This is a genomic window from Actinomadura chibensis NBRC 106107, assembly GCF_001552135.1.
Lineage (GTDB): Bacteria > Actinomycetota > Actinomycetes > Streptosporangiales > Streptosporangiaceae > Spirillospora > Spirillospora chibensis.
In genome coordinates this window covers 1-47,350 of the sequence record NZ_BCQP01000080.1, presented here as the reverse complement: position 1 = coordinate 47,350, position 47,350 = coordinate 1, and the positions used below count along the sequence as shown (strand labels likewise).

Annotated in this window: 36 protein-coding genes; 20 read left to right on the top strand and 16 right to left on the bottom strand. The window is 72.6% G+C overall.

Translation table 11 applies throughout. The annotated features are described in order from the left end of the window. The 12 genes from ACH01S_RS38275 to ACH01S_RS38220 all read left to right on the top strand — a co-directional run. Nucleotides 1-747, top strand: a 747-nt coding sequence (locus ACH01S_RS38275) for an ABC transporter ATP-binding protein (protein ID WP_083981619.1), incomplete at its 5' end; no start/stop codon positions are given. Beyond that, nucleotides 744-1,493: an ABC transporter ATP-binding protein gene (locus ACH01S_RS38270; protein ID WP_067904219.1), complete on the top strand. Its 750-nt coding sequence runs from the start codon at nt 744-746 to the stop codon at nt 1,491-1,493. The genes ACH01S_RS38275 and ACH01S_RS38270, both read left to right, overlap by 4 nt. Beyond that, nucleotides 1,486-2,364 carry a branched-chain amino acid ABC transporter permease gene (locus ACH01S_RS38265; RefSeq protein ID WP_067904216.1) on the top strand — a complete coding sequence of 293 codons (879 nt, stop codon included), beginning with the start codon at nt 1,486-1,488 and terminating at the stop codon, nt 2,362-2,364. Before ACH01S_RS38270 ends, ACH01S_RS38265 begins: the two co-directional genes overlap by 8 nt. Nucleotides 2,365-2,376: 12 nt before the next feature. Then, a complete protein-coding gene (locus ACH01S_RS38260; RefSeq protein WP_067904212.1) occupies nt 2,377-3,327 on the top strand; it encodes a PDR/VanB family oxidoreductase in 951 nt (316 codons plus the stop codon). A gap of 37 nt (nt 3,328-3,364) precedes the next feature. Then, nucleotides 3,365-4,294 carry an alpha/beta fold hydrolase gene (locus ACH01S_RS38255; RefSeq protein WP_067904209.1) on the top strand — a complete coding sequence of 310 codons (930 nt, stop codon included), beginning with the start codon at nt 3,365-3,367 and terminating at the stop codon, nt 4,292-4,294. Continuing rightward, nucleotides 4,291-5,133: a VOC family protein gene (locus ACH01S_RS38250; RefSeq protein WP_067904207.1), complete on the top strand. Its 843-nt coding sequence runs from the start codon at nt 4,291-4,293 to the stop codon at nt 5,131-5,133. Before ACH01S_RS38255 ends, ACH01S_RS38250 begins: the two co-directional genes overlap by 4 nt. 106 nt (nt 5,134-5,239) lie before the next feature. Then, nucleotides 5,240-5,470, top strand: coding sequence for a hypothetical protein (locus ACH01S_RS38245; protein ID WP_067904203.1), 231 nt, complete (start codon nt 5,240-5,242; stop codon nt 5,468-5,470). Then, entirely contained in the window at nt 5,457-5,930 is a 474-nt protein-coding gene (locus ACH01S_RS38240; RefSeq protein WP_083981618.1) for an acyl-CoA thioesterase, read from the top strand. The genes ACH01S_RS38245 and ACH01S_RS38240 overlap by 14 nt, the downstream gene beginning before the upstream one ends. Further along, nucleotides 5,927-6,994, top strand: a complete 1,068-nt coding sequence (locus ACH01S_RS38235) for an LLM class flavin-dependent oxidoreductase (RefSeq protein WP_067904198.1) — start codon at nt 5,927-5,929, stop codon at nt 6,992-6,994. Before ACH01S_RS38240 ends, ACH01S_RS38235 begins: the two co-directional genes overlap by 4 nt. After that, entirely contained in the window at nt 6,976-7,872 is an 897-nt protein-coding gene (locus ACH01S_RS38230; protein WP_067904195.1) for an IclR family transcriptional regulator, read from the top strand. The genes ACH01S_RS38235 and ACH01S_RS38230 overlap by 19 nt, the downstream gene beginning before the upstream one ends. Beyond that, a complete protein-coding gene (locus tag ACH01S_RS38225; protein WP_067904191.1) occupies nt 7,872-9,236 on the top strand; it encodes an amidase in 1,365 nt (454 codons plus the stop codon). The genes ACH01S_RS38230 and ACH01S_RS38225 overlap by 1 nt, the downstream gene beginning before the upstream one ends. A 26-nt stretch (nt 9,237-9,262) precedes the next feature. Beyond that, nucleotides 9,263-10,606: a phenylacetate--CoA ligase family protein gene (locus tag ACH01S_RS38220; RefSeq protein WP_067904188.1), complete on the top strand. Its 1,344-nt coding sequence runs from the start codon at nt 9,263-9,265 to the stop codon at nt 10,604-10,606. Here ACH01S_RS38220 and ACH01S_RS38215 read toward each other — a convergent pair. The 11 genes from ACH01S_RS38215 to ACH01S_RS38165 form a co-directional block, all read right to left on the bottom strand. After that, nucleotides 10,578-11,381 (bottom strand): alpha/beta fold hydrolase, encoded by an 804-nt coding sequence (locus tag ACH01S_RS38215; protein WP_067904184.1) that lies wholly within the window; start codon nt 11,379-11,381, stop codon nt 10,578-10,580. The genes ACH01S_RS38220 and ACH01S_RS38215 overlap by 29 nt on opposite strands. Before the next feature lie 318 nt (nt 11,382-11,699). Beyond that, complete coding sequence (locus ACH01S_RS38210; RefSeq protein ID WP_067904180.1) at nt 11,700-12,341, bottom strand: DUF4360 domain-containing protein; 642 nt, start codon at nt 12,339-12,341, stop codon at nt 11,700-11,702. A 277-nt stretch (nt 12,342-12,618) separates the two neighbouring features. Next, on the bottom strand, nt 12,619-13,764 hold the full coding sequence (locus ACH01S_RS38205; RefSeq protein ID WP_148344502.1) for a DUF8189 domain-containing protein: 1,146 nt from the start codon (nt 13,762-13,764) through the stop codon (nt 12,619-12,621). 93 nt (nt 13,765-13,857) lie between these two features. Continuing rightward, nucleotides 13,858-15,717: a hypothetical protein gene (locus tag ACH01S_RS38200; RefSeq protein ID WP_067904176.1), complete on the bottom strand. Its 1,860-nt coding sequence runs from the start codon at nt 15,715-15,717 to the stop codon at nt 13,858-13,860. Next, nucleotides 15,710-20,956 (bottom strand): hypothetical protein, encoded by a 5,247-nt coding sequence (locus tag ACH01S_RS38195; RefSeq protein ID WP_067904173.1) that lies wholly within the window; start codon nt 20,954-20,956, stop codon nt 15,710-15,712. Before ACH01S_RS38195 ends, ACH01S_RS38200 begins: the two co-directional genes overlap by 8 nt. Continuing rightward, the gene (locus ACH01S_RS38190) at nt 20,937-24,122 is read right to left on the bottom strand and encodes a hypothetical protein (RefSeq protein WP_067904232.1); all 3,186 of its coding nucleotides are present in this window, start codon (nt 24,120-24,122) and stop codon (nt 20,937-20,939) included. Before ACH01S_RS38190 ends, ACH01S_RS38195 begins: the two co-directional genes overlap by 20 nt. Further along, nucleotides 24,119-25,273, bottom strand: coding sequence for a Kelch repeat-containing protein (locus tag ACH01S_RS38185; RefSeq protein ID WP_067904171.1), 1,155 nt, complete (start codon nt 25,271-25,273; stop codon nt 24,119-24,121). Before ACH01S_RS38185 ends, ACH01S_RS38190 begins: the two co-directional genes overlap by 4 nt. Nucleotides 25,274-25,289: 16 nt before the next feature. Then, a complete protein-coding gene (locus ACH01S_RS38180) occupies nt 25,290-29,879 on the bottom strand; it encodes a DUF6603 domain-containing protein (RefSeq protein WP_067904167.1) in 4,590 nt (1,529 codons plus the stop codon). Between the two features lie 7 nt (nt 29,880-29,886). Beyond that, nucleotides 29,887-31,842, bottom strand: a complete 1,956-nt coding sequence (locus ACH01S_RS38175; protein ID WP_169809426.1) for a S8 family serine peptidase — start codon at nt 31,840-31,842, stop codon at nt 29,887-29,889. Nucleotides 31,843-31,970: 128 nt separating this feature from the next. Next, complete coding sequence (locus tag ACH01S_RS38170; protein ID WP_067904161.1) at nt 31,971-33,305, bottom strand: FAD-binding oxidoreductase; 1,335 nt, start codon at nt 33,303-33,305, stop codon at nt 31,971-31,973. Nucleotides 33,306-33,446: 141 nt separating this feature from the next. Further along, nucleotides 33,447-34,097 (bottom strand): DUF4360 domain-containing protein, encoded by a 651-nt coding sequence (locus tag ACH01S_RS38165; RefSeq protein ID WP_067904230.1) that lies wholly within the window; start codon nt 34,095-34,097, stop codon nt 33,447-33,449. 342 nt (nt 34,098-34,439) lie between these two features. On the opposite strand from ACH01S_RS38165, the gene ACH01S_RS38160 reads away from it, so the two are divergent. Then, nucleotides 34,440-35,036 carry a DUF305 domain-containing protein gene (locus ACH01S_RS38160; RefSeq protein ID WP_083981612.1) on the top strand — a complete coding sequence of 199 codons (597 nt, stop codon included), beginning with the start codon at nt 34,440-34,442 and terminating at the stop codon, nt 35,034-35,036. A 40-nt stretch (nt 35,037-35,076) separates the two neighbouring features. Here ACH01S_RS38160 and ACH01S_RS38155 read toward each other — a convergent pair whose 3' ends face one another. The 5 genes from ACH01S_RS38155 to ACH01S_RS38135 form a co-directional block, all read right to left on the bottom strand. Continuing rightward, nucleotides 35,077-35,595 (bottom strand): GNAT family N-acetyltransferase, encoded by a 519-nt coding sequence (locus ACH01S_RS38155; RefSeq protein WP_067904159.1) that lies wholly within the window; start codon nt 35,593-35,595, stop codon nt 35,077-35,079. Between the two features lie 43 nt (nt 35,596-35,638). After that, the gene (locus tag ACH01S_RS38150; RefSeq protein ID WP_067904157.1) at nt 35,639-37,456 is read right to left on the bottom strand and encodes an ABC transporter ATP-binding protein; all 1,818 of its coding nucleotides are present in this window, start codon (nt 37,454-37,456) and stop codon (nt 35,639-35,641) included. After that, nucleotides 37,453-38,328, bottom strand: a complete 876-nt coding sequence (locus ACH01S_RS38145; RefSeq protein ID WP_067904154.1) for an ABC transporter permease — start codon at nt 38,326-38,328, stop codon at nt 37,453-37,455. Before ACH01S_RS38145 ends, ACH01S_RS38150 begins: the two co-directional genes overlap by 4 nt. 20 nt (nt 38,329-38,348) lie before the next feature. Beyond that, nucleotides 38,349-39,359 (bottom strand): ABC transporter permease, encoded by a 1,011-nt coding sequence (locus ACH01S_RS38140; RefSeq protein WP_083981611.1) that lies wholly within the window; start codon nt 39,357-39,359, stop codon nt 38,349-38,351. Between the two features lie 183 nt (nt 39,360-39,542). Beyond that, nucleotides 39,543-40,943: an ABC transporter substrate-binding protein gene (locus ACH01S_RS38135; RefSeq protein WP_067904151.1), complete on the bottom strand. Its 1,401-nt coding sequence runs from the start codon at nt 40,941-40,943 to the stop codon at nt 39,543-39,545. A gap of 478 nt (nt 40,944-41,421) precedes the next feature. Here ACH01S_RS38135 and ACH01S_RS38130 point away from each other — a divergent pair, with 478 nt between their 5' ends. The 7 genes from ACH01S_RS38130 to ACH01S_RS38100 all read left to right on the top strand — a co-directional run. Beyond that, a complete protein-coding gene (locus ACH01S_RS38130; RefSeq protein WP_067904148.1) occupies nt 41,422-42,105 on the top strand; it encodes a GntR family transcriptional regulator in 684 nt (227 codons plus the stop codon). A gap of 127 nt (nt 42,106-42,232) precedes the next feature. After that, a complete protein-coding gene (locus tag ACH01S_RS38125; protein WP_067904146.1) occupies nt 42,233-43,384 on the top strand; it encodes a thiolase family protein in 1,152 nt (383 codons plus the stop codon). Next, nucleotides 43,381-43,821, top strand: a complete 441-nt coding sequence (locus ACH01S_RS38120) for a Zn-ribbon domain-containing OB-fold protein (RefSeq protein ID WP_067904144.1) — start codon at nt 43,381-43,383, stop codon at nt 43,819-43,821. Before ACH01S_RS38125 ends, ACH01S_RS38120 begins: the two co-directional genes overlap by 4 nt. Further along, a complete protein-coding gene (locus tag ACH01S_RS38115; RefSeq protein ID WP_067904141.1) occupies nt 43,818-44,633 on the top strand; it encodes an enoyl-CoA hydratase/isomerase family protein in 816 nt (271 codons plus the stop codon). The genes ACH01S_RS38120 and ACH01S_RS38115 overlap by 4 nt, the downstream gene beginning before the upstream one ends. After that, the gene (locus tag ACH01S_RS38110; protein WP_067904138.1) at nt 44,630-45,403 is read left to right on the top strand and encodes a DUF4286 family protein; all 774 of its coding nucleotides are present in this window, start codon (nt 44,630-44,632) and stop codon (nt 45,401-45,403) included. The genes ACH01S_RS38115 and ACH01S_RS38110 overlap by 4 nt, the downstream gene beginning before the upstream one ends. Nucleotides 45,404-45,413: 10 nt before the next feature. Then, the gene (locus ACH01S_RS38105) at nt 45,414-46,322 is read left to right on the top strand and encodes an amidohydrolase family protein (protein ID WP_067904135.1); all 909 of its coding nucleotides are present in this window, start codon (nt 45,414-45,416) and stop codon (nt 46,320-46,322) included. A 3-nt stretch (nt 46,323-46,325) separates the two neighbouring features. Next, nucleotides 46,326-47,350: CoA transferase (locus ACH01S_RS38100; RefSeq protein WP_067904132.1), on the top strand; the 1,025-nt coding region annotated here is incomplete at its 3' end.

Genomic DNA, 47,350 nt, shown 5'->3' with positions numbered 1-47,350 from the left:
GGCGCGAGCCTCACGACGGCGGGCCTGTGCCGGTCGTTCGGCTCGCTGCACGCCGTGCGGGACGTCGACCTGCGGATCGAACCGGGCACCGTGGTCGGCCTGATCGGTCCGAACGGCGCCGGCAAGACGACCCTCCTCAACCTCATCGCCGGCGAGGTGCGCGCGAGCAAGGGCGCCGTCCGCCTGGACGGCCGCGACGTCACCGGGCTCTCGGCGTACCGCCGCGCCCGGCTCGGCCTGGTGCGCACCTACCAGCAGTCGCGGATCATCACCGGGCTCTCGGTCATCGAGAACATCCAGCTGGGGATCGACGCCTCGGTCGCGGCCGGGGCCGCCGTCCCGCGCGGCGACCGGCTCGCCCTCGCCGCCGCGGCGGCGGCGGACGCGGGCGCCGGGCACCTGCTCGCCAAGCCGACCGGCTCGCTGACCTTCGGCGAGCGGCGCCTGGTCGAACTCGCCCGGCTGCTGGTGAGCGCCCGGCGGCTCGCCCTGCTCGACGAGCCCTTCTCCGGCCTCAGCCGGTCCGAGGGCGAGGCGCTGTGCCAGGTCGTCCGGACGCTCAGGGCGCGGGGCACGACCGTCGTCCTCGTCGAGCACGCCATCCCGTTCGTGCTGTCGCTCGCCGACGAGCTCGTCGTGCTGGACCAGGGGCGGCTCATGGCCGCGGGCAGGCCCGACGAGGTGATCCGGCTGGAGTCCGTCCGCGAGTCCTACCTCGGGTCGCTGCCGGAGCGGGAGGTGTCATGACGGCCGACGCGTTGCTGCGGGTCGAAGGCGTGTCGGCGGGCTACCGCGACATGACCGTGCTGCACGGCGTGACGTTCGCCGCGCGGGCGGGGACCGTGACCGCCGTCGCCGGAGCGAACGGGGCGGGCAAGACCACGCTGCTCAAGACCATCCTCGGCCTCCTGCCCGCCGCCGCCGGGACCGTCCGGTTCGACGGCGTCCCGGTCACCCGGATGCCCGTGGCGCAGCGGATCGCGCTGGGCATGGGACTCGTGCCCGAGGGCCGGGGGCTGTTCGCCACGATGACCGTCGGCGACAACCTGCGGCTCGGCGGCCGCGCCGCGGGCGTGCGCGGCGCGGCGCTGCGCGCGGCCGTCGACGCCGCGCTCGAACCGTTCCCGGACCTCGCGGCGAAGCTGGGCGTCCCGGCCGGACGGCTGTCCGGCGGGCAGCAGCAGATGCTCTCCCTCGCGCGCACGCTCGTCGCGGGACCTCGCCTGCTGCTGCTGGACGAGCCGTCCATGGGCCTCGCGCCGAAGGTCTGGTCGGAGCTCCTCGTCCTGATCCGCGGGCTCGCCGACGAGGGACGCTCGGTGGTCCTCGCCGAGCAGAAGATCCGGCCCGTCCTGGAGATCAGCGACCGGTGCGTCGTCCTCCAGCGCGGCCGGGTCGTGTACGCGGCGGACGCCCGCGACGAGGCCGCGGAACGCCACATCGACAGCGCCTACCTGGAGACCGCGATGGAACCGGGGAGCCACCATGGCTGAGTTCCTGCAGCTCACCCTCGCCAATGTCACGCTCGCGGCCGTCTACCTGCTGATCGGCCAGGGCTGGAACCTCAACATCGCCGTCTCCGGACTGCTCAACCTGGCGATCGGCGGGCTCTACATGTTCGGCGGCATGCTGAGCTTCCAGCTCGCCGCCGGGTGGGGCCTCCCGGCGGCCGTCGCCGCCCTCCTCGCCGTCGCGGCGGTGGCGGCGATCGCCCTCGTGGTGGAGCGCCTGCTGCTGCGGCCCGCCGGGGACCGCGTCGTCGTGCAGATCATCGCCACCATCGGCGTCTCGATGGTGCTGATGGAGGCCGCGCGGCACTGGTTCGGCGTCGACCCGGTGAAACCGCCCGCCCTGCTGCCCGGCGATCCGGTGCCGGTCGGACCGGTGCCGGTGACCCCGCAGGCGGTGTGCGTCATCGCGGTCGCGATCGCCGGGACCGTCGCGTCGCAGCTCTTCTTCCGGCGCACCGACCGGGGCCGCGCGATGCGCGCGTGCGCCGACAACCCCGAGGGCGCCCGCGGGATCGGCATCGACGTGCCGCGGCAGCGCACGATCGCCTACACGGCGGCCGGGGCGCTGGCCGCCCTGGCCGGGGTGCTGATCGCCCCGCTGATCCCGGTCACCTACGCCGGCGGCGACTTCGTGGCGCTGAAGGCGTTCATGGCGATCGCGGTGGTGGGCCTCGGCGACTTCGCGTGGGCGCCCGCCGGAGCCCTGGCGGTCGCCTCCATCGAGGGCTACGTCGCGGGTTACGTCTCGTCCGACTACCGCGACGTCGTCGTGCTGTCCCTGCTGCTGGCCGTGCTGCTGGCCAAGGTCGTCCGGCCGTCCGGCCGCCTCGACCTCCTGCCCGGGACAGGCTGAGGCCGGGCCGCCATGCGACTTTTGGTCAAGCAGATCCGCTGGGAGTCCGACTCCGTGGTCTCGCTGACGCTCGTCGATCCGGACGGGGCGGAGCTGCCCGCCTGGGAGCCCGGGGCCCATGTCGAGGTGCGCCTTCCCACGGGCCTCGTCCGCCATTACTCCCTGTGCGGGGAGGTGGACGACCGGACCCACTACAGGGTGGCCGTCCTGCGCGAGCCGGAGAGCCGTGGCGGGTCCCGCTTCGTCCACGAGGAGCTGCGCGTCGGCGCCCGGCTTGAGATCGGCGGGCCGCGCAACCGCTTCCCCTTCACGCCGTCGGCCCGGGTCGAGTTCGTGGCGGGCGGCGTCGGCATCACCCCGATCCTGCCGATGGTCCGCGAGGCCGAACGCCGGGGCCTGGACTGGCGCCTGTGGTACGGCGGGCGCGCCGCCTCGTCCATGGCCTTCGTGGACGAGCTGTCCGCCCTCGGCCCGGGCCGCGTCCGGCTGTTCGCGGCCGACCGCGGCGAGTCCATCGACCTGGACGCCGCGCTCGGGCGGCCGGCCGGCGACGCGGCCGTGTACTGCTGCGGCCCCGAGCCGCTCCTGCGGGCCGTCCAGGACAGATGCGCCGCCGCCTGGCCGGAGGGCTCCCTGCACTACGAGCGCTTCGTCGCGCCGAAGGCCGCCGAGGCCCCGGCGGCGGAGGGCGAGGCGGACGTCTTCGTGGTGGTGGCCCAGGTCTCCGGCGCGGAGGTGAAGGTCCCGCCGGGCAAGTCGGTCCTGGAGGCGCTGGAGGAGGCGAACGTCGCGGCGCCGTTCTCCTGCCGCGAGGGCATCTGCGGGACGTGCGAGGTCCCGGTCGTCGAGGGCGTCCCCGACCACCGCGACCTGGTCCTCGACGACGACGAGCGGCGCGCCGGGAACTCCATGATGATCTGCGTCTCCAGGGCGAAGAGCCGGCGCCTGGTCATCGGGCTGTGACATCCAACGATCACGAACTCCGCCGGAAGGAAAGTCGATGACAGTGAACGCGGCCGAGGGACCCTCCGGCTCGCTGTGGCTGGCGCTGCTCGGAACACGGGTCGGTTTCCTCGGGGACCGCTACCGGACCCGGGCCATCGAGAGCGGCGACGGCCCTCCGCTGGTCCTGCTGCACGGCAACGGCGGCCACGCGGAGTCCTATGCGCGCAACGTGCGGCGCCTCGGCGGGGCGGGCTACCGGGCGATGGCGGTCGACCTGCTGTGGCACGGGCTGTCGAGCAAGCCCGCCTTCGAGCCCGACATGGTGCCCGCCTACGTCCGCCAGATCCTCGACCTCCTCGATTCGGAAGGCATCGAGAAGGCCCATTTCGAAGGCGAGTCCCTCGGCGGATGGGTCTGCCTGTGGCTCGCCCTTCACCATCCCGACCGGGTCGGCAAGCTCGTGCTCAACACCACGGCCGGGATCCGCTGGGAGGCCGGGAGCGTCGCGGAGGACGTGGCGGGCGGCCGGGAGGCGCTGCGCGCGCGCAGCCTGGACGCCCTCCGGAACCCGTCGCGGGAGAAGGTGCGGCGCCGCCTCGAATGGCTGGTCGCCGACCCGGCCCTCGTCACCGACGAACTGGTGGAACTGCGCTATTTCATGATGACCGAGCCCACCGGACGCGAGGCGCGGCTGCGGATCGCCGACAACTCCTTCGGGTTCGGCTCCGGCGCCCGCGCCGAGATCGCCGAGGCCCGCCTCCCCGACGTCGCCGCCGAGACCCTGGTGCTCTGGACGGAGCACAACCCCGGCCACGGCCCGGACACCGGCCGCCGGATCGCCGGGCTCATCCCGCACGCGCGGTTCCGGCTCATCGAGGACGCCGCGCACTGGCCCCAGTGGGAGTGCCCGCTGGAGCACGACCGCGCCGTCATCGGCTTCCTGGACGGAACCCTCGACACCCCCTCGAAGGAGCAGCACGCATGAGGGTCAAGGCCCTTTCCCATCTGGCCGTCAACGCCCGGGACCTCGACGCGTGGGAGGAGTTCGCGACCGCCGTCCTCGGCCTCGCGCCGGTCCGCGACGGCGACCGCCTGAAGCTGCGCCTGGACGAGCGGTCCTACCGGCTCGACCTCCGCGCCGCCGCCGAGGACGCCCCCGCGTGGCTCGGATGGGAGGTCGCCACGGCCGCCGACCTGCTGGAGTGCCGGATCGCGCTGGAGGAGGCCGGGGTCACCGTCGAGCGCGGCACGACGGCCGAGACCGCGGACCGCGAGGTCATCGACCTGCTGCGGTTCACCGACCCGGACGGGCTCCGGCACGAGGTGTGCCTCGGCGCCTCGGTCGCCGCGGAGCCGGTGGCCTTCAGCCGTCCCGGCGTCGGTTTCGTGACCGGGGAGCTCGGGCTCGGCCACGTGGCGCTCGGGGTCACCGACCTGGCCAAGGCCGTCGACTTCTTCTGCGGCGTCCTCGGCTTCCGCGTCACCGACGTCATGCCCGACGCGTTCTCCTTCCTGCGGTGCAACGCGCGCCACCATTCCGCGGCGCTCATGCAATGGCAGCGCGGGGAACTGCATCACGTCCTTTTGCAGGCACTCGACCTGGAGCAGGTCGGGCGGAGTCTCGACGAGGCCATGAAACGCGGCCTGGTGACCAAGACGCTCGGGCGGCACGCGATCGACGACCTCGTCTCCTTCTACGCCAGGACACCGTCCGGCTGGGAAATGGAGATCGGGTTCGGCGGAATGCGCGTCGGCCCCGACTGGGCCGTACGGCGGGTCGGCAGGCCGTTCAGCAGTTGGGGGCACCGGCCCGTCACCGGCTGAGATGGCCGCCGGGTTGCAGGGACCGCAAGCCGCGTTGCCCGGGCCCCGGCGAATTCGGCAGAGTCAAAAGGAAAAGCCCGACCGATTTCCCGAAGGTGACCGGAAAATGTGGAAAGCGATGTTCCGAACCGGCAAGGCGCGAATACATGGCGAAGCGGTCTGGGGCACCGCCATGTACCGCGACGACGAAAAAGGCGAGATCGTCTTTCGGCGGCACGCCCCGACGGTCGGCATCTCCCCCGGACACAACCCGCCGCTGCCCGACCCGGGCGGCGAAGTGATCAGCGAATCCGACTTCGCGCCCATGGACTGGACTCCGCACCATGACACTTTCTGACGTCGATTCCGCGCCGAGCCACGTCGACGAGTACACGAGCCGCGTCTCGATGCACCACACCGACGCCGCGGGCGTCGTCTACATCGGCCATCCCGTCCAGTGGGCGCAGGTCGGCATGGAGAACCTGTTCCGCGCGGCGGGGCGTCCGATCGAGGAACTCGGCCGCGCCGACGTGCACTACCCGATGGTCCGCCAGGTGATCAACCACTACGGCGCGCTCCGGCTGGGCGACCTCGTCGTCGTCCGGACGTTCGTGTCCCGGGTCGGCGACCGCTCGTTCACGACGACCACCCGGATCGCCGGGCCCGACGGCGGCGTGCGCGCCACCGTCGAGCTGACCGGCGTCGCGGTGAGCCGCGACGGGACGAAGCCGCGCGCCGGGCAGTGGCTGCGCGACCTCCGGTCCGCGGCCGCGCGGCACGGGCTGACCGCCGACCGGACGAAGGAGGAGCGCCCGTGAAGCTCGGTGTCGCCACCCAGGGGTTCGTGGGCGGGCACGGGGACCCCGCCCGGCGGATCCGGGAGATCGTGGCGGAGGCGGCCGTCGCCGACGAGGCGGGCCTGCACTCGTTCAGCATCTCCGAGCAGCACTTCAAGTTCCCGACGAACGTCACCGGCCCGATCGACGTGATCATGGCGGCGATCGCGCGGGAGACGTCGCGGATCGTCATCCGTCCCGGCGTCGTGATCACGCCGCTGCACCATCCGCTCAACGTGGCGGAGCGCTGGGCGGCGATCGACGTCCTGGCGGACGGGCGCATGGAGTTCGGCATCGGGCGCGGGAACACCCCGCTGACGGCCGAGGCGTTCGGCGTCCCGGTGCCGGAGACCGAGCCCCGGACCCTGGAGGACCTCGACGTCATCCTCCGGGCCTGGACGCGTCCGGTCCTGTCCTACGACGGCAGGTTCCACACGATCGCTCCGGTCGCCGTCGTGCCGAAGCCCGTCAACCGGCCGCACCCGATGATCTACTGGGCGGCGACCAGCCCCGGCTCCCACGCGACCGCGGGCAGGCTCGGCCTCGGGCTCCTCACCGGCGGCAACGGCATCCACTGGGACCAGGCCGAGCGCCGGGTCGCGCGCTACCGCGAGGCGTTCGAGGCGGCGACCGGCGCCGACACGCCGCCCGGGCTCGTGCGGCTCGACCGGGTCGCGATCCTCGTCAACGGGCACTGCGCGGAGTCGATGGCCGAGGCCAGGCGCCAGGCCGGCGACTACGTGGTCGGCTACGTCAACCGCACGGTCGAGATGTACGAGCAGATGGTGCGCAAGACGGGTTCCTCCGTCTCCTTCGACCGGGCCCGGGTGTTCAAGGACGACCTCGACATGATCATCAATGAGAGCCCGAGCATGTTCGGGAGCCCGGCGGACTGCGTCGCGGCGGCGCGGCGGATGTACGACCTCGGCGTGGACGAGGTCGACGTCCTCTTCGACGGCGCGACCCACGAACAGCACCTGGAATGCCTCCGGCTGCTCGGCAAGGAAGTCGCGCCGGTTCTCGCGGAATGGCCCGAACGGCGATGACCGGCGGCGATCCGGCCCGTCCGGGGCCGCGGCTCGGGCTGTCGAGCCTGCTCACCACCGCCGTCCCGGCGGACCAGAACACGCTGCGCCGCGGGATAGCGGCGCTGTGGCACCTGTCGCTGCACGAGTCCCTCAGCGTCACCGAACTCGCCAACATCCTGCCCTGCGACAAGAGCCAGGCGTCGCGGGTGCTGAAGGTCCTCGGCGAGTACGGGATGGTGACCCGGGACGCCGAGACGCAGCGGTACTCCCTGGGCTGGCTCGTGTACGCGTTCTCCCTGCGGGTCAGCGGGCGGCAGATGGTCTCCATCGCCGGGCCGGTCGTCCGCACGCTGGCCTCCCGGACGGGGCAGACCTGCTGGCTGGCCGTCCTGTCCGGGCACGAGGTGCTCACGCTCTACACCTCGCGTCCCCGGGGCGGTCAGATCATCGTCAACGAGCGGGCCGGCGGGGTGCTTCCGGGCGGGGTCGTGCCGATCTACTGCACGGCCTCCGGGCGGGCGCTGATGTCGGGCCTCGACGACGAGGCCGTCGAGGCCCTTTTGGCGGACGCGACCTACGCCGGCGCCGGGCCCAACGCACCCCGTTCCTACGAGGAGGTCCGCGCCCGGCTGGCGGACGTCCGCCGGCAGGGCTACTGCGTCACCGTCGACGAACTCCAGCGCGGGACGACGTCCGTGGCGGCGCCCGTCCACGACGGCGTCGGCTCGCCGGTGCTCGCCATCGGCCTCTCCGGCAGGACGGCGTCCCTGCGTGACCGGCACGACCTGGTCGCCCGCGAGGTGGTGCTGGCGGGCAAGCACATCACCTCGCTGCTGTTCGCCGAACGCGCCGCCGGTGGGCGGGGGGCCGCGCCGAGGCGCCGGAGCACGGCCTGATGAGCGGCGTCCACCTGCCGGACGAACCCACGCTGCTGCAACTGCGGGAGCGCTTCCGCGGCGGCGAGGACACCCCCCTGGCGGCGGTCGCGCGGGCGCTGGACCGCGTCGACGCGCACGACGGGACGATCCACGCCTTCCTCGCGGTGGACCGCGACCGCGCGCTGGCCGAGGCGGAGACGGCGACGAAGGCGTGGCGGGCCGCCGGTCCCCGTCCGGCCCTGCTCGGCCTGCCGGTCTCGGTGAAGGACACCATCGAGGTCTCCGGGATGCCCACCACCTACGGGTCGGCGGTGTTCCGGCACAACCGGCGGCCCGACAGCGTGCTCGCCGAGCGCCTGCGGAGGCACGGGGCGATCATCATCGGCAAGACCAACACGTCCGAGTTCGCGCTCCGCACGGACGTCCGCAACCGGCTCACCGGTCCGGGCCGCAACCCGCTCGACCCCGCCCGGAGCTGCGGCGGGTCCAGCGGCGGGGCCGCGGCGTCGGTGGCCGCCGGGATGTGCGCCGCCGCCATCGGCACCGACTCCGCCGGCTCGATCCGGATCCCCGCCGCCTACCAGGGCCTGACCGGGTTCAAGCCGTCCTTCCGGCGCCTCCCGTGGGTGCAGGACTGGAACGCCGCGCCGACCCGCTCGCACCCCGGGCCGATCACGCGGGACGCGCGCGACGCCTGGGAGCTGACGAAGACCCTCGGCGGCCCCGACTGGCGCGATCCCGCCAGCGGGCTGGGCCCGCTGGCCGACGAGGAGTTCGAGCGCGCGCTCAGCAGCGGCACGGACGGCCTGCGGGTCGGCTTCATCACCGAGGAAGCGGAGGCGTCGGAGGAGGAGGCCGCGCTGGCGCGGGAGCTGGCCGACTTCCTGCGGGACGCCTTCGGCGCCCTCGACCGGCTCCGGTGGGACCGGCTCGTCCCGCCGCCGACCCCCGCGCGGGTCTGGCCGTACGCCGCCGAGCACGTCGCGGCCGCGCTGAGGCTCTCACCGGACTTCTTCGCCGCCGCCGACGAACTCACCGACTACGCCCGCCCGATCTACGAGGCCGGACGGACCCAGAGCGCCGTCGAATACCTGCACGCGACCAGCGCGGAACGCGGGCGCGGCCTCGCGCTGAGGCAGGCGCTCACCGCCTACGACTACGCGTTCTCCGTGGTGGCGCCCGAAGCGCCCCGCCTCACGGAGAGCACGGCCCCGCCGCAATTCCCACGGCTGGCGCTGCTCAACCTCGCCGGACTCCCCGCGGTCTCCGTCCCCTTCGGCGCCTACCGGTCGGGCCTGCCGCGGGCCATGCAGATCATCGGCCGGTTCGGGGACGACGCGGGAGTCCTCGCCATGGCGGAGAAACTCACCCGGTCGCTGTGACCGGCACGGAACAAGGGAGACGCCCGATGGGACAGTCGAGCCACGGACACCGACCGAACACCCCCCACGGCCTGCGTGCCGCGCTGACGACGGCCCTGCGCGACGTGCCGTTCTACGCGCGCCTGTGGAGCGAGACGGCCGGACGCGTGCCCGCCGAGGCGCCCGACCTCCAGGAGTGGCCGACCTGGTCCGTCGCGGAACTGCGCGCCTCCATCGCGGCGCGCCCGCCGTTCGGGGACCTCTACGTCGAGGAGGCCCTCGCCGATCTGGCGTTCGTCCACTCCAGCACCGGAACGACCGGCAAACCGCGCATCTTCCCCGTCCCCCGCACGGACCTCCCGCGAATGGAGCAGGTCTACCGGGAGCACATGGAGCTGATGGGCATCCATTCCGGCGACATATGCGCGATCACGCTGACCTTCGGCCTGCCGCGCGGCGCGTGGTCGTGCGTCCAGGCCGCCCGGGCGGTGGGCGCGACCGTCCTGCCGCTCAGCAGCGGCAAGGTCACCCCGGCCGAGAAACTGCTCGACGTGGTCCAGACCGTCGGCGCGACCGTGCTGCAGGGAGCGGGCTCGTACCTGACCTACCTCACCCGCAGGGCGCGCGAGCTGGGGTTCGACACGCGCGCCTCCAGCGTCCGCCTCCTCCTCACCAACGGCGAGGCCCTGAGCGCCGAGAACCGCCGCCACCTGGAGGACGCCTGGCACGCGCCGGTCGTCATGAACTTCGCGTCGACGGACCTGAGCTGGGTCGCCGCCGAGTGCGCGGCCAGCAGCGCCCGGCACGGCGCGCTCGGCATGCACGTCACCAGCGGCGTCGTCCCCGAGATACTCGACGAGCGGCGGCGGCCGGTCGGCGACGGCGAGTACGGCGAACTGGTGGTCACCTCGTGGCTGCGGCCGTCCAGCCCGCGGATCCGGTTCCGCACCGGCGACCGGGCCGCCCTCACGCGCGAACCGTGCCCCTGCGGCGAGACCTCCGTGCGGATCCTGCCGATCCAGGGCCGGGTCGACGACGCCGTGCGGTTCCACGGCCAGACGATCTGGGCCTCCTCGGTGGAGGACGTCCTGACGTCCAGCCTGGGCGCCCCCGTCGACTTCTTCCTCGAACACCGCGAACACCCGGAGCGGGGCTCGGTGCTCGCGGTCAAGCTCCCCAACGCGGTCGCGCCCTCGGCGGGCGACGGCCTCGCCACGACCTTGCAGCGGACGCTGAACGTGCGTTTCCTCGTGGAGTTCATGGACGACGCGGAGATCGTCGAGAAGACCGGCGTGGCCGGAACGGGGAAGGTCAAGCGCGTGTTCGACCTGGTGGGCGGCCCGGATCAGGGCCGGGGGCACGTCAACGGAGGCTCGTCAGCGCGCCGGTGAGGACGTCGGGCCGCTCGATGTTGACGAAATGCCCGACCCCCGGCAGCAGGTGGCACCGCCCGTCGGACACCGCCCCGGCGATGATCTCCCCGGCCCGCCACGGGCACGACGTGTCGCGCTCACCGACGAAGACGTCCACCGGCGCCCTGACGCCCGCCAACCGGGGGGTGAGCGGGTCCTCGTGCATGGAGGCCATCGCCCGAGCGCCGTTGGCGTAGCCCTTCCCGTCGCCGATCGCCGCGAGCCGGGAGGCGAGCTGCTCCGCCCACCCGGCCGGCGGCCGGTCCGGCACGTTGGCGGTGAGGTTCTCGGACAGGCTCGCGCGCGCGAACTCCGCTCCCCCGGCCTCGATGCCGTCCGCGCGCGTCCGGAAGCGCTCGGCGGCCCGGCGGCCGACGACGCTCGACGTGCAGACGGGCACGACGTGTTCGACCAGCTCCGGCTCCCGGGCGGCGGCCGCCAGGACGACCGCGCCGCCCATCGAGAAGCCCACGCACACGCTCGGACCGACGGTCCGGAGAAAGCCGAGCAGGTCGTCGGCCAACTGCCGCAGCGTGCCGTCCGCGCGCCCGAGCCGGGTGCGCCCGTGGCCCCGGACGTCGACCGCGAACGCGGGCCGGGTCTCCCCGATCACGCTCAGCTGCGCCGCCCAGGACGCGGAGTCCTCCCCCAGGCCGTGCACGAACACCCACGGCACTCCGCTCCGGCCGCTCCCGGCATGCCGGTAGCCGACCGCGATGTCGTCGACCCGCACGACGTCCACGTCGATTCGCATAAGGCCCGTCCCTCCCCGCCCGGACAGACCAGTCTGGTAGAGCGACCAGCCCACCCGTCAAAGGGCCTTGCGGCATCGACAACACCGCGGGAACGGCGTGGTCGGTCCGGGTCCGCGGGCGACGTGCCGGGCTCGGAGCGCTGTCTCGCCGGGCCGGGCACCGGCGCCGATCCGCCGCCGGATGCCCCGGCCCGGCGCACCACCGCCGTCCGGCGGCTCCACCCGCGAGCGCGACCGGCGCCGAAACCGCCGAAACACGCCCGGGAAGGTCAGCCGGAATTCTCCGCCGTCCGGTGGATTATCGACTTAGCCGAGCATTTACGAACAGCGTTTCCAGGCGAAGAGATATTTCGCGCTGCCGTGGGTGGAGTCCATCGACAGGTAGCTCGGCCTGGCGTCGTCGGAGCTTCCCGCGTCCACCCGGACTTCGGTGTTGATGTTGAGGTTGCGCTCCTCGCCGCAGTTCTTGTAGACCGCCTGCTGCGGGGTGATCCTGTCCTGGAACTCCCATCTGCCGCGGTACCAGCCCTGCAGCTGGTGGTTGCCGATCTGCCGGGTCGTCGGGTCTCCCTGGAAGTAGACGTTCGTCAGCTGCGTGCCGGACGCCCCCTCCCGCAGCCTGGCGTAGCCCTCGTGGTCGAGGCCGGTGATGCCGTAGGTGTAGTCGCTCGGGGCGTTGACCCGCAGGTTGATCTGGCAGTTCTTCCGGGAGTCCGTCGGCGGCGCGGCGCCGCCGGCCGAGGCGACGAAGTCGCTGTAGGAGACGGTGAAGGCGGTCCGGTCGTCGGAGAGGTCCACCGACCACGTCCCGGGCCGGCAGCCGGAGCCGTTGACGGTGACCACGTCGATGCTGACACCGTCCGGCGCGGCGGCGGGGGCCGCGGTCGCGGAGGTGGCCGTCAGGACGGGCAGGCCGAGGACGCCCGCCAGCACGATCGCCGTGCGCTTCGCATTCATCATGGATATGGTTTCCAATTGAATCGGGGTTTTCCGTCGCGACCCTGTCGGCCGCTCCGGCCATTTGCGACGGTATGCCCCACTCAGAAGCGGATCAACTTCGTCTTTTTCAACGCATTTTCTGTCTTGACAACTGTTCAACAACCGCGCCGCGGGCTTCCTGGCGGCGTGCTCACACGCGTCCCGCCGGCCCCAGCCGTCCCAGCGCTTTAGAAGGGTGGGCTCGCGGGCGGCGGAGAGGGCGTGCCCCGCCGCCGTCACGACGGCGGGGCGGGGTGTCCTAGTCGATGACCGGGCCGGAGACCTGGGTGTAGCCGCCGAACGGCGGGCCGCCCGTGGTGAAGGCGAGCGTGCCGGCGGGCTGGCGGGCCAGCAGGTACTGGGTCGTCGGGCCCCCGTTGGGCTGGAGGGTGAAGGCCGCCGGGTTGCCGGTGACCGGTCCGTCGACGCGCTGGAATCCGAGGTAGGCCCCGGTGCCGGAGTTCTGGGGGTTGACGTAGACGGCGTTGTCGCCGCCCCGGACGTACAGCGCCCGGGAGGTGACGGCGATGTCGCTGGTGGCGGTCACGCCGTCCAGCGGTTTCCAGGGGGCGCCGATGGTGAACAGGTCGCGGGTGTAGACCCGGTTGTCCTCGCCGCGGGCGAAGATCTCCAGCGCGTTGATCGGGTCGCTGTCCCGGATCGCGATGTCACTGGTGACGCGCATGTTGTCGACCGCCTGGAAACCGGAGGCGCCGGTCGGGCTGATCTGGTTGAGGTAGACGCGGTCGTCCCCGCCGCGGACGAAGATGCGGACGTTGCCGCCGATGGTGCTGATCAGCCGTCCCGCGGTGATGTCGCTGGTGATGAACCCGCCCAGGCTGCTCCACCCGGCCCAGGCGCCGTTGCGGCGGACGTTGGTCCACACCGCGCCTTCCGGGCCGCGGGCGAAGATCCGCACGGTCCCGGCCGGTTCGTCCGCCGGGACGATCGACTCGACCTCCCCGGTGACGGTGATGCCGGACACCACCGAGTAGCCGGTGACGGCGCCGGAGGGCGCGACGTGGTTGGCGTAGACCTGGTTGTCGCCGCCGCGCACGAACAGGTCGGTGCCGTCGGACGTGGCCACCGCGGACGGATCGCCGACGATGAACCCGCCGAGCGACTGCAGGGCGGTGAAGCCCGAGCCCGAGCGCGCGGCGTAGAGCAGCGCGCCGTCGGCGCCGCGCACGGCCACCCCCCGCGCCGTCTGGTTGGCGAGCCGGTCGTAGGCGACCTGGGGCGTGCTCAGGTTGGGCAGGTCGGCGGCGTAAGCGGGAGGCGCCGCCACGGCGCCCGCTGCGGGCACGGCGCCCGCGGCGGGCAGGGCGAGGGGCAGCACGCCGGTCACGGCGGCCAGCGCGACACCCGCCCTTACGGTTCTGCGGAGCCAGGAGGAACGTTGCATCAGGGAGTCCCCTCATCGCATCGGAAGTGACTCCTATTCGCCGTCGAGGGGCTCCTGGATGATCGAGCCGCCGGTGCTCGGCGGCGGGCGGCGCTATCCGGTCGGGGGCGGGGTGTCGGTCAGGGTGTCGAAGCGGAGGCCGCTGGAGCCCTCGCCCCGGCCCACGCCGCGCCGGGCGCTGAGCCACAGGACGACGCGGCCGTCCCGCCAGCGGGTGCGGTTGAAGGCGACCGACAGGCGGGTGCCCGCCTGCGGCACCTCCTCCTCGTTCACGAAGTACTGCTTTCCCGCGTCGAAGCCGTGGCGAAGCAGGGTGGTGCGGGCCGGGACGGGCCTGCCGTCCACGACGCCGGGCATCGCCGCGCGCTGGAGCTGGATCTCCCGGTTGTCGCCCGGGACGTGCACCGGGATGAACGGGATCCAGTGCTCGGGGATCGTGTTCATCGCCTGGTAGGAGATCGGGGCGCGCGGCGGGTCGGCGGGCGGCGAAGGCGGCGCGTGGCGGCGGCGGAAGCGGAGGGCCTCGGCGGCGGCCTCGCCGCCCCGGCGCGGTTCGCCGGTCGGCATCCGCACGGTCTGCTCGATGCCCCAGACCAGGTTGGCGTTCTCGTCCCGGATCAGCAGGACCTCCTCCAGCGGCGGGCCCTCGGCGACCTTCGGGACGCTCGGCGGCAGCAGCAGGTCGGTGTCCGCGGGGACGTGCGCGGAGCCGATGGTGTCCAGGGTGAACATCGACCAGCGGCGCCGGTCCTCGTCGTCGCCCGCCCCGGCGGGGGTGATCCAGAGCTTCTCGCCGAACACGTCCGTGACGACGAGGCCGCGGATCTTGTTGATGGTGCCCGCGGGCAGGTCGCAGGGCAACTGGTACCAGTCGTTGCTGAACACCAGCGCGAATTCGAGGAAGACCAGCCGCGCGAGGTCGGTGCTGTCCGGGCGGACGGCGGCGAAGTTGGTGCGCCCGTCCTCGATCGCCCACCAGCGCGGCAGCGGCATGCCCGAGTAGCGGACCGGGGCCGGGAAGACCGTCCGGCTGAGCGTCTTCTCGGGCGGCCTCGTCCCGCCGAGCGGGGCGCCGGGGTCGACGGAGAAGGCGTGCCAGTCGAGTTCGCCGCCGGGGTACTCCTGCGCCGTGACGACCTTCTCGGCGCCGCCGGGCACCGAGGCGGAGACGGAGAAGCGGTGTTCGAGGCGGCGCGGGTCCCAGGCGGCGTCCCCGTCCGGACGGTCGGCGGTGATCCCCGCGGGCTGGTCGATCAGCGCGTCGAACCAGGCGACGAGCCGCGTGCCGAGGTTGTTGAGCGTGGTGCGGTGCAGCAGCCCGTTGATGCCGTCGGCGGCGTTCCCGCCGTCCTTGACGTGCCGGTAGAGGAGGTAGCCGTCCATCCGGCGTCCGGCGATCGTCTGCATCGTCGCCCACACCTCGGGGTGCGCGAGCCGGGCGGTGTCCTCTTCCCGGGGGTGCTCGGCGTCCGGCAGTTCGATGGGGTACTTGTCGACGTACTGCTTTTCGAAGCGGAAGAGGTCGAGCCCCAGCAGGTTGTTCTTGCCGAGCAGCTTCAGCCACCGGTGGCCGATCATGAGGCGGAGGTCGAAGGCGATCTCCTCGGCGCCGAACGCGAACGGCAGCGGCCGCCGCTCGGCCACCGTCTCCAGCGGCCGGTCGGTCGGCAGGTCCTCGGGCGGGCCGCCGGACGGCCGGAACCTGCTGGGCCGGGACGGGCCGACCGAGTAGGTGGCGGTGACCGGGGAGCCGCCGTCCGTCCCGCGGAACTCGCCGAGCTGCCACTGCCGGGTGAGCATCCACAGCGGGTCGCGGACCTCGACGCGCAGCGCCCGCTCGAAGTCGGTGGTGCGCGGGCGTCCCTCCAGCCGGTTCCACACGCCCACGGTCGGGTGCAGGCGCCGGGCCAGCTCGTCGGCGAACGTCAGGGGGACGGGGTTCGGCTCACTCATGGACGGCCTTCCAGCGCAGGTTGGCGATCGCGAGATCGGTGCTGACGGTGATCTGCCGCCGGGTCGCCGACATCACCGTGGCCGGGAGCAGGTGCGCGTACGGCGTCCCGTCGAGGTGCCCCGGCTCGACGGCCCGGGTCTTCGCCAGGTCGAACGTCTCGGTGATCGCGTCGAGCAGGTCGGCGGGCGTCCAGCGCCCGGCAGGGTCGCGCACCGGCGGGACGACGAGGAGCATCGCCTGCGGCGGTTCGGCGTCCGGCCCGTCGTAGTGGACCGCGATGCCGGTGGTCTCGCGCTCGGCCGGGATCACCTCGGTCCATTCGTCGAACACCAGCCCGCACTGGTCGCCGACGAGCGGGGCGGTGTAGTGCGCGGTGAACAGCAGCCGGTCCTCGGCGAGCTGGTCGGGCAGGTTCGGGTCCTTCGCGAACTCCAGGGCGAGCCAGTGGTCGCCCGCGACGTAGGGGAACTGGACCGGGGTCAGCGGCGGCTCCTTCCAGCCGAGGACGCCGAGCAGCCCGCCGGGTCCGAGCAGCCCGCTCGCGAGCATCACGGCCTTCTCCCACAGCCGCGGCTTCTCCCGGACGCGGGCCATGCCGTGCAGCCAGTCGTCGACCGGGAAGTCGCGGGCGGGCGTGAGGTGCGCGACGAGCCTGTCGCCGTCGTTGCGCGCCTTGCTCCACTGCTGGAGGAGCGGGCCGGGCGGGGTGAACTGGGGCACGGCCAGCACGTCCTCGCCGAGCAGCGCCTTGAGCGCGTCGACCGCGGCCTGCACCCGGTCGGGGCCGGGGATCGCCTTGTCGTAGACGGCCAGCGCCTTGGTCGCCGCGTCGGCGCGTTCGGACAGCTCGTCCTTCAGCTTCCCGGCGCGGGCGAGCAGCTCCCTGCCGTACGCGACGACCTGGTCCCCGTACGGCGCGAGGTCCAGCCCGGCCGGGTCGACGTCGGTGAGCGGCAGCAGCGCCGCGACCTCGGCGAGCAGGCCGCTCAGCGTGGTCTTCTTGGTCTTGGCGATCCGCTTCACGTCCTGGAGGCGGTCGGCGAAGCGGGCGCGCAGGCGGCCGACCCGGTCGCGCAGCTCGCGCGGGGTCGCCGGACGCGGGCCCGGCTTGGTGGTGAGCAGCCCCTCGGCCTGCTGCAGGATCTTGAACCGCTCCTCGGCGGGCGTGGACGCCGGCAGGTGGTCGTACTGGTCGAGCAGCGCGTCGGCGGCGGCGAGCGCGCGGGCCATCCGGTCGGCGACCTCGGCGACGGCGGCCAGGACGGCGGCGAACACCCCGCGCCGCCACTGCGCCAGCTCGCCCCAGCCGCTACGTACCAGGCCGAACCCGCCCGCCGCCACGGCCAGCTTCGCGTACCGGGTGAGGAACGTGTCGATCCCGCCGACCAGCGCGGCCCGGTCCGGGTCCGCGCCGTCGGGGTAGAGGGCCCCGAGGTCGGAGATGAAGCCGGTGACGTCGTCGCGCAGCCCGGTCAGGGCCTTCAAGACCTCGGCCGGACGTTCCCGGGGCAGCGACACCGCGTCGTCGGCGGACCGGTCGAGCGGCGCGCTCCCGGCGGCCGGGACGAGGTCGCTCGGACGCAGCGGCCGCGCGCTCGTCAGCAGCGTCCGCAGCGCCGCGACCAGCGGGGACAGCTCGAAGAAGCCGATCTTCCCGGCGAATCCCGGGCCGTTCTGGTCGGAGATCCGGGTGGTGTACTCGATCGTCAGCTCGACGTCCGGGCGCGGTTTCGACTGGTCGACCACGACGCCGAGGATCCGGTCGTCCAGGTCGGTCATCGCGGCCTCGTCGGCCGGGCGCAGCGCCCAGAGCAGGTCGATGGGCTCCAGCCCGGTCTCCTGCTGGGTGACGAGCCGCTGCTTCTTCGTGCCGTCGTCCGGGTCCCGCCAGGTCACCAGCGCGGCCACCGCCGTGGGGTTCGGCAGGACGGCGGGCAGCCACGCGTTCACCCCCGGCTCGGCCATGCCGCGCGGCGCGCCCCGGCCGGGCGGACGGCCCGCCATGAGCTGGAGGCCGAGGCGGTGCGTCAGGGTGGTGCCGCTGCGCGGGGTCTCCACGACGGACGGCTCCGGCGCGACGCCCTCCTTCGCGTACGCGTCCAGCGTCGCCGAGGCGCGTTCGGGGTGGCCCTGCAACGCCTGGTGGGTGCCCTCGGCCACGGCGAGGTCGGCGAGCGCGTCGCGCACGTCGCGGAGCGCGTCGATCTCCTTGCCGATGTCGCCGGCCACGTCCGCGTCGGCCGGTCGCAGGTCCGTGAAGCCGAACGGGTAGTGCCGGTCGGCTTCGGGCAGCGCGTCCACGTGCCTTAGCAGCGCCAGCCCGTCGATCACGTTGCGGGCCTCGACCTGCTCGACGCGGCGGGGGCGGGCGGGGTCGTCCGGCGCCGGGACGGTCTCCTCGATCTTGTTGGCGCGGAGCGGGAACTTCAGCCGGAGCCCGGCGATGTACCGGTCGAGGCCGGCACGGCGGTCGTGCAGGCCGCGCTCGAAGCGGTAGCCGAGCAGCGCGCCGAGCGACTGGCCCTGGCGCATCCCGTCCAGGATCGTGAGGGCGAGCCGGACGCGCTCGGAGCTGAGGTTCACCGCGAACGCGCTCGTGTCCGGCGTCCTGTTGGCGAGGTATCCGGCGCGCAGGACGGCGGCCGTGCGGGCGTGCGCGGGCGACGGCGTGTGGACGTAGCCGCCGTTGGCCGGGTCGACCGGGATCGGCGCGGTGCCGAACACGGTCGCGAGGTCGGCGGGCGGCGTGACGGGGGCGGTCTCGCCGCTCGTCCGCCGGGCAACGTTCTCCAGCCAGCCGTACGCGCCGAGATGGACGCCGCGCCGCGGTGCGTCCGTGCCGCCGGGGCCGTACCGCAGTTCGGCCAGCCGCTCGTTCGCCAGGCCGAGCCGCCAGGCGTCCAGCCGGTAGGTGGCGCAGTCGACGTGCTCGGCGAGGACCCGCTCCAGCCGCGCGGTGGGCAGCCCGGCGAGCAGGCCGAGCGCCCTGATCTGCTCGTCGAGTTCGGCGGTGGCCGGGTGGGTGCCGAGCACCGTGCGGATGTACTCGTGGACCAGCACGGACTGCCCGCCGGTCATCGCCGGGTCGGTCGAGTACAGCGTGCGGTACCGGCTCTCGCTCGGGATCGTCTGGCCGGGCCTCGGGATCTTGACGTGGACGAACGGCGCGTCCCGCGGGTCGGGCGCCGCGACGCCCGGCGTGGCGAGGGCGAGCCGCCTCGCGGCCTCCGCCCAGCCGAGCAGCACCGCGTGCCGCGCCAGCAGGTACAGCAGCGCGGACGGCGGCAGGTCGTCGAGGAAGCCCTTCTCCTCGCGCACCTTGTCCAGGTCGTCGCGGGCGTTGTCGGCGAGCCAGCTCAGGTAGTTGCGGCGGTCGCCGGTGTAGGCGCGGATCGGGTCGGTCTCCGACAGCGGGCGGTCGTCCACCAGCGGCGCCAGCAGCGGGTGGTGGACGTCGGTGAACAGCCGCCGCAGCAGGTCGGGGTCGGCCGCCGGGTCGCTCGTCGGACGGCCCAACCGGGCGAGCAGCGCGCGGATCGGCTGCGGCATGGCCAACTGCCGTTCCAGCGCGTCCTTCACCTGGGGGCCGAGGGCGCGGAGGTTCTCGCGGTTGAAGATGTCCTCGACGCTCTGCGCGTACCGCTGGTGGAACTCGGCCGACGTGGGGTGCAGCGCCAGGATGTCCAGCAGCGCCTGGTGCGGGTCGTCGCTCGTCCCGTCCAGGTGGGCGACGTGGGCGAGCGCGCCGTGCCAGTCCTTCGCCGCCTCCGCCAGGACGGCGTTCAGCGCCCTGCGGTGCTTCGCCGTGTCCGGCCAGGCCAGCCGGGAGAACACGGTCGTCGGCAGGATGCCGTACGGCTGGCGGCCGATCTTCACGGCGGAGAGCGGGCCGCGTCCGGACACGTGCTGGACGAAGAACGCCCTGGTCTGCGCGATCTGATCGTCGGTGAGCACGCCGTTGAGCAGCGACCCGAGGTAGTAGCCCCAGGTCGCGGGCCACAGCGCGGTGTGCGCGGCCCGCGCGTCGCGCCGGTCGGCGCCCTCGGCGTTCGGCACCCCGGCCAGCACCGCCGGGTCGAGGCCGAGCAGCTCGGCGAACCACTCGCCGTCGGTCTTCGTCGTCCAGTCGGCGGCCGTTGCGGCGAACCCGGCCGCCGTGGCGAGCCCCGCCTCGGCCTCGGCCTTGGCGTCCTGACCGGCCGGGGCCTGCTCGGTGTTGTTCGTCGGCGTGCCCTGCGGCAGCAGGCTGAACCCGGCCGGGCTGCGGAGCTGGCGGGTGAGCAGGGCGCCGAGCGCCGTCGCGGACTGCTCCGGCGTCGCCTGCTCGCGCAGGCCCAGCACGACGAGCCGGTCGACGCCGTTCTGGAACGCGGCCTGGAGGGGGATCCGGATCCCCATCCCGGCGTCGACGGCCTCGGTGAAGTCGGTCAGCCAGCGCAGCGCGGGCGGCACGGTCAGCGCGCCCGTGGTCTCGTCGATCCTGAGCTGGTTCGCCGCCGTCTCGCCCGGGTCCGGGCTGACCGCGAGCTCCGGCCGCACCGGGCCGCCGGGCTCGGCGAACACCTGCGCGCCGTTCACGTACCCGAACGCGACGAACCGGTCGGGCAGCAGCGTCGCCTTCGCGGCGACAGTCCAGGATTGCGGCGCGATCTGGTCGGCGGCGGGCGGCGGCAGCACGAGGAACGACACCACGACGTCGTCGCCACCGGTGACGGGTGCGCTGTCCACACCCTGTGGACGGCGGGCCCGGATCGCGTCGGCCCGCGTCTTCCCGACCGCCGCGAGCAGCGCGACGTCGGCGTCGCGCAACTTGGCGCGGTCGCCGTGCGCGCGCCAGACGGCCGTCCAGTACGTCACGGCGGGCTGGCGGTCGTTCGCGGCGGGCGGCGCGGCGCTGACGATCACCAGCACGGTCGTCGTCGGCGGCACCCCGGTCGGACGGTCCGCCGGGTTGGCCGGACGGTGCCCCTGCAGCAGCCATCCCGCGCGCCCGGCCGGGACGCGGGCGACCAGCTCGTGCCAGGCGGCCCGCTCCCCCACCTCCGAACCGCCGGACGCCCAGACGCCGGTCCAGTAGGCGTCCAGCGCGGCGAGTTCGGCGCGGGTGGGACGGGGCTCGAACTTGTCGATCGCCCACTCGTCGGGGAACACCCGGACGAGCAACTCGGTCCGGGTGAACCGCGTCTCCACGCGGACCGGGCCGAGCAGCACCGGGAAGTCAAGGCTTAGGACGGGCATCCGGCAGCATCTCCTGCGCGTGTACGGCCACGAGGACCGGTGCCTGGAAGAGGATGTAGGCGACGTCCGCCGAGCTGATGTCGGACCGCCAGCCCACGAGGATCTTTTCGTCGTCCCGGCGCTGCTCCGCCTTCTCCTGGTCGTCCTCGTCGCCGTTGAACTCGGCGAGCTCGACCTTGATGTCGGCGTCGAACTGGATGAAGCGGTGCCGGTCGTGCGGGTCCACGCCGTCCCAGGTCAGGTCGTTCCACACCTCGACGGGGACCGGGCCGCCGGGCTGCGCCTCGTCCACGCCGAACCGCGGCTCGCCCGGCCGCTCCTTGATCACGAAGAACCAGCCGAGGTCGCCGCCCCGGCCGCGCGCCTCGTCGGCGTCGAGGTCGAAGCCGAGCAGGTAGACGTCCGGCTCGACCTTGGCCTCGTAGATGGGCAGCTTGACCAGGTCCGGCGGCGGGGGGAGGTTCTCCGGGAGCGGCGCCGGCTCGCGCTCGCCGCTGGTGTCGGGCACGCCCCGCACGACGGGCCAGACGGCCTTGTGCGCGTAGATCGCCGCGTTCGGATACTTCTTCAGCAGCTCGCCCCGGATCAGCAGCACGAGATCGTTCTTCCGGCGGCTGTTCCCGCCCAGCGGAGTGGCGGTGCTCCACTTGTGGATCGGCGGGATGTCGTAGAGCCGTTCGCGCCGTTGCGACGGGGATTCGTCCGGCTGGGGCAGCGCCGCCCGCGGGTCCCAGAACTGCCGGAACGGCGTGCCGCGCATGTCGGTCGGGAATTCGCGCCAGAGCATCTCCCGCGCCATCTCGTGGTTGAGCCCGACCAGGTACGACTCGATGAACCGCCGGTTGTTCTCCAGCAGGGTGATCGAGTTCGGCGGGATCAGCCCCAGGTTCGGCACGAACGTGTCCACCGACATCTTCAGCAGGTCTTCGTACATCGGCATGTCGAACACCGGGTAGGCCATGACCTCGGTCAGCTCGGTCAGCGCGCCGCTCACCGGACGCAGCCGCTCCGGCAGGTCCATCGAGGCGATCAGGTTGTCCACGACGGTCTTGTCCGAGCGCAGGCCGGTCACCATGTCGGTGGTCGCGTCGACCACGCCCAGCTTCGGCGGGTCCTCGACGTGGCCGCCCGTCGCCGCGTCGTCCCAGCCGGAGTAGAGCTCGCGCAGCGCGCCCTTGAACGCGGCGGCCTCCGCGCTGTCGTGGTCCCCGACCGGAGTGGTGGCGGTCTCGCCGTACTCGCGCAGCTCGAACAGCGGGTTGAGGGCGAGGACGTCGACCGGGTCGCCGGACGGCTTCGGCGGGAGCCGCGCGTCCAGCTCGGCGGGCGTGACGACGGCCGCCGGGGTGCCCTTCGGGGACGCGGCCGTGGCCCGCAGCTCGTCGATGCGCGAGACGAGCGTCTCGGCGGGCCTGGCCTCCGGGAAGTCGAGCGCCCTCATCAGCCGCGAGCCCGGCCGGGTGATCCGGCGCATCGCAGGGGACACCGGGGCCGTCGCGACCCGGCTGCGCGCGACCTTGAACCCGACCGCCAACTGCTCGCCGAGGTCGGCGACACCCGCCACGGCCTCGGGTGCGCGTTCGACCACCCGTCCGTGCGCGGGGGCGGTCAGCGTCAGCGTCCTGGCGGAGGGCAGCGGCGGCGGCTCGGCCGCGGCGGCGAGCGGCGCCGCGGGGACGGCGGGCGGTTCGAAGTGCTTGGCGTGCAGGCGGTTCCCGACCTCGCGCGCGAGCTGCGCGGCCCGGATCCGCTCGTTCGCCCGCTGCGCCTCGCCGAGCTGGTTCCAGGCGGCGTCCATGAGCTCGTCCTGCCGCTTCTGGACGACCTGCGCCCCGAACTGCGCGGCGACCCGGAACCGCGGGTCGAGGTTGAGCCGGTGCACCCAGTCGCGCAGGACGGCGTCGCTCACCGGGTGGCCGTCGCCGTCGACGAGGAGCTGCGGCGTCAGCGCGTGCCAGCGCCCGTACAGCGGCGGCGTGATCACCGGGTCGGGCTGCGCCGCGAGGTCGGAGACGTGCGGCGCCAGCGCGGCGTTCGCCGCCGTCGGCGCCTGGTGCTGGTACGCCTCCGCCAGGTTGATCAGCCCGGCCATCGCCTGCTGCCACTGGTTCGGGTACTGCGGCGCGGGCGGCGGGCGCAGCTTGTAGTAGTTGTCCCAGTTCTCCCAGTCGTCGGGATGCTCATCGGAGTCGGGCAGTTGCAGGGCGCCGCCGAGCCGCAGGACGCCGTCCGGCTGCGTCGGCGTCGTGACGCCGGGCAGGCCGAAGCCGGGACTGCGGTGCGCGTCCATGTTCCGGCGGCCGACCGGCTCCTTGGCCTCCAGCGGCTTCAGCAGCCGGACGAGGTACTCGAAGTCGCCCACCTCGCCCGTCGTGAACGACCAGCGGTGGTAGTAGGGCAACCGGCCGGTCGCCACGGTCTGCGGCACGCCCCAGCTCGGCGTCGTCGCCGGGATCGCGCCCGGCGCGAGGCCGAGCCCGGCGCGCCGTCCCGTCTCGAACGCGGGCACCAGGAACGCGTCGTACGTCGTCTTCGGCGACAGGTGGCGCGGGCAGACCACCCGGGAGCACGCGCTGTCGGGCGCGTCGCGCAGGACCCGGCCGAGGTTCGCCAGCGCCGCGCCCATGCCGTCCGGATCGTCGATCGCCAGCGGGACGTCCAGCTCGCCGTTGACGTGGACGTGCGCCCACGCCCCGAGCTCGGCGGCCGGTTGCAGGGCGCGCGGGTCGGTGACGGCGATGGACGGCAGGGGCCCGCCGCCGGGCTGCTCCTCGAACTCGGTCCCGGCCAGCACGATCAGGGCGAGCCAGGGCGCCAGCCGCTTCGTGCCGCCGTCCGGCGGGGCGGGGCTGTACCGCCACGGGAAGACCTCGTCGTAGAACTCGATGTGCGCCAGGTAGTTGGGCTCGAAGGTGGCGATGGACGGCAGCGGCTCGACCCGCGAGATCGCCCGCGGGTCCACGCCGATCACGTCGCCCGGGCCGTAGATCTGCAGCCGCTGCTCGACGAGGCGGCTGGACGGGTCGTCGCCGTCCTTGAGCGCGTCCCCGGTCAGCTTCAGTCGGACGTTGATCGTGGCGCGGGGCGCGGTGCCCGGCGGCTCGGTGATCCGCGTCGTCAGACCGGTCCGCAGCCAGGGCAGGAAGGAGTACGCGGCCGCGCTCACGAACCGCTCCCGCGCCGCTCGGACGACCTGGTCAGCTCGGCGCCCTGCCCGGCGGCGGCCGCGAGCCCGGTGCGGGCCACGCCGCCCGCGACGAGCACCTTCGCGCCGGACGCCGCGGCGGCGAAGCCCCACCGGCCCTCGGCGAGGCCCGCGACCTTCGTCCACGCTCCGGCGGAGTACTCCAGGGCGCTGCGGTAGCCGGCCTCGTCGCGGAGGTCGTCGGCGCCGCCGACCACCAGGACCTTCCCCGAGCCGAGCGGGACCGCGCGGTGGAAGGCCCGCCCGGCGGGCATCGGCGCGGTCTCCTGCCAGCTCCCCTGGGTCAGGTCGTACACCTCGGCGGTGGCGCGGGCGAACGGGTCGAAGCTCCCGTCGCCGGGCGCTCCGGGCGCGCGGCCGCCGGCGACCAGCACGCCGGTCGCCGACAGCGCCGTCGCGGTGTGCGCGCTGCGCGGATGGCGCAGGCCGCCGGTCGGCGTCCAGGTCCCGGCGTCGGCGTCGTAGAGCTCGCAGAACGCCAGCGCCGGGTCGTCGCCGGTCCCGACCGGGACGCTGCCGCCGCAGACCAGCACCTTCTTGCCGTCCTGGAGGGCGACCGCCGTGTGCCCGGTGCGGGCGTCGGTCATGTCCTTCGCCGCCGTCCAGGTCCCGTCCGCCGGGTCGAACAGCTCGGCCGAGCGCACCGCCATCACCGTCCCGCCCGGCCTGGCGGTACTGCCGCCCGCGACGAGGACCTTCCCGTTCGACAGGAGCACCGCGCTGTGGCCCCAGCGGGCGGCGTTCATCGGACGGGCGGTCGCCGTCCAGGTGCCCTGCTCCGGGTCGTACAGCTCGGCGGTCGCCAGCGCGGGCGCCCCCGGGCCGCCCCTGCCGCCGGTCACCAGCACCTTCCCGCTCGGCAGCAGCGTCAGGGCGTGCAGTTGCCGGGCCGTGCCGAGCAGGACGGGCGCGGACCAGGCGCCCTGCTCCAGGTCGAACACCGCGCTTTGCCGCACGGCGGCGGACGCGGCGTCCGCGCCGCCCGCGACCAGCACCTTCTTGCCGTCCTTGAGGACCACGGCGGCGTCGTGCTGGCCGGACCAGCTCACCGCCGCGACGTAGTCCGGAGCGGACGACCACGCGTCGGCGGCCGCCGGCGTGGCAGCGGTCATCACGTCACACCCTTCCTCAGGGGAGGTAGATCTCGGCGGTGGCGGCGAGCTCGGCGGGATCGGGGCCGGGCGCGGCGGCCCCGGCCAGGGCCAGGCCGCCCGCCACGAGCACCCGGCCGTCCGCCAGGTCGACGGCCGGGAAGTCGAAGCGGCCGGTGCCCAGCGGGCCGGTGGCCGTCCAGGTCCCGGCGCCGGGGTCGAAGACGACGACGTCGCGGTAGCCGGTGGTCGGGCTGGGCCGTCCGGTTCCGCCGACCACGACGACACCGGCCGGGGTCAGGACGCCGCGGTGCCCGCTGCGTCCGCCGCCGGGGAGGTCCGCGACGCGCGTCCAGGCGCCGGTGCCCGGGTCGTACAGCTCGGCGGACGCCAGGCTGTCCACGCGGTACGGCACGGACGGCACGGCGTCTCCCCCGGTCACCAGCACGCGGCCGTCGCCCAGCACCGTGGCCTGGTGGCCCTTCCGCGGCGTGAGCAGGCTGCCGGTCGGCGTCCACGTCCTGGACGCCGGGTCGTAGATCTCGCAGAACGCGAGGGCGCGCTCGCCCTCGCCGGTCGGCAGCGCGCCGCCGATGACGAGGACCTTGCCGCCGACCGGCACCGCCTGGTGGCCGGTGCGGGCGCAGCCCATCGGCGCGACCTCGGTCCAGGTGGCGGTGTCCGGGTCGTACAGCTCGGCGGACGCGAGCGCCGCGCCGCGCGCTCCGGTGCCGCCCGCGACGAGCAGCCCGTCACCGATCGCGGTGGCGGAATGGCCGTGCCTGGCGGTGTGGAGCCTGCCCTGCGGGGTGCTCCAGGCGGCGGCCACCGGTTCGAAGACCTCGGCCGAGGCCAGCGGCGCGTCGTCGGCGCCGAGCCCGCCCGCGACCACGACCCGGCCGTCGGCGAGCTTCGTCGTGGTGTGCCGCCGCCGGGCCGTCGCGAGCGGCGGGGTCGCGTCCGCCCAGGCCGCCGCGACCGGGTCGTACAGCGCGGCCGTCGCCACGGCCTTCCCGGTGGCGTCGGCGCCGCCCGCGACGAGCACCCTGCCGCCGGTCAGCCGGACCGCGTCCGCGCCCGCGACGGCGGACGGCGGCGGGCTCGCCGCCGACCACGTCCCCGGCCGGGCCGCCGCGCCCCCGCCGACCTCGGCCTGCGGCAGCACGTGCAGTTGCCCGGCGAGGCCCGGGTCGGCGCGGACCCAGTCGGCCATGGCGTCGGCGGCGGTCGCCGCGCTGCGGAAGCTCGACGTGGTCGAGCCCGTCGCGACGGGCGGGAACGCCTGCCGGTTGTTGCGCCGGTAGGCGACCACGAAGCGGTCGCCGGTGACACGGACGGTCTCCTCCGCCGGGAAGGGCTGCCGCAGCCGCGCCTCCCGGCGCGAGAGCGGCGAACGCGCGGTGCTGCTCCCCTCCAGCAGTTGGCCGAACACCGCCGGGGGCGGGCTGTAGAGCTTCGGCCTCCGGCGAGCGGCGGGGGCTTCTGCGGCCGCCATGCGCGCGGCCGGTCTCGGTGGCCTGCTGTCGATGATGTGCATCTCGTAGCGCGCGCTCCGCCGGACGACGCGCGGCGAGGCGATCGCGCCCCGCTCGGCGGTCAGCTCGATCCCGGCGTCCTGCTTCTCGTAGGCCGGACGGGACAGCTTCGCCGCGTCGTCCATGTCCTGGAACTGGGCCATGGCGAACTGGTCGTCGGTGACCGACACCCGCTCCAGCCCGCTGCCCGGCACCGGCGCGACGCCGAACCGCTTGCCGTCGCTCGGCCGCTGCGCGCCGACCCGGTCGATCCGGACGTCGAGCGGCACGGCCCGCTGGTGGATGAACAGCGTGCCGAGCGGATGCAGCACCAGCTCGTCGCCCTCGGGCAACTGGCGCAGCGTGACCAGCGGGTTGGCGCCGCCCGCCGGGAGCCGCGTCTGCCAGCCCTCGGGTTTGCGGACCTCGCGCTCCAGCAGTTCGAGCACCGCGACCGGCGGCAGCGTGGTGGTGCGCTCCTCGCCCCAGGAGATGTCGAAGTCGGCGGAGATCTCGAAGAACAGCAGGGAGATCGAGCCGCGCCCGTGCGCCCGCCACGGCGACGGGCCCTCCAGCTGGAAGCGCAGGTCGATGCTGAACAGTCCGACGCCGAACGCCTTCAGCGAGACGCCCGCGGAGATCTCGATGACGAACGCGAACGGCGAGAACCGGAAGAGCGCGTCGAAGGCGAGGTGCCCCTCGATGCCGAAGTCGTCGAAGCCGAGCCGCAGCTCCGCCTTCGCGCCGAACTGGGCGGTGTTGCTCGTGACCGCGAAGTAGCCGGAGACCCGGATCAGCCGTCCCGGCGCGTTCAGGATGTCCAGCGACACGCGCGGCGGGATCGGGAACGGCAGCGGCGGCGGTTTGAACGACGGGTGGAACCCGCCGACCGAGAGGACGAAGTCGGGATTGTCGCCCATGTCGATGAGCAGGCCCATCCCGCCGTCGATGGTGATCGTCAGGACGCGCGAGTCGACGAGCTGCGCGTAGAACCACAGCCGCGACTTGTCGACCTCGAACGCGCCGATGAAGTTGACCTGGAGCTTGAGCAGCGGCACGTCCTGGCTCGGCAGGACGCACTTCAGCACGCCGAGGATCGCGATGTTGCCCGGCGGGATCTCGACGATCACCCCGAGCGAGACGCTGACCAGGGTCGGCGTCCCCCAGCCGATCTTCGCCATGGGCCCGACGAGGAACCGGCCGTCCTCGGGCGGGAAGAACTTGCGCAGGTCGCTGATGATCCGCGGCGCGTTCGCGACCACGTCGCGCGGGAACATCACCGACTCGATCGCCCCGCTCGCGACCCCTTCGACGAGCGCCGCGAGGTCCATCCTGCGGTTCAGGCCGAGGATGCCGCCGACGGCGAGCAGCGTGAAGCCGAACCCGAGCTGGATCCCGCCCCCGCCGAACTCGGCGGTGAGGACGATCAGCAGCGAGAACCCCGGCCTGCCGTCCGGCATCCGCGTGCTGATCAGCCCGATCGCCTTGACGTCGATGAACCCGGCGAATTCGAGTTCCAGCGCCCCGGAGTACTCGCCCCGCTCCGGATCGAACGACAGGTAGCCGCCGCCCTTCACGATCCCGGCGTCGATCGCGAGGCCGACGCCCTTCGGCGGCTTGAAGCCGAGCGCGAAGTCGACCGGGCCGAGGTTGCCGCCCCCGGCGGGGAAGCGCGGCGTGGCGACGATGCCGATCCGCTCGACCGACGCCTGGACCGGCCCGAGCGCGCCCTTGAAGTCGGTGGACACCTCGATCGGCAGCGAGCCGTCGGCGGGCAGGCCGACGCTGAGGTGCAGCGTCGTGACCTCCAGCGGGCCGAGCTTCAGGTGCAGGGGCAGCGCGAGTTCGAGCGTCTCGCTGCCCTCCAGCCGGATCCCGGCCGAGGGCGTCCACAGCAGCCGCAGGTCGAAGCCGGTTTCGAACCTCGCGCCGACGAGGGTGCCGATGAAGCCGTCCGCGCCTGAGAGGTCGATGACCAGGTGGCCGCCGGTGACCTCCACCTGGGCGGACGGCTCCGCCGTGGCGGTGCCGTCCGCGCTCGCCGTGGCGTTGAGCGACAGCGCGAGGCGGGCCGTCTCGACGGTCAGGCCGCCGAGCCGGGTGTCGCCGAGCACGGTCATCGGCTCACCGGCCTTGCCCACCGTGAACGCGGCCGTGGCGCTGAGCGCGGCCGAGGGCGCGCCCTGCGGGGGGACGATCGTCACATCCAAAGTGGGGGAAAGCCGCACCTCCGAGCCCGCGGTGACCGTGCCGTCGACGCCGACGCTGAACACGGTGCGCTCGCCGAGCGGGAACTGCTGCGTCGCCTTGCCGGTGATGCCGAGCCGGGTCGGGAAGGCGAGGCCGCCGTCGCGGACGCCCACGATGAGCCCCGGCCCGATCAGGACGGCGCCGACGCCGCCCGCGCCGGTGGCGATGTAGGAGCGGTCGAGGCGGTCGTCCCCGGTGTCGAGCAGCCGGGCGAGCAGTTGGAGGAGCACCTTCCCGTCGAAGCCGGGGGTGCCGAGGCCGTAGGCGTCGCGGAGCAGCGACAGCGGCTGGCCGAGGAAGCGTCCGATCCTGTCCCAGCGGATCGTCCAGGAGAAATGCGGCGGGAACATGGGGTCGGCCGGGTCGCCCGGGACGTCGAGCCCTTCGAGCAGCCCGGCCGCGGCGAGCAGCATCGTGGCCTTGGGCAGCCGCACGCGTAACCGGTCGACGATCAGCCGGGTGACGATCCGGCCGGGCAGGCCGCTCAGCAGCGCCTCGGCCCGGGCGCGCTGCGCGGGCGTGATCGACGGCGAGTTCAGCGCCGCCGTCACGCCGGTCTGCATGTTCGCCAGCCCGGTGAGGACGGCGTCGATCCGCTGCGCGACCGCCGCCCCGTTGGACGTGATCCCGATCGAGTCGTCGACCTTGATCGCCACGTTCAGCGCGGTGACGAAGGCGCCGAGGTCCTCCACGGCGCGTACCGTGTCGGCGGCGGCGCTCGCGAGCCCGGCGAGCGCGTCGTCGTTGATCGCGACCCCGAACTCGACCAGCAGCTCGCCCGGGTCGGCGAGGGCCGCGGCGAGCGGCAGCAGGGCGTCGCCGATCAGCGCCGCCACCCGCTCGAACGTTCCGGCCTCGCTCATGACGCGCTCACGGGGTCGCCGCCAGCGCAGCCGCGGCGTCGAGCTTGCCCGCGCCCCACACCGCGTTGGGCAGGACGAGCTCCGGCGGGATGTGGTCCTTCTTCGTCGTCGCGGCGAGGATCCGCTGCACGTCGCGGTAGGTAAGCGTCGGATTCTTCTGGAACATGAGCGCGATGACTCCCGTCACGTGCGGTGCGGCCTGGCTCGTCCCGGAGAAGATGACGTGCCGGTTGAGCAGCCAGCCGCCGAAGCGGGCCTTGATGTCCGCCGGGTGCAGTTCCTGCGAGGCGGCGGCGGAGATGATCCGGCGGCCGGGCGCGACGAGGTGGGGCCGGACGCGCTCGGGCGGCACCCCGGACACCGCGTCCAGGCCGCGGCTCGAACTCTCCGCGATCGAGCCGTAGGCGCTGAAGTTGGCCCCCGGCTCGGACACGTAGGCGCCGACCGCGACGACGCTGCGGGCCGTGGACGGCGAGGTCACGGTGTTGTCGGTGATGTTGTCGCCGAACGCGAGCTGCGGCCACAGGTCGATGTTCTCCCGCTCGACCCACACGTCGACCGTCGCCGCCGCGCCGCCGATCTCGTGCAGCTCGATCTTCCAGGTCCCCTTGCGGACGGGGCCCTTGAGCGTGACGTCGATCTTGCGCTTGCCGTTGTTCGGGTCGGGCTGCGGCGGGGACACCACGGTCGCGACCGGCGTCCCGCCGATGGAGATCACGCTCTGCTGGCCGGGCTGCGTCCAGGCGCTCGGGGTCGACCGGGGCGGCGTGACGCGTAACTCGATCCGCGCCGCGCCGTCGTACCAGAAGTAGAGCTGGTCGTCGACGCGGTCTTCGGGCAGCTTGGTGCCGTTGGGGAAGACGATCTCCTCGACCTCCAACCGGAACGACACGTTGGCGAAGGCGTTGATGTTCTTGCGGCCGTGGCGGCGGGCGTCGCCCTCGTTCCCGGCCGAGACCACGATCGCCCGCCCGCGGACGGGATCGCCGTTCGCGTCGTGCATCAGCTTGTCGATCGCCAGCTCAAGCGCGGAGGAGCCGTCGCGCGCCCCCTCGTGGGTGCCGAAGCTCATGTTGATGACGCAGGGGACGCCCGCCGGGCCGCGCTGCGACGCGATCTGGTGGAAGAGCGCGACGGCCTCGCTCACGGCCCGGCTGGAGACGAGCGTGGCCGAATTGGCGAAGACGACGTCCGCCTCGGGCGCGACGCCCACGAAGGTGAATGGCGCGAACGGACCGTCCCGTCCCGATCCGTTGCCGGCGGCGATGCCCGCGACATGCGTGCCGTGGTCGAATTCGGCGCTGGTCCAGATCGCGCCGACGCGGTTGTTGGCGACGACGTCGGCGACGGCCGCCTCGTCCCACCAGACTCCGTAGTTGAACCCGGCGGGGAATCCGAATCCGCTCGGCGGCTTCTGCCCCGCGGCGGGGGTGGAGAACTGGTCCCAGTAGCCGATGATGCGCGATTTCGGCGGCGTCGTGTTCGGCACGTTGAAAGTGGGATGGGTGACCGTCAGGCGGTTGTCGATGACGCCGACGAGGACGCCTTTCCCGGTGAGGCCGGGCACTCCGCCCGCGTTGTACGGCGGCGAGGCGGCGCGGAGCGCCGTCGCCTTGATCTCGCCCATGCTGCGGTCGATGTGTAACCGTGTGCGCGCGGACGCGGCGACCCAGCGGACGCCGTCCGCCCCGGCCAGCCCGGCGACGTCGGCGAGGGCGATCGACCCGGTGACGAGGTCGCCGTGGACGTGGCCGGGGTCGAGGCCGGCTTCGGTCAGCGCTTCGAGAGTTCCGTAGAAGGTGACGAAGACGTCGATGCGGTCGTCCGGGTCCGCGCCGTTTCCCTCCCAGTCGAGAAGGGCGCGGAGCACCTCGGCGTCGCAGTTCGGGCCCGTCTTCGGGGCCGACGTCGAGGTGACGGCCTCCGCCCGGTCGGCCATCCCGGATCCGCGGTCAACCGCCATGACAGCCCCCTTCGCCACGCCCCGCTCGCAAGGTGTCACAGAAACCATTCGGGTGACAGATCGTGGCCGGACTCGGCCTCTCCGTAGTCCACCTGCGGCCGCGGGCGGGCGCGCGGAGCCGTTCTCTCTCAGAATGGACGGACGTTGTGCGTTCGCCGGAATACGTTGGCGGGGTCGTAACGGCGTTTGACCTTGGCCAGGCGCCGATAGGTGTCCGGCGGATAGGCGGTGGCGACGTCCGCGGGTTCGGCCGAGCCGAGGAATCCGACGTAGGCGCCCGAGCCGAGGGCGCCCACCGGCGACCACCGGCGCAGCGCCTCGTTCCGCGCCCCGGGCGGGGCCGCGTCCGGGATCATGAAGGCGGCCGCCGCCATGACCTCGGCGTCCCGGTGGGCGAAGGCGGTCGCGTCCGCGCCGACGCGCGCGACCGCGCCGCCCATGGCGCGCAGCGAGAGCGCGACCCCGCCGCCGGCGAACAGCGCGTCGAGGGCGGCGACCCGCGCGTCGTCGAGCGTGGTGAAGAAGGTGTTGCGGACCACCATGCGCAGTCCGGGAGGCAGCGCCGTGACGTCTTCGAGGACGTCGGCGTAGGGCATGGCCTTGACGCCGTCCGAGGTGACCGGGGCGAGCGCTCGGAACGGACGCAGCGCCTCTTCCGCCTCGGAACCGGCGTAGCAGCACCCCAGCATGGCGGCCGCGGGCCGGCCCGGCATCGCGGGCATGAAGCTGAGCGACGTGGTCAGCCTCTCGTCGCTCGCCCGCATCAGGTCGCGCCAGCCCGCGACGAGTCCCGGCAGGTCGGCGACCTCGTAGGTGATCGTGCCGAAGTGCACGGAGGTGACCGGGTGGGCGATGAAGTCGAACCCGACCGCGACGCCGAAGTTGCCGCCGCCGCCGCGCAGCGCCCAGAACAGGTCGGCGTGCTCGACGGCGTCCGCGCCGATCAGCCGTCCGTCCGCGGTGACCAGTTGGACCGCCGCCAGGCTGTCGATCGCCAGCCCGTGCCTGCGCGCCATCCAGCCGATGCCGCCGCCGAGCGTCAGCCCCCCGACGCCGACCTGCCTGGTGTCCCCGGCGGTCAGCCCCAGCCCGTGCGGGCCCAGCGCGTCGGCCACCGCGCCCCACGTCGCGCCCGCGCCGACGCGCACCCGCCCGGAGCCGGGGTCCAGCAGCCGCACCCCGCTGATCCGCCGCGTGTCGATGACCATTCCGTCGTTGCTCGTGCTCAGCCCCGCCATGCTGTGCCCGCCGGACCGCACCGTCACGGCGAGCCCGGCGTCGGCCGCGTACCGCAGCGCCGCCGCCACCCCGGCCGCGTCGCGCGGGCGGACCACCAGGTCGGGCGTGCCGTCGGCGAACAGGGTCGCCGCGGACTCGGCGTAGCCGTCGTCCCCCGGCGCCAGCACCTCGGCGACCGTGTCGAGCCCCGTTGAGCGACGTTCACTGCTCGAAATCTCTGTCATGGGGCGATGGTGCCGACCCCACGACTAATCGGTCGTCGCGCACAGGGCGTGTATTCCCCCTGCTCCGAAAGGAGTCGCCGCGCGGTCGCCTACTGCGGCGGGAGTAGGCGGCCATGGTCCCGGGCCGCGTGCGACGGGGGCTCAGCGCGGGCAGTTCTTCCAGGTGAGGCGGTAGAAGATCACGGGACCGTCGCTGAGGGAGTCCATGGTGATGAAGTCGGTCTTGGACGGGTCCGAGGTCCCTTTGTCGATACGCAGTTCGGTGTTGAGGACGAGCCTGCGCCGCTCCCCGCAGGGCTGGAAGAGGAGTCGGTCCGCTGGCTCCTCGTAGGCGATTCTCCACTCGTCGTCATAGGCGCCGTTCAAGGTCCGCGTGACCATCCCGTTCCAAGGGAGACCCTCGAAATAGTAGCTGAATTTCAGGGTGGCGTTGGCGCCGTTCTCCAGCCGGGCATAAATCGGATGGTACGACGACGAGATTGCGTAAGTGACGTCCTGCGGCGCCGTCACCCGCAGGAATGCCTGGCAGTTCTTATGGGCGTCGACCGGCCTCGACGAACCGCCCGCCTGCGCGGTGTACGCGCCGTAGACGATCCTGAACGTCCCATCGTCCCGGACGGCCGTCGCGACGGTGCCCGCCGGGCACCCCGACCCGGCGACCCCCGCGACCTCCACCTTGAACTCGACCGGTCCGCGGGCGCCCGTCGGATCGGCGGCGGCCGGTGCGACCGAAGCCGCACCGACGGCGAGCACCGTGGCACCCAAGACGAAAAAGGCTTTCTTCCCACGCATGCGCATCCTCGTCGCGCAAATGATCACACTCGAAGGAAGGCTAACCTCCGCCCCGATCACTATCAACGACCATTGTTCAACATCGCCGTTCGACCCAATTTGACGACCGACACTCGAACAGCGCGGGTTCGCCGGGCCGCCCCAGGTGGCCGCGAGGAGCCGCCCGCCGGGGTGGTAGGGGATCACCGTGCTGTTGACGAGGGCGCCGAGGCGGCGCGGCAGCGATCATGGCTGAATGGCGGTTTTGGGGATAGCGTGGCCGACGCCTGGTGGCGATCAGGCGACCAGGTGCCGGAGGGATTCCGGCGTTCGACCCCACCCCGAAGGGATCGAGACCCCCGCATGACCGCCAAGCTCCCCCACCGCCGAACGCTCGCGGCGGCGTTCTTCGCGTTCGCCGTGCTGCTCACGGCGTGCGGCACGTCGAAGGCCGATGATCCGGCGGAGGGCAGGCCGAAGCAGACCGCGTCCGCCGATCACAACGCCGACGACGTCATGTACCTGCAGATGATGATCGCGCATCGGCGGCAGATGCTCGACATGGTCCGGCTGGTCCCCGACCGCGCCAAGCGCGGCGAAGTCAAGGAACTGGCCGCGACCCTCGAAAAGGACAGCACCGGCGAGGTGCAGAAAATGACCTCGTGGCTCACCGCGTGGTCGAAGCCGACCACGATGCAGGGCACGGCGAACTCCCACGCCGCCCATGGCGGCATGCCCGCCATCGGCCCGGTGGAGATGGAGTCTCTGCAGGAGGCCAAGGGCCGCACTTTCGACAGCACGTTCCTCAACCTGCTTCTCGGCCATCAGGGGAACGCGACCGAGATGTCACAGGTGGAATTGAAGAAGGGAGTCAATCCCGCCACGCGGGCGTTCGCCACCGACGTCGTGAAACGCACGAGCGACATGGTCAGCAAGCTGCTCGGCATGCTCAACGGCTGACGTCCTTCCCGCGGCCGTGAGCGCGGCGCCGGCGGCGCGCTCACGGTTCGGCGGGACGCTCACAGGACACCGCGACCCGAGTCCCGTTCCCCGCCGCCGGGGCGTTCTCCCCCCGGTAGAGGATCTTGGTCGTGACCTCCTGGTAGCCGAGGCCGGAGTAGAACCGCTGGGCATGGGTGTTGACGGTGTCCGTCGTCCATTCGACGCGGCTGCACCCGTGCTCGGCGGCCGTCTCGAACACGGCGCGCATCAGCGTGACGCCGATGCCGGACCCCCGGCGCGAGCCGGTCACGTACAGCTCTTTGAGATACAGGCTGCGCGTGAATCCGACGGCGGGCCACAGGAACGACCAGGACGCGATCCCGACCGCCTCGTCGCCGTCGAAGGCGAGGAGCACGCGGGCCGCGGGCGTCTCCCCGAACAGCGCCTCCCGCGTCTGCTCGGTGCGTTCTTCGAGCGTCCCTTGGAGGGTGGCGCCGTAGAAGAGGTACATCTCCTCCATCAGCGCCCGGACGGCCGGGACGTGCTCGGGGGTCGCGGCGGCCACGGTCACCGTCACTTGGAATGCCTCCTGATCTCGGGGGGTCGGCGTCGGGTCGGTCTCATCCGGGGACGTCGCTCGTCTCGGCGTCGGGACGGTCGACCTCAAGCGTGTCCGCGAGGAGCCCGCGCGTGTAGGCGTGCTCCGGCGCGCTGAGCACCGACTCGACGTCGCCCGACTCCACGACGCGTCCCTGGCTGAGGACGACGACGCGGTCGCCGATGCTGCGCACGACGGCGAGGTCGTGGGTGATGAAGACCATGCTCAGCCCGTCGTTCTGCAGCGTCCTGAGCAGTTCGACGACGGACGCCTGGACGGAGACGTCGAGCCCCGAGGTGACCTCGTCGCAGATCAGCAGCTTGGGGTCGCAGGCGAGCGCGCGGGCGATGGCGACCCGCTGGCGCTGGCCGCCCGACAGCTCGGCGGGGTAGCGGTCGGCGAGCCGCCACGGGATCTCCACGCGCTCAAGGGCCTCCTTGGCCTTGGCGCGGGCGGCCTTGCCGCGATCACCGTAGAAGTGCTTGAGCGGCACCATCACCGAGGTCGCGACCGTCTCGCGCGGGTTCAGCGAGCCGTAGGGGTTCTGGAACACGTACTGCATCTGCTGCTTGACGGCCTTGGACCGGTCCCGCAACCGCAGCGGGAGCGGCTTCCCGTCCATCTCGAGGACGCCGGTCTGGGATTCGTGCAGGCCGATCAGGCAGCGGGACATGGTCGTCTTGCCGCTGCCCGACTCGCCCACGATCCCGACGCACTCGCCCGGAGCGACGTCGAAGTCGAGGTCGAACAGGACCTGCGTCCGGTCGTAGGAGGCGTTCAGGTTCCGCACGCTCAGCACGGGCGCCCGGTCCCCCGCGCCGCTCTCGACCCGCCGCAGCGGCTCCTTGACCTGGCACGTCTGGTTCTGCCGGACGTGCTCGACGCGGACGCACCGGGCCGCGCCGCCGGTGGGCGCGGTGACCAGCGCGGGCACGGCCTCCCGGCAGCGGTCCTCGGCGTAGGCGCAGCGGTCGGCGAACACGCACCCGTCGAACTTGGCCCCCGCCGCGGGCGACCGGCCGGGGATCGGGACGAGCGGCAGCCGCTGCCGCGTCGACGGCACCGATTCGAGCAGGGCGATGGAGTAGGGGTGCGCGGCGGACAGCAGGACCTCGTCGCGGGTCCCGGTCTCCAGGATCTGCCCGGCGTACATCACGGTCACGAGGTCGCCGACCGCGCCGACGACCGCGAGGTCGTGCGAGACGAAGACGGCGGCCATGCCGTTGTCGGCGCAGAGGCGTCCGACCATCTCCAGGACGCGCGCCTGGGTGGAGACGTCCAGCCCGGTCGTGGGCTCGTCGAAGACGATCAGCTTCGGGCCCTTCGCCACGGCCATGGCGATCGCCACGCGCTGCTGCTGCCCGCCCGAGAGCTCCTGGGGGTGGCGGCGCAGGAACGCGTCGTCGGAGGGCAGGCCCACGGCCGTGAGGACTTCGCGGATCCGCGGCAGGTTCTCCTTCTTGCCGCCGATCATCCCCTCGGTGAGCTGGGTGCCGATCCGCATCGCCGGGTTGAGCGCCGTCGCCGGGTCCTGCGGGACGAAGCCGATCAGCTTCTTGCGCGCCTCGCGCAGCTCGTTGCGGCCGAGCGCGAGGAGGTCGACGCCGCCGACCACGACCTTGCCGCCGACGATGTTCGCGCCGCGCTTGGCGAAGCCGAGCAGGGCGAGCGCGACCGTGCTCTTGCCCGAGCCCGACTCGCCGACGAGGCCCATGACCTGCCCGCTCTCCAGGGCGAACGACACGTCGTCGACGATCACGCTGCCGTCGTCGAGCGCGACGGTGAGCCCGGTGACCTCGACCGCGTTGACCTCGACCGCGTTGACTTCGACCGCCTTCATGAACGAGTCCCTTCGGTGCGGCCGATCACCCGCGCGGCGCCTTCGGCGAAGAGGTTGCCGCCGATCGTGAACAGGGCGACGCAGGCGGCGGGGATGAAGACGGCGAGCGGCTGGATCGCGAGGCCGTCCTTGTTCTCGCTGACCATGAGCCCCCAGTCGGAGGCGGGCGGCTGGACGCCGAAGCCGAGGAAGCTCAGCGAGGCGAGGCCGACGACCGACCACATGAGCCGGAGCCCGATCTCCACCATCAGCGGGGAGGTCACGCTCGGCAGCACCTCCCGCATGAGGATGTGCCGGGACGAGAGCCCGACCGTCCGCGCCCACATGACGTGCTCGCGCCGCATCACCGGACGCGCCGACCCGCGCATCACGCGCGCCATCCCCGGCGTGAGGCCGATCGCCACGAGGACCACGAGGATCCACCGGCTCGGCCCGACCATCGAGATGAACAGGATCGCCATGATGATCGTCGGGAACGTCAGCAGCACGTCGACGACCCGCATGAGGAGCATGTCGACGATCCCGCCCGCGAACGCCGCGACCAGGCCGATCGTGGTGCCGAGCGCGACGCCGAGGGCCGTGGCGGCGATGGCCATCCAGGTCAGGTTGGCGCCGCCGCTGAGGATGCGCGAGACGATGTCCCGCCCCAGCGAGTCCGCGCCGAGCAGCAGTCCGTCGCCGGGCGGCGCGTACGGCTTGGCCAGGACGGCGGTCGGCGAGTGCGGGGCGAGGAAGGGCCCGACGATCGCGAAGACGATCATGGTCAGCAGCATGATCAGGCCGAGCCTGGTCTGCCGCGAGGTCAGGACGCGGCGGGTCAGGTTCTTGGGCGGAGCCTGGACCCCTTGCTCCCTGGGTCGCGTTCGGATCATGGCCGACGCTCCTTCGTCTGTCATCGGGACTTGTTCAGGGTTCCGAGCACGTCGGCGAGCTGGTTGAAGCAGAAGAACGCGGCCGCCATCAGCATGATGATCGCCTGGACCATCGGCAGGTCGTGGCCGGCCACGGCGTCCACGAGCGCCGAGCCGATGCCGGGATAGCCGAACAGGTACTCGATCACGACCGACCCCGCGATCGTGTAGGCGGCCATGATGCTCGCCGCCGGGATGCTCGGCGCGAGCGCGTTCGGCAGCGCGTGCCGGAACAGGATCCGCCGCGTCGACAGGCCCTTGATGGTCGCGAGCTGGACGTACTCGCTCTCCAGCACGTCGATGAAGGAGACCCGCACGAGGCGCGAGAGGTAGGTGACCCCGACGAGCGTCATGACGGCGAGCGGCATGATGAGCTGCTTCGGATGCTGCCAGGGCGCGTCCCCCGGCGGGATCAGCGAGACCGGCGGCAGGACCTTGAAGACGACGGTGCCGAACACCGCGATCACGAGGCTGCCGAGGACGAAGTCCGGCGTCGCCGTCACGACCAGCGAGGTGCCGAGGTAGGACCGGTCGAACAGCTTGTCCCGGAAGACGGCCGCGAGCAGGCCGACCAGGAGGGACAGCGGGAGGATGAGGACCATCGCGATGACGGTCAGCGTCGCGGAGTTGAAGATCCGCTCGGACAGGAGCTCGGACACCGGCTGGCCGCTGACCAGCGAGTTGCCCATGTTCCCGGTGAGGACGTTGCCGAGCCAGTCCCAGTACTGGGTGAGCAGCGGCTGGTCCAGCCCCATGTTCTCGTTGAGCTGGGCGATCTGGTCGGCGGTCGCCCCGGCCCCGAGGATGATGTGCGCGACGTCGCCGGGCATCGCCTGCGTCGCCACGAAGACGATGACGGAGATGCACCACAGCGTCACCACGCCCATCAGCGCGCGCTGCGCGACGAGCCACGCGATGGTGGCCCGCCGGCTCCGGCGGCGGCTCGGGGCCTTGACGGGCTCCACCGCGTCGATCGCCTTTTCGGTCGTCATCTCAGTAGCCATGGGCAACAATCCCGTTCAACGTGTCCGGTCGCCGTTTGGGTTGGGGGTGTCTGCTTATGACTGTCCGGTCTGAGCGACGCCCGGGGCGGCCGCCGCCGGAACCGGAGACCGCCTCCAGCCCGTCCGGGCCTGCGGCGGGCGGTCTCCGGTTCGCGACCGCGGCCTACCTGCTCAGTCGATGGTGACCTTGGTGAAGTCGTACAGGTTCCCCGAGGGGAACTCAGGGACGAGACCGTGCACCTTGGAGGAGTACACGCTCACCGTGGGGTTCGTCGCGGCGAGGATACTCGCGCCCCGCTCGTACTCGATCTGCTTCATCTTCTTCTCGATGTCGCACTGCTCGGTCGCGTCGGAGGTGGCGTAGAGCTTCTTCGCCAGCGACTCGAACTCGGGGTCGTGCCAGTGCGTGTGGTTGAGCGCGTTGTCCTTGCTGATGATCTCCGGCACGCCCTCCAGGTAGGGGCGGGTGTCGTAGCCGGTGTAGAACGTCCGCTCGCCCCACTTCTCTAGGTAAGCGCCCAGCTCCATCTTCTGCACCTTGATGTTCACGCCGATCTTCTTGGCGTCCTCGGCCAGGATCTGGACGAGCTGGAGCATGCCGGGCTTGTTCGCGGCGGTCTCCAGGGTGATGCTGAGGTTCGACTTCCCGGCGTCGGCGAGCAGCTTCTTGGCCTGCGGAAGGTCCTGCTGGCGCTGCGGGACGTCCGGTACGCACTTGTCGAAGCCGGAGTGGTCGTTCGCCAGCTCGCCGAGGCCGTCGAAGGCGTTGGACAGCGCGAGCTTGCGGTCGAGGATCAGCCGCATCGCCTGCCGGACGCGCACGTCCTTGAAGGGCTCGACGTCGGCCCGCATGCCGATGCTGACCTTCAGGTTCACGTCGCTCTTCATGACCTTCAGGCCCGGCGTCTTCTCGATCGTCGGCAGCGAGGTCTGCAGGATGTTCGAGCTGGCGTCGATCTGGCCGCCGATCATCGCGTTGGTCGACGCCTCGGCGGTCTTGAAGCTGATGACCTTGACCTTGTCGAGCTTCGGCTTCGTCCCCCAGTAGCCGTCGAACCGCTTGACGGTCGTCTCCCGGCCGGGGGTGAACGCGACGAGGCTGAACGGGCCCGTGCCCATCGCCTGCTCGGGCGTGGACCCCTTCTTGTAGAAGATGATGTTGCTGTTGGTGACGGCGAACTCGAACGGCCCGTACGGCTTCGGCAGCTTGAACTTCACCGTCAGGTCGTCGACCTTCTCGATGCCCTTCGGGTCCATGAAGTCGACGTAGTTGCGCTCGATGAGCGCGTTCTTCTTGTCGAGGATCCGGTTGAACACCGCGATGACGTCGTCCGCGCCGAACGGGCTGCCGTCGTGGAACTTGACGTTCGGACGGAGCTTGACCGTCCACTCGGTGTTGTCCTTGTTGTGGGTGATGCCCGTGGCGAGCGCCCACTGGTAGCCGCCGTCCTTGGTCCGGTGGGCGAGCGGCTCGAACAGCGCGGCGTTGCGGACGTAGAAGTCCTGCGACCGCACGTTGGAGTAGGCGTCGATGGTGGAGATCGTGCTGGCGACCACGCCGACGCGGAGCATGCCCCCGGACGCACCCCCCGACCCCTCCGACGAGCCCGAGGAACATCCTGCCGCGGCGAGGCCGACGGCCATGGAGAGGGCCACGGGCGCGAGGACCCGGGGTCGTCTCCCGTGCTCCTTGCCGACCAATCGACTCAACATCCTTCCTCCTTGAAAAGACGCTGGTGGGGGTGGATGGGAGCTCTTGCCCGGAACAAGGTCGGTGGGTGTCCTTGGGGTGCCGTGCTCCGTGAACGTAGCGCGAACAGGAGATCTCCCTGTCCGATCGATTCCGGCTGTTTGTATGACGTACCAAATCAGACGTACTAAGCCGCGTCAACCACAGAAAGCGGACAAAATCTGCTGAGATCGCCGCGTTGTGGCTGTTGACAGGCGGTCGCGGTGCCCGGCTACCGTGCCGATACGCCCGCTGTGGTGGAGGTTGACCCCATCATCAGCGTATGACTATATTACGTCATACAAAGTGTGAGGAGACGGCATGCCTGAGACCGGACCGGACCTGCGGATCGACCGCCCCGCGGAGACCGTTCCGCAGCTCGTCGTGCGCAGGGTCCGGCAGGCCATCCTCGAAGGCACGCTGTCACCGGGGCGCCGGCTCACCGAGCGCGAGCTGATGGAGCTCACCGGCGTGAGCCGCACCTCGATCCGCGAGGCGGTCCTCCACCTCCAGACCCTCGGCCTCGTCGAGACGTCGGGGCGGCGGGGCGTGCGGGTCGCGGTGCTCGGCAGCGACGACGTCCGGCAGCTCTACGAGGTGCGGGCGGCGCTGGAGTCCGAGGCGGCGTCCCTGTTCGTCAAGCGCGCCACCGACACCGAGGTCCTGGAGCTGGTCAAGCTCACGCGGCCGGCCAAGAGCGACGACGACCAGCTCGCGTCGATCTACCACTTCGACGAGCTGCTGCTGGCGGGCGCGCGAAACGCCCTGCTGGCGTCCACCCTCGCGCCGCTGCACGCCCGCATCCACGCGCTGCGCCGGCTGTCGCTCAGCATCCCCGGCCGCCGGGAGCGGTCGGAGCAGGAGTACCGCGACCTCGTCGCGGCGATCACCGACCGCGACGCCGACCGCGCCGCGCAGCTCGCCCGGCTGCACGTGGACGCCGCGAAGGAGGCCGCGCTCGCGGCCATCGCGAAGCTCGAAGAGGAACGGGCCTCGGGAACGTGACCTCCCCGGCCGGGCGCCGGTTCGCCGCGCCGCCCGGCCCGACCGCGCGGCACCCCCGCGGCGGCACACCCCCGAGAGCCGCTCCCGACTCGGGCGGGCAAGCAACGCCAACCGACCGGAGAGACGCATGCAGCACGAGCCAACCGAGATCGCGATCGTCGGCGTGGGGCAGTCCGACTTCCGCTCGCTCTACGCCGCCTCGGACCGGCCCCGCGACGCCTACGCCCTGGCGGCGGGCGCCCTCCGCGAGGCGATCGAGGACTGCGGGATCGGCAAGGACGAGATCGACGGCCTGCTCACCTGCCGTATCCAGTACGACCGGCTGGCCACCGTCGCCGGCCTGCCGCACCCCCGCTTCGTCCACGACCTGGAGGGGACGGGCCGGATGAGCGGCATCGCCCTCCAGGAGGCCGTCGCGCTGATCTCCACCGGCATGGCCGACGTGGTCGCGTGCGTCTACGGCAACAACGGGCGGTCGGCGAAGGTGAAGTACGGCGGCGACGGCGGCGGCCCGACCGCCGCCTACGACGAGATGTACGGCATGACCTCCCCCGGCGCCTACGTCGCCCTGATGTACCAGCGGTACCGGGGCATGTACGGGGCGGGCGAGGACGCGCTGGCGCCGCTGGCGATCAACAACCGGCGGCACGCCGCGCTGAACCCGGTCGCCGTCCTGCAGAAGGAGTTCACCCGCGAGGACTACCTGAACTCCCGGTACATCGCCGAGCCGCTGCGGCTGCTCGACTACTGCCTCATCAACGACGGCGCCGTCGCGTTCATCGTCACCTCGATGGAGCGCGCCAGGTCGCTGCGCAAGCCGCCGGTGCGCGTCGCCGCGACGGCGGGGATGGGGCACGTCACCAACTACTACACGGCGGAGGACTTCTTTTACTCCGCCTGCCAGGACGTGGCGAGCCGGCTCTACGAGCAGGCCGGCATCGCGCCGGAGGAGGTGGACTGCCTGCAGATCTACGACAACTTCACGCCCACCATCCTCTTCACCCTCGAAGGCTTCAACCACGCGCCGCGCGGCGAGGCGTGGCGGTGGGTGGACGAGGACAAGATCCGCTTCGACGGCCCGCGCCCGCTGAACACGGCGGGCGGGCACACCAGCGAGAGCTACATGCAGGGCTGGGCGCACCACGTCGAGTCGGTGCGCCAGCTGCGCGGCGAGGCGGGCGCCAGGCAGGTGCCGGGATGCTCGACGGTGCAGTACATGTGCGCGTCGCCGATCGTCACCTCGCACATCCTCACCAACGACGGGGCGGTCGCGCGATGAGCACCCAGAGCAAGGCCGAGAGCTACGAGCGGCTGCTGCCGGAGATCACGCCGGAGAACCAGCCGTACTGGGACGGGCTCGCCGAGAACGAGCTGCGGTTGCAGAACTGCGACGCGTGCGGGGAGTACCGCTTCCCCGAGAGCGAGGTGTGCCCGCGCTGCCTGTCCGCCTCCTTCACCTGGCGGGCGGTCAGCGGGAAGGGGCGGCTCTGGTCCTGGATCAGGATGCACCAGCGGTACCTGAGCGCTTTCGACGACGTCCGGCCGTACCTGGTGGCCTACATCAAGCTGGACGAGGGCCCGCCCATCATCAGCACCCTGGTGGACGCGCCCGACGAACTCGCCTTCGACCTGCCCGTCCGGGCCGTGTTCGAGCCCGGCTTCAGCGAGCGGACGATCCTGAAGTTCGCCGTCGACCGCACGGAGGGGTCCGAATGAGCGCGGGTTCGGACGAGCCGCTCGTCCTGCACGAGGACCTCGGCGGCGGCGTCGCGCGGATCACCCTCAACCGGCCGGAGAAGCGCAACGCGATGAGCCGCGCCGCGCGGTCGGCGCTGCTGGACGCCCTGGACGCCTGCCACGGGACGGCCCGGGTCATCGTCCTCACCGGCGCGGGCCCCGCCTTCTGCTCCGGCGTCGACCTCAAGGAGTCGGGCGAGGAGGGCCCCGGAGCCGACGACACCGTCGAGGGCAGGCGGACGAGCTGGCACACCGTCCAGGAGAGGATCCGGCGGCATCCCGCGATCGTGATCGCGGCGGTCAACGGGTTCGCGCTCGGCGGGGGCGTCACGCTGGTCAACTCGTCCGACCTCGCGATCGCGGCGCACGAGGCCCAGCTCGGCATGCCGGAACTCGGGTTCGGCCTGTACCCGGGGCTCGCCGGGCCGTCCACGCAGCTGCGGCTCTCGCCGAAGCGCGCGGCCTGGATGGTGCTGACCACCAAGCGCATCAGCGGCACCAAGGCCGCCGAGTGGGGGCTCGTCAACGAGGCGGTCCCGCTGGCCGACCTCGCCGACGCGGCCGTCGCGCTCGCCCGCGAGATCGCGGAGTTCGACCCGGTCAGCCTCGACTGGTCGAAGCGGGCGCTGCACGAGATCCCGCAGCACATCTCGGACTGGACCACGGCGCTGCGCTACGGCGAGGACGTCCGCGCGCAGATCCAGACCCGCAGCGACGTCCTCTCCGACGGCGCGACGACCTACCGCCGCGCGGTCGGCAAGAACGGGCAGGGCAAGGACACCGGGAAATGACGGCGACGCCCTTCTCCAACGACTTCCTGTACTGGATCGCCCTCGACTTCGCCAGCTCGGACCCGGCCGACATCGCGCGCTTCAACCGGTTCTACGACGAGACGCACGTCCCGGAGGTCTTCGCGAGGCATCCGGGCTTCGCGTCCTCGCACCGGTACGAACTCCAGATCCAGGACGCGCGGGGCGACTACGGCGCGAAGTACCTGGCCGCCTACGAGGTGGTGAGCGAGGAGGGCGCCGACGCCTACCTCGCCTCGACGACCGCCCCCGCCGGTACCCATCCCGCCTACAGCGACGACCCGCCGCTCTGGCCTGACCTGCTCACGCACCGGTGGCGGGTGATCTACGAGAAGGCCATGGAGACGTCGGCCGCGACGGGCGTCCCGGAGGCGATCTACATCATCGGGATCGACCCGCCCGACGACATCGGCGACGGGCTGGCCGAGTTCGACGAGTTCTACACCGGCGTCCACGTGCCCGAGGCGACGGACAAGGGCGGCTTCAGCCGGGGAAGCGTGTACAGGCTGCGGCACGCGCTGGAGCACCCGGAGCCCGGCTGCCCGCGCTACCTGGCCGTCTACGAACTGGCGAGCGCCACCAGGGAGCAGGTCGTGGAGACGCTGCGCACCCTGCGGGCGGAGGAGGTCTGGTCCCCGGGCCCCGCCTCCTGGGCCAGGCACAAGACGCCGTGGCGGCTGTGGTACCGGAACGTCGCGTTCACTCCACGGCCGGCGACACCGGCACAGCCGTCCGTTCCGCAACCTCGGTGAGGGAGAGAGCGTGTTCATTCTCGACACCCAGATCCACATGTTCCTGCCCAACACCCCCGAGCGTCCCTGGCCGGACATCGGGGAGTCCTACAACGGGAAACCGGAGTCCACGCCCAAGCAGATCCTGCCCCGGATGGACGAGCTCGGCATCGACGCCGTGGCGATCGTCCCGGCGATCTGGGCGGGTGACGACAACGGCCCGGCACTCGGCTGGGCCGCGGAGCACCCGGGCCGGTTCGGCGTGATGGGCCGCTTCAACCTCTGGGACCCGGACCGCGAGCGCATCGAGCGCTGGTTCGACAACCCGTGGATGCGCGGCATCCGGATGAGCTACCCGGACTTCCGCGGGCGCGACTGGATCGACGTCGACACGTTCCCGTGGTTCTGGGAGGCGGCGGAGCGGCTCGGCATCCCGCTGATGCTGCTGATCTACGGCCCCGAGGTCCGCAAGGTCGCCGCGATCGCGGAGCGGCACCCCGACCTGCGGCTGATCGTCGACCATATGGGGCTGATCATCGGCGACCCGGACACCCAGGACCTCTGGGCGTACATCGACGACATCTTCCCGCTGGTGAAGTACCCGAACGTCTACATGAAGTTCTCCGCGATCCCCGACTACACGAACGAGCCGTACCCCTATCCGTCGCTGACCCCGACCTTGCGCCGGGTGTACGACGCGTACGGGCCGCAGCGGCTCATGTGGGCCTCGGACACGACGCGGGTCCGCGGCGCGACCTGGCGGGAGAACCTCGACCACGTCCGGTACACGCTCGACTTCCTCAGCGAGGAGGACAAGGTCTGGATCCTCGGCCGGACGGCCGCGACGGTGCTGAAGTGGCCCCGTCCCGAGGGCGGCTGGGAGTGGGAGCGCACCGACCCCGGCGCCGCCGACCCGGGCGCCGCCGAGACGGCGCGCTAGCCGATGACTCGATCGGACGAGCGGCGGGACGGCGGTACCGGGGCGGCGCTGCGGGTCGTCGAGCTGGCGGGCGGCGTGGCCACGCGGGTCTGCGGCCGGATCCTCGCCGGGCTCGGGCACGACGTGCTCCTGTGCGAGCCGCCCGGCGGGGACCCGCTGCGGACGCGGCCCCCGCTGGACGAGCACGGCGTCGGCTTCGCCTTCGCCGGGCTCGACGCGGACAAGCGCAGCGTCGTCGTCGACCTCGACGCCCCGGACGGCCGGACCGAGCTCGGCCGCCTGCTGGACCGTGCCGACCTCCTGCTCACCGGCCTCGGCCCCGCGCGGGCGCGGGCGGTCGGCCTGACCGCCGCGGAGATCCGCGCCGCCTGGCCGGACCTCGTCGCCGTGAGCATCACGGCGGCGGGCCTCGCCGACCCGCGCTCGGACCACCCCGGCGACAGCCTGCTCGCCGAGTGCTACGGCGGCCTCGCCTCGATGATCGGTGAGCCGGACCGGTCACCGCTGACCCTCGGCGGGGAGCAGGCGGCGCACGCCGCCGCCTTCGCGGGCCTCCTCGGCGGCATGCTCGCGCTCCGCCGCGGGTCGGGCGAGGTCGTCGACGTCGCCCTGTGCGACGTCGCCGCCTACATCGACTGGAAGAGCGACATCGAGGCGGCCTTCGCCGGAACCTCGCCGACGCGCACCGGGGCCGCGTCGGGGCAGTGGCGGATCGTCCGCGCGGCGGACGGCTGGGTCGGCGTCATCTTCCAGCCCGAGCAGTGGGACCTGCTGATGGACCTCGTCGGCGGGTCGGCGCCGGAACCGTCCCCGGAGGGCTGGCGGGAGATCGAGAGGTGGGCGGCGGGCGTGCCCAAGCGGGCGGTGTACGAGCGCGCCCAGGCGCTCGGCCTCGCCGTCGGCTTCAGCGCCGACCTCGGCGACCTGCTCGCCGACCGGCAGTACGGCTCGCGCGACTTCTTCCGCACGCGGCGGGAGGACCGGACGTCCGCCCCGGTCGGCCCCCCGGTGCGCGCCACGGGCCTGCC

Excerpts from the sequence above, each read along its gene's own strand:
- ACH01S_RS38270 (WP_067904219.1), top strand. The coding sequence starts at position 744 with ATGACGGCCGACGCGTTGCTGCGGGTCGAAGGCGTGTCGGCGGGCTAC.
- ACH01S_RS38265 (WP_067904216.1), top strand. The coding sequence starts at position 1,486 with ATGGCTGAGTTCCTGCAGCTCACCCTCGCCAATGTCACGCTCGCGGCC.
- ACH01S_RS38260 (WP_067904212.1), top strand. The coding sequence starts at position 2,377 with ATGCGACTTTTGGTCAAGCAGATCCGCTGGGAGTCCGACTCCGTGGTC.
- ACH01S_RS38255 (WP_067904209.1), top strand. The coding sequence starts at position 3,365 with ATGACAGTGAACGCGGCCGAGGGACCCTCCGGCTCGCTGTGGCTGGCG.
- ACH01S_RS38250 (WP_067904207.1), top strand. The coding sequence starts at position 4,291 with ATGAGGGTCAAGGCCCTTTCCCATCTGGCCGTCAACGCCCGGGACCTC.
- ACH01S_RS38245 (WP_067904203.1), top strand. The coding sequence starts at position 5,240 with ATGTGGAAAGCGATGTTCCGAACCGGCAAGGCGCGAATACATGGCGAA.
- ACH01S_RS38240 (WP_083981618.1), top strand. The coding sequence starts at position 5,457 with ATGACACTTTCTGACGTCGATTCCGCGCCGAGCCACGTCGACGAGTAC.
- ACH01S_RS38230 (WP_067904195.1), top strand. The coding sequence starts at position 6,976 with ATGGCCCGAACGGCGATGACCGGCGGCGATCCGGCCCGTCCGGGGCCG.
- ACH01S_RS38225 (WP_067904191.1), top strand. The coding sequence starts at position 7,872 with ATGAGCGGCGTCCACCTGCCGGACGAACCCACGCTGCTGCAACTGCGG.
- ACH01S_RS38220 (WP_067904188.1), top strand. The coding sequence starts at position 9,263 with ATGGGACAGTCGAGCCACGGACACCGACCGAACACCCCCCACGGCCTG.
- ACH01S_RS38215 (WP_067904184.1), bottom strand. The coding sequence starts at position 11,381 with ATGCGAATCGACGTGGACGTCGTGCGGGTCGACGACATCGCGGTCGGC.
- ACH01S_RS38210 (WP_067904180.1), bottom strand. The coding sequence starts at position 12,341 with ATGATGAATGCGAAGCGCACGGCGATCGTGCTGGCGGGCGTCCTCGGC.
- ACH01S_RS38205 (WP_148344502.1), bottom strand. The coding sequence starts at position 13,764 with ATGCAACGTTCCTCCTGGCTCCGCAGAACCGTAAGGGCGGGTGTCGCG.
- ACH01S_RS38200 (WP_067904176.1), bottom strand. The coding sequence starts at position 15,717 with ATGAGTGAGCCGAACCCCGTCCCCCTGACGTTCGCCGACGAGCTGGCC.
- ACH01S_RS38195 (WP_067904173.1), bottom strand. The coding sequence starts at position 20,956 with ATGCCCGTCCTAAGCCTTGACTTCCCGGTGCTGCTCGGCCCGGTCCGC.
- ACH01S_RS38185 (WP_067904171.1), bottom strand. The coding sequence starts at position 25,273 with ATGACCGCTGCCACGCCGGCGGCCGCCGACGCGTGGTCGTCCGCTCCG.
- ACH01S_RS38180 (WP_067904167.1), bottom strand. The coding sequence starts at position 29,879 with ATGAGCGAGGCCGGAACGTTCGAGCGGGTGGCGGCGCTGATCGGCGAC.
- ACH01S_RS38175 (WP_169809426.1), bottom strand. The coding sequence starts at position 31,842 with ATGGCGGTTGACCGCGGATCCGGGATGGCCGACCGGGCGGAGGCCGTC.
- ACH01S_RS38170 (WP_067904161.1), bottom strand. The coding sequence starts at position 33,305 with ATGACAGAGATTTCGAGCAGTGAACGTCGCTCAACGGGGCTCGACACG.
- ACH01S_RS38165 (WP_067904230.1), bottom strand. The coding sequence starts at position 34,097 with ATGCGTGGGAAGAAAGCCTTTTTCGTCTTGGGTGCCACGGTGCTCGCC.
- ACH01S_RS38160 (WP_083981612.1), top strand. The coding sequence starts at position 34,440 with ATGACCGCCAAGCTCCCCCACCGCCGAACGCTCGCGGCGGCGTTCTTC.
- ACH01S_RS38150 (WP_067904157.1), bottom strand. The coding sequence starts at position 37,456 with ATGAAGGCGGTCGAAGTCAACGCGGTCGAGGTCAACGCGGTCGAGGTC.
- ACH01S_RS38145 (WP_067904154.1), bottom strand. The coding sequence starts at position 38,328 with ATGATCCGAACGCGACCCAGGGAGCAAGGGGTCCAGGCTCCGCCCAAG.
- ACH01S_RS38140 (WP_083981611.1), bottom strand. The coding sequence starts at position 39,359 with ATGACGACCGAAAAGGCGATCGACGCGGTGGAGCCCGTCAAGGCCCCG.
- ACH01S_RS38135 (WP_067904151.1), bottom strand. The coding sequence starts at position 40,943 with ATGCTCCGCGTCGGCGTGGTCGCCAGCACGATCTCCACCATCGACGCC.
- ACH01S_RS38130 (WP_067904148.1), top strand. The coding sequence starts at position 41,422 with ATGCCTGAGACCGGACCGGACCTGCGGATCGACCGCCCCGCGGAGACC.
- ACH01S_RS38125 (WP_067904146.1), top strand. The coding sequence starts at position 42,233 with ATGCAGCACGAGCCAACCGAGATCGCGATCGTCGGCGTGGGGCAGTCC.
- ACH01S_RS38120 (WP_067904144.1), top strand. The coding sequence starts at position 43,381 with ATGAGCACCCAGAGCAAGGCCGAGAGCTACGAGCGGCTGCTGCCGGAG.
- ACH01S_RS38115 (WP_067904141.1), top strand. The coding sequence starts at position 43,818 with ATGAGCGCGGGTTCGGACGAGCCGCTCGTCCTGCACGAGGACCTCGGC.
- ACH01S_RS38110 (WP_067904138.1), top strand. The coding sequence starts at position 44,630 with ATGACGGCGACGCCCTTCTCCAACGACTTCCTGTACTGGATCGCCCTC.